The sequence below is a fragment of the Streptomyces sp. NPDC085927 genome (assembly GCF_044540975.1).
Taxonomy (GTDB): Bacteria; Actinomycetota; Actinomycetes; order Streptomycetales; family Streptomycetaceae; genus Streptomyces; species Streptomyces hirsutus.
This window is the reverse complement of sequence record NZ_JBITSN010000005.1, coordinates 120095-176360: the sequence shown is the minus strand read 5'-3', so window position 1 is coordinate 176360 and position 56266 is coordinate 120095. Positions and strand designations below refer to the sequence as shown.

The window sequence follows — 56266 nt, the reverse complement described above, 5'->3', positions numbered from 1 at the left end:
CTCACCCATCCTGCGGGCGAGGTCCCTCATCTGGTGTCCGAGCAGGCCCTGGTCCAGGCCCTCGCGGGCGAGGACGCCGAGGTAGGTCTCCACGCCCGCCCGGACCACGAAGAGGTGGCCGCCGTCGACCTCGATCATCGCCAGCCGCAGTTGCCCCGCGTAGGCGGGGAACTGTTCGGCGACCGGCTGGGCCAGTGCCTGCAGGCCGGCGACCACGGCCGCGAAGCGGTCCACGTCGTCGGGGTCCTCCGCCCCGAAGGAGGTGATGGCCTTGCCGTCGCTGGAGGCCACAAGGGCGAAGCGGATCTCCTGGATGCTCTCGACGAGATCGCGGAGCGCCCAGCTCACGTCGTTTCCCTGGTGTGTCATGGGGTGTGGTCGCTCTCCTCGGTGCGGTGCTTCGTGTACTCACGTCCTGCGGGGGTGCCACCGGCGGCCGCCCCGGGCGCCGCGCCGGTGTCGCGCTCTGCGGATTCGCGTTCGCCCGCGTCGCGCCCCGCGATGTCGCGGCCGGCGGTGGCGAAGGCCGCGAGTCCGGTGAAGGACGCGTCCGGTGGTACGGCGGCGACGGTGTTCCGCTCGCCGTGCCCGGGCCGTCCGGTCTGCCGCGGCTCCGTCTCGGCCCGCCTGCTGCTGCGGCGCCGGGGCAGCCCGCCGGGCGTGGTGTCCACCGCCCCGGCGGACTCGGGGGACGTGCCGGAGCCGGGTGCCTCGGCGGAGTCGGCCGGCCAGAGGTCGGCCTCCCCGTCGTCGGTGACCGCGGTCCACGGCAGGACGGGCGTCGCGGCGGGCACCCCCGCGGCGGTGGCTGCCGCGGCCTCGGTGGCCGTGGGCAGCGGGCTGAAGTACTTGTGCGGTACGACGACCACCACCGAGGTGCCGAGCCAGGGCGAGTCGGCGAAGGTGACGCGGATGCCGTAGCGGCGGGCGAGGACGCCGACGACCCGCAGGCCGATGTTCGCGTCCTCGGTGATGCCTCCGATGCCCGCGCCGGGCGCGGTGCCCGCGAGGGCGTGCTCGGCCTCGCGCTTCTTCTCCTCGCTCAGGCCCTTGCCGGAGTCCTGGATCTCGATGCCGACGCCGTTCGGGACCTCCTTGCCGGAGACCACCACGGGCTCGGTGGGCGGTGAGTAGCGCGCCGCGTTGTCCAGCAGGTGGGCGAAGATCAGCGTGAGATGGTCCACCAGACCGCCGTCGACGCCGAGTTCGGGAAGCCGGCGCAGCTGGACGCGGTGGAAGTCCTTGATCCGGCCGATGCCGCCGCGCATCACGCTCAGCAGCCGCTGCGGCTCCTGCCACTGCCTGCCCGGCCGGTCCGAGCCGCCGAGGACGCCGACGCTGGCGGCGAGACAGTCTGCGGGGCCGATCTCCTGGTCGAGTTCCATCAGGCCCCGGGCGACGGCCGGGAGGCGGCCGTGCTCCCCCTGCATCTCGTGCAGTCGGCCACGGAGTTTGCTGGTCAGCACGTGGATGCGGTTGCCGATGCTGATGACGGCCTGCTCGGCGGAGGTGGAGCGGTCGAACTCCTCCTCGAGCGCCATCAGGGAGATCCGCAGTATCTTGCGCAGTTCGGCCTGGAGTTCGGCGCCGACTTCGGCGCACTGCTGGACGCTCGGCAGCAGGTCGTCGATGGCGTCACCGTCGCGCAGGCGCTCGATCGCCTCGGGCAGCTGCTCGTCGGCGAGCCGGGCCACCGCGGCGAGCTGATGCGCCAGCCGCTCCTCCATGGCTTCGGCCTGCTCGGTGACCCGGGCCTCGTGGCGCTCGGTCAGTCCGGTCAGTCGTGCTTCGAACTCCTGGGACTGTTCGGCGAGTTGCCTCTCGTGGGCGGTACTCCGCTCGGTGAGGATCCGTTCGTGCGCGGCGTTCCGCTCGGTGAACCGCTCCTCCTGGGCGGTGCGCTCGGCGGCGAAGTCCCGTTCCAGGCCCGCCGCCTGCTCCCGCCATTGCAGTGACTTCTGCGACTGCTCGACCTGCGCGGCACGGAGGGCTTCCTCGGCCCGGAACAGCCGGGTACGGGTACGGAGCAGCAGCCGTACGCACCACGCGCCGGCCGCGGTGGCGACGGCGCCGGCGACGGCGGCCGTTATTCGCTCCGAGCTCATGAACGTGGCGGCGATCGTCCCGCCGCCCAGGCCCAGCGGCATCAGCCACCAGCTGTACCAGGCGGCAGGAGGCCGCGCCGCCGGTGGCAAAGTGGCGAGTTCCATCTGCATCCTTCGAAGCAACACGATCAGACATGGGGGTGTGCAAGGGGACCGCACTCATGGGTACGTATCGCGAATCGACGCAGCGCGATCACTTCAACTCGCGGCGTCGACAAGGAGCTTATCGGTTCCGACCGCAAAAGGATCAAGTTCGGCAGGTGGCGGAAGTGAGGGTTCCGTCACGCCCGTGAGGAGAGGCGGCAAGGACAAGTGGCTTGATTGGTCTGGGGAGTTGAGCGTTCAGGCAGGTCCTGGGTCACCCGTGACCGCACCGCGCGGCACCGGACTGGCCAGATCCGCAAGAACTCGATCGCAATTCAAAGACATATGACGATCAAACATGCCCACATCCATGCGCCCGGGGGTAACTTGCAGTGCGGGGACCGGCGTTGGGGACCGGTCCGTGCACGAAGCAGGCTGGAGGCGATGACGTGGCGCGGCACCGACCTGCACCGCCGAGCCGGTTTCTCCGCGTCCTTCAGGACCGGGGGCACACGGTGCTGGAGTTCCGCGGCGAGATCGACATCGTCGCGGAGGTGGAGGTCGTCCCGCACCTGGACGCGGCGACCTCGGACCCGAAGTGCCGCGTCGTGATCGATCTGGCCCGGGTCGAGTTCCTGGACGCCTCCGGTCTGCGCCTGCTGTACCGCGCCCGGCAGCGGGTCCTGGAGCAGCACGGCAGTCTGCACCTGGTGTGCACCGACGCGCTGACCCTGCGGGTGCTGCGGATCACCGGCCTGGCCCGGCTGCTGCCTCCGCGGCCGACCCTGGACGCGGTCCTGGACCGGCCCGGGTCCGCGCCGGACCCGGTGTGACGAGCGAGTGCTATTCGGTCGGCGGCGCGTCGAACAGGGCGCTCACGGACTCACCGTTGTGAATGCGCCGTACCGCCTCGGCGAGCGCCGGGGCGATGGACAGGACCCGCAGCTTGTCCGTGTGCTCCTCGGCGGGCACCGGGACGGTGTTGGTGCACACGATCTCCAGCACGTCGGGCTGCTCCCCCAGCCGCTTGAGCGCCCCGGCCGCGAACAGGCCGTGGGTGCACGCCACTCGGATCGAGCGGGGGCCCAGTTCCCGTAGCCGGTCGAGCAGTTCGAGCACCGTGCTGCCCTTGGCGATCTCGTCGTCCAGGACGATGACGTCCCGCCCGGCGACCTCGCCGATGACGGAACTGATCCGCACCCGGTCGTCGGCGAACCGCTGTTTCGCCCCGGCCGCGACCTGCGCTCCGATGAGACGGGCGAACGCCGCCGCCTCCTTCGCGTTGCCCAGGTCGGGCGAGACGACGGTGGTGCGGCTGAGGTCGTACTGCCTGAAGTGCGACGCGAGTTCGCGCAGCGCGTGCAGATGGTCGACGGGCACCGAGAAGAATCCGTGCACCTGCGGTGCGTGCAGGGTCATCGCCAGGACGCGGCTCGCTCCGGCCGCCACCAGGAGGTCCGCGACCAGCCGTCCGCCCATGGAGATGCGCGGGGCGTCCTTCTTGTCGGAGCGGGCGTAGGAATAGTGCGGCATCACGACGGTGATCCGGGAGGCGGACGCCCCACGGGCCGCGTCGCACATCAGGAGCAGCTCCACGAGGTGTTCCTGCACCGGCCTGACCAGCGGCTGCACCAGAAACACGTCGCGCTCGCGGCAGTTGGCCAGCAGCTGCACCTCCAGACAGTCGTTGGCGAACCGGCTGGTCCGGACGGGGCTGAGCGGCACGCCGAGATGCGTGCAGACCTCCGCCGCCAGTTCCGGATGGGCGCTGCCGCTGAACACGGCGATGTCTCGCACGGGTCGGCTCCTCGAATGATCATGTCGGCCGGAGGGCTCATGCTACTGGTCCCCGGTCCCCGGGCCGCCGCCGTCCGGTCGACGCGGACACTGTCCGGTGACCCCTTCGGCCATCGTTTCGACGACTCGCGCAGGACTCCCGGCACCCCGTGCGCCCCCGCATGCTTCCAGCGGTGTCCTTCAAGCCTCAACTCCCGTGTCTGTTCGGTGCAGTGGGGGGCATTCGGTCACTAGGAAGGAGGGCCGTCACCATGACGACTCCCATCAGGCGCCTCCCCGGGCGCATGCCGGGCTGGGCGAAGGTACTCACCGTGGTGGTGGTGGTGCTCGCCGTGCTCTTCGCCGGGATCCGGCTGAGCGTCCTGCCGGGCCTGAAGGACCTGTTCGGCACGGAGACCCATGACCGCTCCGGTCCCGCGCTGCTGGAATCCATCCAGGACATCAGCCGGTACGACGCGGCGTCCGGCAACTTCCAGGTCGTGGTGGACCTGGAGAAGGACACCAAGTTCCTGCCCGACGCGATCCGCGGCAGCCGCACCCTGTACGTGGGCGCGGGCACCGTCGACGCCTATGTCGACCTCGGAAAGCTCGGCAAGGACGACGTGCGGGTCGACGAGGACCGTACGTCCGCGACCCTGCGGCTGCCGCACGCCCGCCTCGGCACTCCGGCGCTCGACCCCGAGCGTTCCTACGCCGTCTCCAAGGAGCGCGGGCTGCTCGACCGTCTCGGTGACCTCTTCTCGGACAACCCCAACAGCGAACAGGCCGTGCAGAAGCTCGCGGTGCGGCACATCGGCGCCGCGGCGAAGGAGAGCGAACTGACCACCCGTGCCGAGAGCAACACCACGGGGATGCTCGAAGGTCTGCTGCGCTCCCTGGGGTTCACGAAGGTGGACGTCTCCTACGGCGACTGACGGCAGCGGTGTCCGCGCCGGCCCGGCGTGACGACACCGCCCCGGGCGGCCTGCCCATCCCATTCATGACAGCAGTTGACGGTCGGAGGACGGAATGACCCGTACAGCCTCACGCCCGCGCTTCGCGTGGCGCCGGAAGCCGGACAGCGTCCCGCCCGGACGCGGGGGCGGCGGAAGCGAGCGGCGCCCGCTCCCCCTGCCGGTCCGGCTGCTCGTGATGCTCTGTGCCTTCGCGTTCATGGTCGTTTTCGCGGTGGCGCTGGCCCGGCTCACGCTGCAGCCCTCCCCCGCCTCCGAGTCGCTGATCCACACCAATCTGCGTCCCGGCCGTTCCCTGCAGAGCTATCTGGACCAGCCCGCGCTGCGCGACGCCGTCCGCCAGGTCGGCGGCAACCTCCTGCTGGGCGTGCCCTTCGGCGTCCTCGCCCCGGTGCTGGCGCCGCGCACCCGCGGATTCGTGCAGGTGCTGCTGCTGACCGGGATCGTGATGCTGATGGTGGAGTTCGCGCAGGGTGCGCTGATCACCGGACGTGCCTTCGACATCGACGACGTCATCCTGAACACCAGCGGGGCGCTGATCGGATACCTCCTGCTGGGGCGCCGGCTCAGCCGGGCCGTGCACGCGCGCAAGCCGAGGGCCGGGGCCGCGCCGAAAACCAGGGCCAGGGCCAGGGCCAGGCCGGCCACCAAGCCGAAGAGCACACCGGAGGGCACGGCACGGAGCGGACTGCGGGGCAAGCTGCGGGGCAGGGCGAAGGGCAGGGACCGGGCCGGGGCGGGAACCGAGGCGAAGCCCAGGACGGGGAGCAAGGCAAAGGCATGACCGCGGCGGACGCCGGGCAGGACCGGCGTCCGCCGCGGCGCCTACCGGCGCAGAGTCCAGGTGTACCTGTCCCCGCCGACCCAGCGGACCACGTCCGGGTCGTCGAGATCATGGACGGTGATCCCGAACGCGGCGGCGGCCAGCAGCACGTCGGTGATGGTCTTGGCCTCGCCGATCACTTCTCCGTCGATCTCCACGATCCGGAACGGCGGCGTACCGGGCTGCACGCCGAGCACCATGATCCGTGGATGGGCCATGTACGGACTCGCGCTTTCGGTCATGCATACGAGCGTAGAGCGCAAACCGGACGAGCGCGGGTTGCGTGCCGGGGGTGCAAGAGGCCCCGAGCGGGCGCCGGGGCACGCGGGGGCCTTCGGCCGCCGCCCTGCTCCCGTCCCGTCGTACGGCCGCCCGTGCCCTGGGGAACCCGGAGCACGGGGCGCCCCCGTGGCTCCCGCCCGGGCGCTGGAGCGGATCGCCTTTCCAGCTGGAGCGGTCCCCGGCGCCGACACGCCTCGTCCGGGCCTTCCGTACCCCCGCCCGGGTGCTGACCGGCCGGGCGCGGGGGTTCTCTGCGGACCGGTGAGCAGGCCGAGGAGCAGGCCGGTGTGCCCGCCTCGTACCGCTCGCGCGGGGCCCCCGGGCCGGGGTGACGCACATCACCGCAAAGTCGGAGCATTCGGCCGGAACACCTGGAACACACCGGGACCGTCCTCCGTTGAAGAGAACGTGGGTACGGCGGGAACAGTGTCCCCGGGCCTCACCTTCCGCCCACAGGGACGATCGTTCGGCTGAAGCCCTGTGGAGCATTCGCCGAGAGGCGACCGCCTTCCGTACCCACCACCGAGCCGCCCCGACCGTGATTCCCCCGTCACGGTCGGGGCTTCCTCTTTTCCGTCCACGGGTTTTCCATCCCCGGGCGGGCCGAACGGGAGCTTCCCGTCACGCGGGCACGGCCCGTCGTACGGGTCCGCGATGCGCGGCTACGCGGAGGGCTCGTCCGGTACCGGCTGCTCCGGATCGGCGGAGCCCGAGTGCGGTGCGCCCCGCCGGCCGGTCCCGGCCTCGTCCGTGTCGGGGACGTCGGGCTGCCGCTCCGCGGCAGCATCCGGATCGGACTCCTCGGCGGCCGCGTCCTCGGCGACGCCCGGGGCGACCTCCCAGGGGTCCTCGCCCTCGCCCGCCTGCTGGTCGGGCAGATCCCGGGGGATGCCCTGGCCGTTCTCACCCGGTCCTTCGTGGCGGTGGTCGGTCACGGCACGCTCCCTTCTTCCGTAGGCCGTTCCGCTCTTCCCTGCGCGTGCCCACGGGTACCGTCGCGGCACCCGGCGAAACGCTCAGTGCGGCGTCCGTTCCCGCAGGGCTCTGCGCCAGGCGGGCGGCGGGGATTCCGGGTCCGGGTCGGGGCGACGGCCGCCACGGGCGAAGAAGTCGGCGAGCGGCAGGATCGCGGCGCCGACCGTGACGGCGTCGGGGCCGAGGCTGCCCAGCTCGATCGTCACGTTCTCAGCGGGATGGCGCAGCGCGTACGACAGGGCGTGCTTGCGGACGGCGGGCAGGAAACGCGCGCCGAGCTGGAGGCCGGCCCAGCCGCCCATGAGGATGCGTTCCGGCTGGAAGAGGTTGATCAGATCGGACAGGCCGGCGCCCAGGTACTCGGCGGTCTCCTCCAGCACGGTGAGCGCGACCGGGTCGGCGGCGGTGCCGTCGGGCGGGTAGGCGGCGGCGAGCATCGCGGTCAGCGCCGTCTCCTCGTCGGCGCCCCGGGGGACCCGGCCGCCCTCCTCCCGCCACCGGGCGAGCAGCGACTCGGCGCCCGCGTAGGCCTCCAGGCAGCCGAGCGCACCGCAGCGGCAGCGCCGCCCCCGGACCCGTACGGTCAGGTGTCCCCACTCGACCGCGCGGCCGTGCTCCGCCTCCGGGGTGACGAGGCAGGCACCGACGCCGGAGCCGAAGAGCACGACGAGGGCGTTGCGCGCGCCGCGTCCCGCCCCGAACCACATCTCGGCCTGGCCGAGGGTCCTGGCCCCGTTGTCGATGAAGCAGGGCACGCCGTCGGGCAGGGGCGAGCCGCTGCGCAGCAGGGACTCCAGCGCGATGGCGTCCCACCCGATGGTCTGCCCGTGCACGACGGCGCCCCGGTCGGGAGTGTGCTCGACGATGCCGGGGACGCCGATGCCGACGCCGAGCAGCCGCTCGGGGGCGAGGCCGGCGGCGGCGAGCACCTCGGTGATGCCGGCGTGGATGTGGTCGACGATGACGTCGACCTCGTAGCGCTGCTGTTCCAGCGGGCGCTCGGCGCGGGCGAGTTCGGTGAGCGTCAGGTCGAACAGTTCGACGCGGACCCGGGTCTCGCCGACGTCCACGCCGATCATGTGGCCGCTGTCCGGCGTCACCCGGAGCAGGGTGCGCGGACGGCCGCCGTCGGAGTCGACGCTGCCGGCCTCCTCGACGAGTCCGTCACCGATCAGGTCGGCGACGACATTGCTCACCGAGCCGGAGCTGAGCCCGGTCACCGGGCCCAGTTCGAAGCGGCTGAGCGGTCCGTCGAAGTAGAGCCGCTGCAGCACGGCCCTGCGGTTGGCCCGCCTGAGGTCGCGTACCGTGCGCCCGTTCCGCCCCGCCATGTGGCTGCTCCTCCCGAACCCCTGCCCGACCTGCAACATACCGCCGGGAACCGCCTCGGCGCGACTTTTTCGCACCCTTATTTAATGTGGTGAACTAAAGCCGTCCGCCCACTCCGCCCGGGTCCGCCCGAAAAACCGTTGGATCGGGCTCCTTCGGGATCCTTACCGTGGGACGGAAACCCGGGTCTTCCCGGTTTCGGCAGGCCGTACCAGGAGAACCCCGGAGAACCCCCATGAGACCACTCACCGACCAGGACATACGCGGTTCCTTCGTCAATTGCTCGAAGGGTGAGACCAAGCGTCTGTTCGTACCCCGCGACCTCGGGGAGCGGGTCTGGGAGGATCTGGACTTCCTGGGCTGGCGGGATCCGGGTGCGCCCGACCGCACCTACCTGGTCACCGAGCGTGCGGACCAGGGCCGTCTGGTCGGGGTGGCGCTGCGGTTCCAGCCCGCGCGACGCGGCTATCTGCAGCGCAGCATGTGCTCGCTGTGCCTGACGACGCATCCGCGCGGGGGCGTCTCCCTGATGACCGCGCGCCGGGCGGGCGCGGCCGGGCGCGAGGGCAATTCGGTGGGCGCCTACATGTGCGCCGACCTCGCGTGCTCCCTCTATCTGCGGGGCAGGAAGGTGCCGGAGTCGGGAATGCGGATCGAGGAGACCCTCACGCTCGACGAACAGATCGCCCGCACCATGGGACATCTGTACGCCTTCCTCGACAAGGTGTGACGTTCCGGCAGCTCCGGCGGGCCCCCGGTCCGCGAGCGTCCCCCGAGGGTCTCCCGCACGTCACCGCGTCCCCCGCACGACTGCGGAACCTCCCGAAGACGTTCGACGCTTCCGGTGAGGGGGAAGCGTCGAAGGATGCGAGAGGTACGGGAGTGGACGGCGCCGGTCAGGGATTTCGTCAAGCGGCACCGTGATCCGGAGATCGTGCAGATGCTCCGCTCGACGGCCGCGGCCACGGTCTCGTACGTCATCGCGCTGCGGCTCAGCCCGGAGGCCGCCCCGCTCACCGCGCCGCTGACGGCGCTGCTCGTCGTCCAGGTCACGCTGTACTCCACGCTCACCACCGGCTTCCGCCGGGTGAACTCGGTGGTGACCGGGGTGGTCGTCGCCATCCTCTTCAGCCTTCTGGTGGGCCTGACCTGGTGGAGCCTGGGGCTGGTGATCCTGGCGTCGCTGTTCGTCGGACGTCTCGTACGCGTGCACGAATTCGTGCCCGAGGTGGCGATCAGCGCGATGCTGGTGCTCGGCGTGACCTCGGTCGGGGACATGGCGTGGGCGCGCATCCTGGAGACGCTGATCGGCGCCGTGGTCGGACTCTCGTTCAATCTGCTCCTGGCCCCGCCGGTGTGGGTGGAGGAGGCCGGTGAGTCGATCGAGGGGCTGGCCCGGCGGGTGCGGCAGCTGATGCTCCGCCTGGGCGAACAGGCCTCGGGGCAGCCGGCCCACCGTGAGGCGGCGGCACGGCTGCACGAGGCGCGCCGGCTCGATCACGACATCTCCGAGGTGGACGCGGACCTCCGGCAGGCCGAGGACAGCCTGCGGCTCAACCCGCGCGTGCGCGAGGGTCTGCTGCACCGGGTCGTGCTGCGCACCGGGCTGGACACCCTGGAGATCTGCACCGTCGTCCTGCGGGTGCTGGCGCGCACCTTCACCGACCTCGCGAAGGAACGCGAGCCGGGTCCCCTGTTCCCGCCGGAGGCCGGCGCCCTCGTCGAGCAGCTGCTGTCCGAGATCTCCGACGCGGTGGTCAGCTTCGCGGTGCTGGTCACCGCGAGTGTCAGTGAGAGCGCGGAGTCCGCAGAGGACCGGCTCACCGCCGAACTGCGGCAGGCCGCCACCACGCGCGACCGGCTGGCCCGGCTGCTGCTGGAGACGGTGCGCGCGGACGCCCGGCAGTGGCAGCTGTACGGCGCGCTGCTGGCCGAGGCCGACCGCATCCTGGACGAGATGGACACCGAGCACCGCTCGCACCGTCTGATGGAGGAGCTGGACCGGCACACCCGTGAGCAGCGGGAGCGCATGCCCCGGATCACGCGGACGCGGGACCGGCTGCGCGTTCCCGGCCGGCTGCGCCGGAACCGCCGGGGTGCCGCCGGGCGTTCTCAGTGAGGGAAGCCGACGGCGGGCACGCCGCCGGCCACAGGCACACGAAGGGGGCGCGCGGATGGCCGGAACCGATGTGCGGATCGACGGGAACACCCTGCGGCTGCCGGGCGGGGCGGCGGTGCGGTTCGTCCGTACGCTGCGGCTGCCGGAGACGGGCACGCACGCCCTGCCCCCGGGGCTGGGCGAGTTCCCGGTACGGCGGGTCGCGGACTACCCGGACTCGGTGCCCGAGGCCTGGCGGGCGCGCGGCGGCGTGATGCTGCCGGTGTATCTGCGGGAGGCCCTGTGGCTGAGCTTCGCGGGTACGAAGGAGCCGGCCGCGCTGCAGGTGGGGGCCGGCAAGGTGTGCGCGGTCTCGGGCCGCCCGTGGAGCGGCCGGCTGGCCCGCTCGCCGCAGAACTACGTGGTGCTGCCCCGGCAGCGCTGGCTGGACGGCATCAACTCCGGCAAGGGCACGGTCCGCCAGTTCGTGGCCGTGCCGCTGGGCCTGGGCGCGACGGTGGAGGGCCAGGTCACCGGCGAGGAGGTGTGGGGCGGCGTCCAGCTGCAGTCCTTCCCGCTCGGCGAGGGCGCGCTGGCCCGGTGGCGCCGGGCGGAGCAGGAGCGGCTGGAGCGGCAGCGGGCGGAACTGGCCGCCCGGCCGCCGGCCCACGCCGCGGGTTACGGCGCCGCACACGCCATGGCCGCGCCGCCCGCGCCGGGCGCGGCCCCCGCGGGACTCCGCGGCGCGCCCCGGCCCGCCGCCGCGATGGGTCTCGGTGTCGGCGGCTCCATGCGGCAGGAGGTCTACCAGGACGACCGGCCGCTGACGGACTGGGCCGAGCAGCCCTCGGGGCGGGTGTTCGTCCACCTGGTGACGCCTCCCGAGTGGCGGCGCATCACGGGCGAGGCGCCGCCTCCCTCCCCGGTGGACCGGGCCGCCTACACCCGGGCGGGGCTGCCCTGGTTCGACTACTACGACCAGGACGCGCAGGACCTCGGTCCGGCCGGCCCGCTCCAGTCGGTGAAGCCGGTCGGCGACTGGCTCGGGGACGACCACGAGCCCTGGCAGCCGCCGTCGCCGCATCAGGTGAAGCAGCTCGGGGACGCGCCGGGCAAGCCGGTGGAGGACGGTGACTGGTAGCCGCCGGGCACCGGGGCGGGGGCAGGCCGTGTACGCGGCGCCGATCAGCCGTCGCCGTCGGCGCGTTGCCGTTGCAGCGGCCGGGGGCAGGTGACCGCGCTCGCCCGGGAGAGGAGTACGTGCATGCGTTCGGTGAGCTGGCCGAGGTCGTCGGCGGGCCGGTGGAAGGGCAGCCGTACGTCACCGCCCGCGCGGACGCGTTCGATGCGCAGGGTGAGCCCGTGCCGGTCGACGGCGAGCGGCTGGACGCGGACCACGCCGTGCAGGCTGTTCGGTTCGACCAGGCGGGTCAGCCGCTCGACCGCGTCGCCGTGGCAGTCGGCGAGGTGGGTCAGCAGCCGGGCCTCGGCGGTGGCCAGCGGGTCGGGCCGCGCCGCGGCGAACTCGTCCGGATCGACGACGACGGCTCCGGACTCCCGCCGCAGCACCACCCGTGTGGGGCGGAAGGCGAGGTGGTCGTCCTCGGTGGTGAACCAGCCGGCGAGCCACAGCCGGGCGCGGATCCTCTTCCGTACCGGGACGGGTGCGACGTCGGCGAACTCCAGTACGGCGGACGGCTCGCCGCGGGGTGCGCAGATCGCGGCGGTGAGCAGCGCGCTGTCCTCGGGCACGTGCAGCAGGATGCGGCCGTCGTCGGTCACGCCGTGCGCGCCGACGAACTCCTCGCGCGAGCCCTCCGCGGTCACCGCGCAGGACCATGCGGTGGCGAGCACGGAGCGGGCCCGCTCCGCCGCGCCGGGTCCGGCCGTCCAGCCGTGCGTGTCGTCACCCATCCTCGAACCTCCTATTAGGTAAGCCTTGCCTAACCTAGCGAAGATCGAGGCGTACGCCAAGCGGATCACATGACCTTTGCACGGCCTTTCAGGGCGTGAGGACGCCGAGCAGGGCGCGTGCGCACAGGTCGCGCACCTGTTCCCGGCTCAGCTCGGAACCGCGCAGCCACTCCAGGCACACCGCGGTGGTGAAGGCCAGCCAGCCGCGCACGGCGAGGCGCGCGTCCGGCCGCCGCCCGAGCACCGGGCCGAACTCGGGGTCCCCGGCCAGCGCCGCCAGGATCTGCCGCTCCTGCGCGGCCAGAGCCCGGTGGTAGACCCGGCGCACCGTCAGATCCCCTGCCGCCTCGGCACGGTGGAAGGCACGGTAGCCGTGCGCATGCGCCGCCACGTACCCCAGGTACGCGTCGAGCCCCGACGCCAGCTGCTCCCGAACCGGAGCTCCGGGAACCGCCGCGGTCATACGCAGCATCCGGTCGCTCTCGCGCTGCACCACCGCCGCGAAGAAGTCCCGCTTGGTGGGGAAGTAGTGGTACAGCAGGCCTCGCGAGACCCCGGCGATCCCGGCCACCTGCTCGATCCACACGTCGTCGTACGGACTCTCCGAGAACAGCCGGGCGCCGACCGACAGAAGCTGCTCGCGACGCTCCTCGGTGCTGAGCCGGCGCCGCGTGCGCCCGCCCTCGTTCGCGGCCATTCCCGCACCTTACTTGACGCCGGTTCAGCACCGGGACCAGACTGGAAAGGCGTATTGAACCCGCGTACAACACGGGTTTCGCGGGCGCGCACCGCGTCGCAGTCGCTTGCCGGACCGAAGGGGATCGCATGGCGGAGACGACGGCACCGACCGTGCTGCCGAGGGGATTTCGCGGTGCGGAGCAGGGCTGGCCCGCACTGCACCGCATCCCACGTCCTCCCTACCGGGTCCCGCTCGTCGGTGACGTCATCGGTTCGAGCAGAAGCACCCCGGTGCAGGACTCGATGCGGCTCGCCCGCCGGCTGGGGCCGATCTTCCGGCGGAACGCCTTCGGCAAGGAGTTCGTGCTGGTGGCGGGTGCGGACCTGGCGGCCGATCTGGCCGACGAGACACGCTTCGCCAAGCATGTGGGGCTGGGCGTGGCCAATCTGCGGCCGGTCGCGGGCGACGGCCTGTTCACCGCGTACAACCACGAGCCCAACTGGCAGCTCGCCCACGACGTGCTCGCCCCCGGCTTCAACCGCGAGGCCATGGCGGGCTACCACCCGATGATGCTGGCCGTGGCGGAGCGGCTGACCGGCCACTGGGACCGCGCGGCCGGGGCGGGCCGGACGGTGGACGTGCCCGGTGACATGACCAAGCTGACGCTGGAGACGATCGCGCGCACCGGGTTCGGGCACGACTTCGGATCGTTCGAACGGTCCCGGCCGCACCCCTTCGTCACCTCGATGGTCGGCACGCTCGCTCACGCGCAGCGGCTCAACGCGGTACCCGCGCCACTGGCCCCGCTCCTGCTGCGCAGCGCGAGCCGGCGCAACGCCGCCGACATCGGCCGGCTCCACCGGATCGTCGACGAGGTGGTCCGGATCCGGCGCGCGGACGGCGGCGGGGAGGGCGACCTGCTCGACCGGATGCTGGACACCGCGCACCCCGAGTCCGGTGAGCGGCTGTCGTCCGAGAACGTCCGCCGTCAGGTCATCACCTTCCTGGTCGCGGGTCACGAGACCACCTCGGGCGCGCTCTCCTTCGCCCTGCACTACCTCTCCCTGCACCCCGACGTCGCGGACCGTGCCCGCGCCGAAGTGGACCGTGTCTGGGGCGGTTCGGCCATGCCGGGCTACGAACAGGTGGCCAAGCTGCGGTACGTGCGCCGGGTGCTCGACGAGTCGCTGCGGCTGTGGCCGACCGCGCCCGCCTTCGCCCGGGAGGCCCGTGCGGACACCGTGCTGGCGGGGGAGCATCCGATGCGGCAGGGGGCGTGGACGATGGTGCTGACGCCGATGCTGCACCGGGACCCCGCGGTGTGGGGCCCGGACTCCGAGCGGTTCGACCCGGACCGTTTCGACGCACCGGCCGTACGGTCCCGTCCCCCGCACACCTTCAAGCCGTTCGGCACGGGGGCGCGGGCCTGCATCGGGCGGCAGTTCGCGCTGCACGAGGCGACGCTGGTGCTCGGGCTCCTGCTGCGCCGCTACGAGTTGCGGCCCGATCCCGGCTACCGGCTGCGGGTGACCGAGCGGCTGACGCTGATGCCGGAGGGGCTGCGGCTCCGCCCGGAGCGACGGACGGCGCCGGCGCCGGCGCCGGTCGGGCCCTCGGCGGACCAGTAGTGCTTCCCCGGGTCCCGGGTCCGGTGCCGGTCAGCGGGGGCGCCCGGCGTCGCCCGGACCCGCCGGCGCGGTGTCAGGCTTCCGCAGTCCAGTGGGCGGGACGGGTGAGTGTCCCCGGCAGGGTGGTGCCGGCGTTTCCCCGGGCCGCGTTCAGCTGTGGCTGGGTGAGGAAGAACGCCCCGGTGAGATCGGCGTCCGTGAGGTCGGCGTCGCGCAGGTCGGCGCCGATCAGGTCCGCGCCCCGCAGGTCGGCGCCGGTGAGGTCGGCCGCGATGAGGTAGGCGCCGCGCAGACTCACTCCGCGCAGGTCGGCCCCCTTGAGGCGGGCGCCCATGAGATCGGCGCCCCGACGGTCCTTCCGGCGCCCGCGCACTCCGGAGCGGACCAGTTCGCTGGCCTTCAGCAGCAGCACGTTGACGTCCTGCCGGTGCGCGCCCACGTCCAGCTCCCCCAGCTCCTGCGGGGTCCCCCGGGTGAGCCGCTCCGTCGTCTCCAGCGCACGGCGCAGGTCCGCGTGCACGGGGCGGGCCGCGGGCAGGGCGAGCGCCTCGGTCAGGTACCACAGCAGCTCGTGCAGCTGCCGGACGACCGGGAAGACGTCGAACATGCGGCGGGCCCGCTCCGGTGGCAGGGTGCGCCAGTCCTCTCCGCCGAAGGTGACCTGCGAGACCTTCTGCCCGGCGCCGAAGCAGTCGTACACCGTGCAGCCGCTGAACCCCTCCTGCCTCAGCCGTGCGTGGATACCGCAGCGGTGGTCCTCGCGCAGGTTCCGGCAGGGCCGGCCGGCCTGCTTGTCCACCGCGAAGGCGGCGGAGGCGGCGAACGGCAGAGCGACGCAGCACAGCCCGAAGCACTGGGCGCAGTCACCGCGCAGTCCGGGGCCGCCGGTCTTCGGTTCCGACATGCCGTTCAGCATACGGAACGCGGAACGGGTGCCGGACCGTACCCCCGTGGGCGGGGCTCATCCCGTGAGGCCGGGCACCTCCAGACGGTCGAGCCGCTCGGGGTCGGCGAGGATGTACATGCCGGTGATGCGGCCGTCGGTGACGGTGACGGCCATGACCGAGTTGAGCCGGCCCTCGACCACGCTGACGAGGCCCACGGAGTCGTTGACCATGACCTGCTGCGCGGCCGCGGTGTACCGGGCGAACAGGAGCGCCGACTCGGCGACCGCCCTCGCGCCCCGGAGCGCCTTGGACACGGCGGCGCCGCGGACCAGAGTGCCCGCGTCCGCCCTGAGGGTCACGTCCGGGTGGAGGACCGCGACCAGTGCGTCGAAGTCACCGCCGCGTGCGGCGGCCATGAAGGCGTCGAGCACCCGCTTCTGCCGGCCTAGGTCGGGATCGGACGACGGGGTGGCGTCCCGGACCCGGCGGCGGGCGCGGCTGGCGAGCTGCCGGGTGGCGGCCGGGCTGCGCTCCACCACCGGGGCGATGTCGTCGAACGGCACGGCGAACATGTCGTGCAGCACGAACGCCAGGCGCTCGTCCGGCTCCAGGTTCTCCAGGACCACCAGCAGGGCCACGCCGACCGAGTCGGTCCGGAGGGCCTCCTGTTCCGGGTCGGCCGGTGCGAGGGATCCGAGCACCGGGTCCGGGACGAAGGTCTCGTCGATCGGCTGCTCCCGGCGCGCGGTGCGCGACCGCAGCAGGTCCAGGCAGATCCGGCCGGTCACGGTGGTGAGCCAGCCGCCGAGGTTGGCGATGGTGGCGGGGTCCGTCCGGCCCAGCTTCAGCCAGGCCTCCTGCACGGCGTCGTCCGCCTCGGCCCGCGAGCCGAGCATGCGGTAGGCGACCGCTGTGAGACGCCCGCGGTGCGCCTCGAAGCGCCGGGCCAGCGCGTCCCGGCCGCCCGCGTCCGTACCCGCCTGCCCCACTCCCGCTCCGGCGCCCCCGCCCGTCTCGTCCATGCCGTCACCCCTCACCCGTCACCGGGAGAACAGCTCGAAGGAGACCGCGGGCCGGTCGCCGAACCGCTTGCCCGTCTCCCGGGCGTTCTCCGTCAGGAAGCCGCGCACGTACTCCTCGGGATCCTGGTCGGTCAGCGCCTCGATGTAGGCGCGGTGTTCCAGCAGCGAGCGCACCGCCCTGTCCAGGCCGTCCGTCGCGTCCACGGCGTGGGTGGGGGTGCTGGAGCCCGCCACCGCGACCCAGCGGACCCCGTCCCAGGGCTCGAGGCCCTGCTCGGTCAGTTCCGGGAAGATCCACCGGTTGCCGGCGTCACCGGCCGCGTCGAGCACCGCGCGTCCGACGGCCACGTGGTCCGGGGTGTTCCAGAAGGTACCGCCCCAGGTGTCGCGGTGGTTCAGGGTGATCACCAGCTCGGGGCGGTGGCGGCGGACGGCGGCGGCGATGTCCCGGCGCAGGGCGGTGCCGTACTCGATGACGCCGTCCCGGTGGTCCAGGAACTCCACCGCCGACACGCCGACCACGGCCGCGCTCGCCCGCTGCTCCCGCTGCCGGAGCGGGCCGCACTCGGCGGGGGCCAGGGTGTCGATGCCCGCCTCGCCGCGGGTCGCCAGCACATAGGCGACCTCGCGGCCGGCGTCGGTCCAGGACGCGATCGCCGCCGAGCAGCCGTACTCCAGGTCGTCGGGGTGGGCGACCACGGCCAGCGCGCGCTGCCAGTCGTCGGGCATGGGGGCGAGTTGAGCGGGCGTCACCTCGGTCATGCCCGCAGCCTAGCCCTCACCCCCGACAACGCCCCGGGACGCGGCACAGCGCACGCGCCACGCACAGCGAACGCGCCACGCACAGCACACGCGCCGCACGGCGTGAGGGCTCACACCTCGTCGCGGGCCATCGCCAGCAGCCGGTCCAGTACGCGGGGGCCGCCCGCGCGGATGCCGTCGTGCTCGAACTCGTCGGTGACCCAGGTGCGCAGGCCGCGGACCGCCCGCGCGGTGCGCAGCGAGTGGGCCGTGTCGACGTACATGTCGTCGTGGTAGACGGCCGCCACGGCCGGGACCTCGTTGGCGGCGAGGCGGGCCGGGTCGTACAGGGGGGTCCAGTCGGTGCGGGCGGCGAGCAGTTCGGCGGTCTCGCGCAGTGGGCGCAGCGCGGGGTCGCAGTCGAACATCCAGGGGTGCACGGACTCCCCGGTGAACAGCAGCGGCCCGTCGCCCGCGAGGGCCTTCTCCGCGTCGAACCGCGGGAACTCGGCCCGGACCCGTTCGGCCGACCAGGCGGTGGGCCGGGTGTCCTGGCCGTAGATCGGCTCGTGGATGAGTGCGTACAGGGGATGGCCCGCGTACGAGAGCAGGCCCTGTGCCTGCTCCTGGAACGCGTCGGAGAGCGCCGGGCCCGCCGGGGTGGGGACGAAGGCGTCCTCCAGGAGGTGGTGCAGCTGGTGGCTGCCGTCGCCGCCGCCCAGTATGCGGCCCAGGGACTGGAACGCCTCGACGGTGAACCGGTAGCCGTTCGGGAGGACGACCTCGTGGTCGAGGAGGTGCCCGGCGATGCGACGGGCGCGTTCGACGTCCTGCGGGTAGCGGGCGTAGTGGGCGGCGACCTTGCGTTCGATGCGCGGGTAGGCGGCCCGGTAGACGTCGTCGGCGTGGGCGTCCAGGGAGGGCAGGCCGCCCGTGATCACGGCGGTGTCGAGGCCCTCGGGCGCGGTGGAGAGGTAGGCGACGGTGCAGAATCCGCCGAAGCTCTGGCCCAGGACCGTCCAGGGGGCGCCGCCGGTGACCTGCGGGCGGATCGCCTCGCAGTCGCGGACGATCGAGTCGGCGCGGAAGCGGGTGAGGTAGTCGGCCTGCTCGGCGGGGCCGCCGCGCAGCGGGAGCGTCTGCCGGTTGGCGGGGGTGGAGCTGCCGGTGCCGCGCTGGTCGAGCAGCAGGACGCGGTACTCCTTCAGGGCCCGGCCGAGCCAGGACGGCTTCCCGACGAATCGGTTCGCCCCGAATCCGGGGCCGCCCTGGAGGTACAGCAGCCACGGCAGCTCCTGGCCCGCCCGGTCGCCGGCGACGACCTCCCGTGCGTACAGCTCGATCGTCTCCCCCGAGGGCACGTCGTGGTCGAGGGGGACGGTGAAGCGGCGGTCGGTGAGGACCACGCCGGGCTGGCGGTAGCTGACGGTCAACGGGGCTCCCGGGACGAACGGACGGTCGGACCGCGACCCAGTTCAGCACATGGCCGTCCGGCCGTCGGACCCGGGATCACGGCATGCCCGCGGGGCCCGCTGGTCAGCGGGCCGACAGGCTGGAGCGCCGGACGACGAGTTCCGGGCGCAGCACGACCCTGCGGTGTTCGTGGGGCGCGGCCCCGGCCTCCGTCTCCTCGAGCAGCAGTTCCGCCGCCAGTGCGCCCATCGTGACGGCGGGCTGGCGTACGGAGGTGAGGGGGACGGCCGCGGCGGCGGCGAACTCGATGTCGTCGTAGCCCACGATCGCCAGGTCGTCCGGGACGCCGACCCCGGCCGCGTACATCGCCTGGAGCACGCCGAGGGCGAGCAGGTCGTTGGCGCAGAAGACGGCGGTGGGGCGGTCGGCGAGCCCGAGCAGCCGCGCGCCCGCGTCCCGTCCGGCGGCGACGTCGAGCCGCTCGGTGGGCAGTTCGCGCAGGGCTTCGGGGCCGAGGCCGGCCTCGGCGAGGGCGTTCAGCGCGCCGGTGCGCCGGTCCCTGACCTGGTTCAGGCCGGGCGGCCCGCTGACGTAGGCGAGGGACCGGTGCCCCGCGTCGACGAGGTGCCGCACGGCCAGCGCGCCGCCGGCGACGTCGTCCACGGAGACCGAGCACTCGGTGGTGCCCTCCGCGACGCGGTCGACCAGGACGAAGGGGATGCCGTGCCGGCGGAAGGCCTCGATGTTGCGGCCGGTGGCGTCGGCCGGGGTGAGCAGCACGCCCCGTACCCGCTGCTCGGCGAAGAGGGAGAGGTAGTCGGCCTCCTCGCTCGCGTCCTGTGCGCTGTTGCAGACCATCACGCCGAGGCCGGCCGCTCGCGCGGCGCGTTCGGCACCGCGCGCCACGTCGACGAAGAACGGGTTGCCCATGTCGAGGACGAGCAGGCCCATGATCCGGCTGCGGCCCGCGCGCAGTTGGCGCGCGGACTCGCTGCGGACGTAGCCGAGCCGGTCGATGGCGGACAGCACCCGGGCCCGGGTCTCGGCGGCGACCGTGTCCGGGCGGTTGATCACGTTGGAGACCGTGCCGACGGAGACTCCGGCGACGCGGGCGACGTCCTTGATACCCACCGACTGGGCCATCGGGCAGGGACCTCCGAGGAGACGAGGGGCGGAAGGCGAGGGGCGGCCGGTGGTCGTTCACATTACCGGCCCGGCCGCCTTGCGATCGGCGGTGGTCGGGCCGGGCGGGACCGGTCGGCGGTGCGGACGGGGGTCGGGTGGAGGTCAGGAGGTCGGAGGTCGGGCGGGCGGGGTCGGGCGGGCGGGGTCAGGCGGACGGGGTCAGGCGGGCAGCCGGAAGTCGGCGACGTGCAGCGCCGAGGGGGCGGTGCCGGTGGACCGCTCCTGGTACATGACCGACAGCACGCCGTCCTGTGCCGGCCGGGTCTCGTCGATGAGGACCTCGCCGAAGGCGTTCAGGCCGGCGCCGTCGTACAGCAGGGTCCAGTCGGTGTGGTCCGAGGCCGCGGAGGCTCCGGCGATCCGGCCGTAGCGGAGGATCGCGTAGGCGTTGTCGTACCGGTCGAGGAGCAGCCGGGTGCGCTGGCTGGAGTTCAGGGGGACGGGGATCTCGGTCTTGCGCCAGGTGCCGGAGGCGGTGCGGCGGACGTGGAAGGCGCGGCCGTTCGCGATGCGGTCGGCGACGTAGTCGGTGGTGCACTGGCCGAAGCGGCCGGGGACGTAGCTGATGATCGCGTGCGGCCGGCCGGCGGAGTCGGTGGACTGGCTCTCCCGGTTCATCAGGGAGTGGTCCGGGTTCAGCGGGTCGACGACCAGGCCGGGGTCGGTGACGGAGACCCGGTCGGCGGTGCCGGTGGTGGCGACGACGGCGCCCGCGTCGTTGCGCCAGGTGCGGCCGCGGTCGTCGGAGTGGACGTAGCCGGTGTCGTGGTTGGTGATGCCGCCGGGGCTGCACATGACGGCTCCGTTCTGCTCCCGCCAGGTGAAGAAGGCGCGCAGGCGGCCTCTTCGGTCGTAGTCGATGCCGTGCAGGTACGTGTTGCGGGCGGTGGAGGAGCCGTGCTCGCCGCGGTAGGTGCCGGTGGAGGCGGTCCACTCCCCCAGTGCCGTCCAGCGGGTGCCGTCGTACTCGGCCAGCGCGTTGCGCCCGTTGCCCGAGTCGCCGGCGCGGTAGCTGAGCTGGAGCCGGCCCTCGGGGGTGGAGACGAACTGGGGGTAGGTGAACTGCGAGGTGAGGGCGAGGCCGTCGAGCGTGGACTGCGGGGCGCCGAAACGGCCTGCGGTCCAGCTGAGCCCGGAGGGGTCGTCCATGAGTCCGGCGGTGGACTTGACGTAGGTGAAGCCGTCGGTCCGGTCCGAAAAAGGCCATGGAGATGACGTTTTGACATCCTCCCTTGGCTGAAGCCGAGGGATTCCAGCCCTTGCAGACTGAGGTTCACGGGCGCTCGAACCCTTACGGGCCGTCACCCCTCCGGCGTGTCCCGCCGCGACGCGTGCGATGCTCATCCGTGCGCTTGCTTGGTTATCGCCGAGCGCGGATTCGACTGTACTGACCGCCGCGGAATGCGTCCAATCGTCCCGGTGGCGAGGGGTCATTCCCGGTCCGGCTGGCCGGGAAGCCACATTCGCCCCAGCCCTGAGGGGCCGAGCCCTCTGCGGTTCGCCTGCGGCAACCGCACCTGCCACGGCTCCGGCCGGCAGGGTGCGTCGTCTCATCTCGGGGCTCCTCGGGCGGGGTCCGTGGTCAGGCGAGGTGGAAGACTTCGGTGAGCGGTTTCATCGCCTCGTCCGGGCGGGTGCCGTCGAGGGTCTCGAAGAGGGGGGCCATCTCCGCCTGCCAGCGGGCGTTGACGCCGGTGGCCTCCATGGCGGAGCGGGCGGCCTCGAAGTCCGGGGTCTCGAGGTAGCCGACGAGGAGGCCGTCGTCGCGCAGGAAGAGGGAGTAGTTGTGCCAGCCGGTGGCCGAGAGCGCCTCGCACATCTCGGGCCACACGGCGGCGTGACGTTCGCGGTACTCGGCGATCCGGTCCTGGCGGACCTTGAGCAGGAAACAGACGCGTTGCATGAAGTACCGCTCCTTCAGTGCGAGGTGACTGCGGATCAGAAGTCGAAGTCGTCGATGTTCTTCGCGTTGAAGACGGTGGGCTTGCCGAGGTTGATCACGCCGTCCTTGCCGATGGTGTACTCGCCCATCGCGCCGGCCTCGAAGGTCTCGCCCTCCTTGCCGGTGATCTGGCCGGAGGCCAGGGCCACGGCGGTGCGGGCGGCGAGTTCGCCGAGCTTGGCCGGGTCCCACAGCTCGAACGCCTCGACGGTGCCGTTCTTGACGTACTTGCGCATGTCGTTGGGGGTGCCGAGGCCGGTCAGCTTGACCTTGCCCTTGTACTTGGAGCCGGACAGGTACTGGGCGGCGGCCTTGATGCCGACGGTGGTCGGGGAGATGATCCCCTTCAGGTTCGGGTACTCCTGGAGCAGGCCCTGGGTCTGCTGGAAGGACTGCTGGGCGTCGTCGTTGCCGTAGGCGACCTCGACCAGCTTGATGTCCTTGTACTTGGGGTCCTTGAGTTCGTCCTTCATGAACTCGATCCAGGCGTTCTGGTTCGTCGCGGTCTGCGCGGCGGACAGGATCGCGATCTCGCCCTTGTGGCCGATCTGTTCGGCGAGCAGCTGGACCTCGGTGCGGCCCAGGTCCTCGCCGCTGGCCTGCGAGACGAAGGCGTTGCGGCAGTCGGCGGTGGTGTCGGAGTCGTAGGTGACGACCTTGATGCCGTTCTTCATGGCCTGCTTGAGGGCGGTGCACAGCGCGCCGGGGTCCTGCGCGGAGACGGCCATGGCGTCGACCTGCTGCTGGGTGAGCGTGTTGACGTAGGAGACCTGGCCGGCGGTGTCGGTGGCGCTGGAGGGACCGACCTCCTTGTAGCTGGAGCCCAGCTCCTTGACGGCCTTCTCGCCGCCCTTGTCGGCGGTGGTGAAGTAGGGGTTGTTGACCTGCTTGGGCAGGAAGCCGACGGTCAGGCCCTTCTTCGTGGGCGCGTTCGGGTCGGCCTTGCCGGCCGTGGCGGCCTGGCCGCCGCCCTCGTTCTTGACGTCGTCCTTGGTGGTGCCGCCGCAGGCGGTGGCGGCCAGGGCGAGGGAGGTGACGGCGGCGAGGACCGCACAGGTACGGCGGAGGGAGGACGTGCGCATGGTGGGTTCCTTAAGGGGCGGGAGGGTTCACGGGGTCGGTGCGGGTGCCTTGGGCACCGGTGGTGGGGCCGATGCCGCCCGGCGTCCGGCACGTGCGGCGGAGATCTGCCGTGCGACGCGCGGGCCGAGCACGGAGACGACGAGCAGGACGCCGGTGACGACGATCTGCGACTGGGCGGAGACGTTGACGAGGCTCATGACGTTCTGCAGCGCGCCGAGCAGGAAGACGCCCGCGATCGCGCCGCCGAGGGTGCCCTTGCCGCCGTCGAAGTCGATGCCGCCGAGCAGCACGGCGGCGACGACGGAGAGTTCTAGGCCGGTGGCGTTGTCGTAGCGGGCGCTGGCGTAGTGCAGGGCCCAGAACACGCCGGTGAGGGAGGCCATCAGGCCGGTGAGCGTGAACAGGATCAGCTTCTGCCGCCTGACCCGGATGCCGGCGAACCGGGCGGTCTCCTCGCTGGCGCCGATGGCGAACAGCGACCGCCCGAAGGGGGTGGCGTGCAGCGCGACGACGGCGATCGCGAGCAGCACCAGGAACGGCAGGAGCGCGTACGGGACGAAGGTGTCGCCGATGCGTCCGGCGGCGAAGTCCAGGTACTGCGCGGGGAAGTCGGTCACCGCGTCGGAGCCGAGCACGATCTGCGCGATGCCCCGGTAGGCGGCGAGGGTGCCGATGGTGACGGCGAGGGAGGGCAGCCCCAGCCGGGTGACGAGCAGGCCGTTGACCAGACCGCAGACCACGCCGATGAGCAGGCAGACGGGGATGATCGTCTCGATGGTCATGCCCTGGTTCCACAGGGCGCCCATGACCGCGCCGGACAGACCGGCGGTGGAGGCGACGGAGAGGTCGATCTCGCCGGAGACCACGAGCAGCGTCATGGGCAGGGCGATCAGCGCGATCGGCAGGGTGTTGCCGATCAGGAAGGACAGGTTGAGCGCGTTGCCGAAGCCGTCGACGGTGGTGAAGGACAGCAGCAGGACCACGACGAGCAGGGCGCCCACGACCGTGTCCCACCGCACGGAGGGGGACCGGCGGACGGCGCGCGCGAGAGCGGAGTCAGCCATGGCGGGCGTTCCTCTTCTTCAGGGCGGCGGCCACGCGCAGGGCGACGATCCGGTCGACCGCGATGGCGAGGATGAGCAGGGTGCCGTTGATGGCGAGCACCCATACGGAGCTGACGCCGAGGGCGGGCAGGACGCTGTTGACGGAGGTCAGCAGCAGGGCGCCGAGGGCGGCGCCGTAGACACTGCCGGAGCCGCCGGTGAAGACCACGCCGCCGACCACTACGGCGCTGACGACGGTGAGTTCGTAGCCGGTGCCGGTGCCGGAGTCGACGTTGCCGAACCGGGCCAGGTACAGGGCGCCCGCGAGGCCCGCGAGGGCGCCGCAGAAGGTGTAGGCGGCGAGGATCCGCTTGCGTACCGGGATGCCGGCGAGCCGGGCGGCCTCGGGATGGGAGCCGAGTGCGTACAGCTCGCGTCCGCTGCCGAAGTGCTTGAGGTAGTAGGCGGTGGCCACGAGGACGGCCAGGGCGATCAGGGCCAGGTAGGGCACGGCCGAGATGCCGCCGGAGCCGAAGTCGACGAATCCGGCGGGGAGGTCGGCGGCGGTGATCTGGCGGGAGCCGACCCAGATGGAGTCGATGCCGCGGATGATGTAGAGGGTGCCGAGGGTGACGACGAGCGCGGGCACCTGGCCGAGGCTGACGAGCAGGCCGTTGAGCAGTCCGAAGCCGGTGCCGAGTAGCACCGCCAGCGCGACGGCGACGACCGGGTTCCCACCGCTCTGGAGGTGGATCCCGGCGGCGAAGGCGGAGATGCCGAGCGTGGAGCCGACGGACAGGTCGACGTTGCGGGTGATGACGACCAGGGCCTGGCCGGTGGCGACCAGGACCAGGATGGTCGCGTTCAGCAGCAGGTCCTTGATGCCCTGCTCGGACAGGAACTCGCTGTTGCCGGCCTGGGTGACGGCGATCATCGCCAGGAAGACCAGCAGGATGGCGAGTTCGCGCACCTTGAACACGCGGTCGACCAGCCGGGTGCCGCTGGACTTCGCCACCTCGGCGACGGGGGTGGGGTCGGGGCTGACGACCGTCATGCGGCCCTCCCCGTGGCTGCGGCCATCACGGTTTCCTCGGTGGCGTCGGTGCGGGGGATCTCGGCGGTGAGACGGCCCTCGCGCATCACCAGCACGCGGTCGGCCATGCCGAGGATCTCGGGCAGGTCGGAGGAGATCATCAGCACGGCGACACCGTCGGCGGCGAGCTGGGAGAGCAGCCGGTGCACCTCGGCCTTGGTACCGACGTCGATGCCGCGGGTCGGCTCGTCCACGATCAGCACCTTGGGGCCGGTGGCGAGCCACTTGGCGAGGACGACCTTCTGCTGGTTGCCGCCCGAGAGCGTGTTGACGGTGTCGGCGATCCGGGCGTACTTGACGTGCAGTCTGACCGCCCAGTCCAGGGAGCGGCTGCGTTCGGCGCCCCGGTCCATCAGGCCGGCGCGGACGGTCGTGCGCAGCCCGGTCAGGCCGATGTTGCGCTCGATGGACATGTCCATCACCAGCCCCTGGGCGCGCCGGTCCTCGGGGACCAGGGCGAGGCCGGCGGCCATGGCGGTGGAGGGAGCGCCGTTGGTGAGCGCGCGTCCGTCGATCTCGACCTCGCCGGCGTCCCAGCGGTCGATGCCGAACACGGCGCGGGCCACCTCGGTGCGCCCGGCGCCCACGAGCCCGGCGAGGCCGACGATCTCGCCGCGGCGCACGTCGAAGGAGACGTCGGTGAAGACGCCCTCGCGGGTCAGCCGGCGCACGCTCAGGGCGATCTCGCCGGGGCGCACCTCCTGCTTGGGGTAGAGCTCCTCGAGGTCGCGGCCGACCATGCGGCGCACCAGGTCGTCCTCGGTCATGCCGTCCAGCGGTTCACTGGCGATCCGGGCGCCGTCGCGCAGGGTGGTGACCCGCCCGCAGATCTCGAAGATCTCCTCCAGGCGGTGGGAGATGAACAGGACCGCCGCTCCCTGTTCGCGCAGGGTGCGCACGACGCCGAAGAGGCGGGCGACCTCGCTGCCGGTGAGGGCGGCGGTCGGCTCGTCCATGATCAGGACACGGGCGTCGAAGGAGAGCGCCTTGGCGATCTCGACGATCTGCTGGTCGGCGATGGACAGGCCGCGGGCCGGGCGGTCGGGATCGAGTGCGACGCCGAGCCGCCGCATCAGGGCGGCGGTCGCGGTGCGGGTGGCCTTGTGGTCGATCCGGCCGAGAGCACGCCTGGGCTGCCGGCCCATGTAGATGTTCTCGGCGATCGACAGGTCGGGGAAGAGCGTGGGCTCCTGGTAGATCACGGCGATCCCGGCGTCGCGGGCGTCGCCGGGCCCGTGGAAGAGGACGGGCGCGCCGTCGAGCAGCACCTGGCCGGCGTCCGGCCGGTGCACTCCGGCGAGCGTCTTGATGAGGGTCGACTTGCCGGCTCCGTTCTCGCCGGCGAGGGCGTGCACCTCGCCGGGGAACAGGTCCAGGGAGACGTCCCGCAGGGCGCGGACCGCGCCGAAGGACTTGGAGATGTCCCTCAGTGCGAGAACCGGGGCGGCCGGACCCGTGTCGGACGGGTGGGTCATGAGGGCTCCTCGACGACGTCCGGCGGGGCGGCCCTCGCGGCGTCGTGAAAGGTTTCAACTGGGTTGCCGGGACGTTAGGCGCGCGGCGCATGTCACGTCAATGGGTCCCGATCGAAAAAGTTTCGACAGCTTCGGATCACGCCCTGGTCACGAAGGGCGGTCTTGGCCGGAGGGGTTGACACCCCTTCGGGGGCGCCATAGCTTCCCGTCCTGAATCGTTTCACTCCATGGGTCGACAGGACCCGATGTCACAGGAGCCCTGACGTGACCGAGCTCGCCGCGGCGAAGGCCGCTCTCAAGACACAGGCCGTCGAGACGCCGTCGTGGGCGTACGCCAATTCGGGGACCCGTTTCAAGGTGTTCGCGCAGCAGGGTGTGCCCCGCACCCCGCAGGAGAAGCTGGACGACGCGGCCAAGGTGCACGAGTTCACGGGGGTGGCGCCCTCGGTGGCGCTGCACATCCCGTGGGACAGGACCGACGACTACACCGCGCTGGCCGAGCACGCCGAGGACCGCGGTGTGCGGCTCGGCACGATCAACTCCAACACCTTCCAGGACGACGCCTACCGGCTCGGCAGTGTCTGCCACCCGGACCCGGCGGTCCGCCGCAAGGCCGTGGACCATCTCCTGGAGTGCGTCGACATCATGGACGCGACCGGTTCGGCGGACCTGAAGCTGTGGTTCGCCGACGGTACGAACTATCCCGGCCAGGACGACATCCGTGCCCGGCAGGACCGGCTCGCCGAAGCTCTCGCGGAGGTGTACGAGCGGCTCGGTGAGGGGCAGCGGATGCTGCTGGAGTACAAGTTGTTCGAGCCGGCGTTCTACACGACGGACGTCCCGGACTGGGGCACCGCGTACGCGCACTGCCTGAAGCTCGGACCGCGTGCCCGGGTCGTCGTCGACACGGGCCACCACGCGCCGGGCACCAACATCGAGTTCATCGTCGCGACGCTGCTGCGCGAGGAACGGCTCGGCGGGTTCGACTTCAACTCGCGCTTCTACGCCGACGACGACCTGATGGTGGGCTCCGCCGACCCGTTCCAGCTGTTCCGGATCATGCACGAGGTGGTGCGCGGGGGCGGGTTCACCTCCGGGGCCGCGTTCATGCTCGACCAGTGCCACAACATCGAGGCGAAGATCCCGGCGATCATCCGGTCGGTGATGAACGTGCAGGAGGCCACGGCGAAGGCGCTGCTCGTCGATGCGGGGGCGCTGGCCGCTGCGCAGGCCTCCGGCGATGTGCTGGGTGCCAACGCCGTGCTGATGGACGCGTACAACACGGATGTGCGGCCGTTGCTGCGGGAGCTGCGCGAGGAGATGGGCCTGGACCCCGACCCCGTCGGGGCGTACCGGCGGTCCGGGTGGGCCGAGAGGATCGTCGCGGAGCGGGTGGGCGGGGAGCAGGCGGGATGGGGGGCCTGATTGCCGGAATTCGTCTGCCGGGTTCCGTGATGCGCGGTCCGCGGGCCGTGTGCGGCTGGTCGCGCCCACGCGGCGGTAGCCGCACATGACACTGCCCCGCGCCCCTGAAGGGGCGTTTCCCCTCGCCCTCTTGACAAGAACTGGAATGGATATGGCAAACCACCCCGCAGCCGACGCCCTCCTCGCCCGGTCCCACCGGCTCGGTGCCGACCCCCGCAACACCAACTACGCAGGCGGGAACACCTCCGCCAAGGGCACCGCGACCGATCCCGTCACCGGGGGTGATGTGGAGCTGATGTGGGTCAAGGGGTCCGGCGGGGATCTCGGGACGCTGACCGGGGCGGGGCTCGCCGTGCTGCGGCTGGACCGGCTGCGGGCGCTGACCGACGTCTATCCCGGGGTCGACCGCGAGGATGAGATGGTCGCCGCGTTCGACTACTGCCTGCACGGCAAGGGTGGTGCGGCGCCCTCGATCGACACGGCGATGCACGGGCTGGTCGAAGCCCCGCACGTGGACCATCTGCACCCCGACTCCGGTATCGCGCTCGCCTGTGCGGCCGACGGGGAGAAGCTGACCGCCGAGTGTTTCGGTGACACCGTCGTATGGGTGCCGTGGCGACGGCCCGGTTTCCAGCTCGGTCTGGACATCGCCGCCGTGAAGGAGGCCAACCCGCGGGCCGTCGGGTGTGTCCTGGGCGGGCACGGGATCACGGCGTGGGGCGACACGTCCGAGGAGTGCGAGCGCAACTCGCTGCACATCATCCGCACCGCCGAGCGGTTCCTCGCCGAGCGGGGCGGGCCGGAGCCGTTCGGGCCGGTGCTCGACGGGTACGGGCCGCTGCCCGAGGCCGAGCGCCGGAAGCGGGCGGCGGCTCTCGCGCCGTACGTGCGGGCCGTCGCCTCGCAGGACCGGCCGCAGGTCGGGCACTTCGACGACTCCGAGGCCGTACTGGACTTCCTGGCCCGTGCCGAGCACCCCCGGCTGGCCGCGCTCGGCACCTCCTGCCCGGACCACTTCCTGCGCACCAAGGTCCGGCCGCTCGTCCTCGACCTGCCGCCGTCGGTCCCGGCGGACGAGGCCGTGGCCCGGCTGGAGGAGCTGCACGCCGCCTACCGCGAGGAGTACGCCGCCTACTACGCGGCCCACGCCACGCCCGGCTCCCCCGCCATGCGCGGCGCCGACCCGGCGATCGTGCTGATCCCCGGCGTGGGCATGTTCAGCTTCGGCAAGGACAAGCAGACCGCGCGCGTGGCCGGCGAGTTCTACGTCAACGCGATCAACGTGATGCGCGGCGCCGAGGCGGTCTCGACGTACGCGCCGATCGAGGAGTCGGAGAAGTTCCGCATCGAGTACTGGGCCCTGGAGGAGGCGAAGCTCCGGCGGATGCCGGAGCCGAAGCCGCTCGCCACCCGGGTGGCGCTGGTGTCCGGGGCCGGGAGCGGGATCGGGAAGGCGATCGCGCGGCGGCTGGCGGCCGAGGGCGCCTGTGTCGTCGTGGCGGACCTGAACGGGGACAACGCGGCCGCGGTCGCCGAGGAACTGGGCGGGCCGGACAAGGCTGTCGCCGTGAGAGTGGACGTGACCTCGGAGGAGCAGATCGAGGAAGCGTTCCGGGCGGCGGTGCTCGCGTTCGGCGGGGTCGACCTGGTGGTGAACAACGCCGGGATCTCCATCTCCAAGCCGCTCCTGGAGACGTCCGCGAAGGACTGGGACCTCCAGCACGACATCATGGCCCGCGGTTCCTTCCTCGTCTCCCGCGAGGCGGCCCGCGTGATGATCGCGCAGCGACTGGGCGGCGACATCGTCTACATCGCGTCCAAGAACGCGGTGTTCGCAGGTCCGAACAACATCGCCTACTCGGCCACCAAGGCCGACCAGGCCCACCAGGTGCGCCTTCTCGCGGCCGAGTTGGGTGAGCACGGCATCCGGGTCAACGGCGTCAATCCGGACGGTGTGGTGCGCGGCTCGGGCATCTTCGCCGGCGGATGGGGCGCGCAGCGGGCGGCGGTGTACGGGGTGCCGGAGGAGAAGCTGGGCGAGTTCTACGCGCAGCGCACGCTGCTGAAGCGGGAGGTGCTGCCCGGCCATGTCGCGGCCGCCGTCTTCGCCCTGACCGGCGGTGACCTCACCCGCACCACCGGTCTGCACATCCCGGTCGACGCCGGCGTCGCCGCCGCGTTCCTGCGTTGAACGCCGGTGCGCGGCCGTACGCGGCGGTCGACCTCGGCGCGTCCAGCGGGCGCGTCATGGTCGGCCGCGTGGGCCCCGACAGCCTGGAGCTGACCGAGGTCCACCGCTTCGCGAACCGGCCGGTGCGGGTGCCCGAGGGGCTGCGCTGGGACGTGCTCGGCCTGTACGCCGGGGTGCTGGAGGGTCTGCGGAGGGCGGGCGACGGGCTCGCGTCCGTCGGTGTCGACAGCTGGGCCGTGGACTACGGCCTGCTGGACGCGGACGGGGCGCTGCTGGGCAACCCGGTGCACTACCGTGACCGCCGCACGGAGGGGGTCGCGGAGAAGGTGTGGGCGAGCGTTCCCGCCGGGGAGCTGTACGCGGCGACCGGTCTGCAGTACGCGCCGTTCAACACGCTGCACCAGTTGGCGGCGGCCCGCTCCACCGCCCAACTCGCCCAGGCCAGACGTCTGTTGCTGATCCCGGACCTGCTGACGTACTGGCTCACCGGTGAGCAGGGAACGGAACTGACCAACGCCTCGACCACGCAGCTGATCGACCCGCGCACCCGCGACTGGTCCCGCGGCGTGGCCGAGCGCCTCGGCATCGATCTCTCCCTCTTCGCACCGCTGCGGCAACCCGGTGACCCTGCCGGGGAGTTGCGGCCCGAGGTGCTGGAGGAGACCGGTCTGGCCGGACCCGTCGCGGTGACGGCGGTCGGCTCGCACGACACGGCGTCCGCAGTGGCCGCCGTTCCCGCCGGCGATGAGCGGTTCGCCTACATCTGCACCGGCACCTGGTCCCTGGCCGGCCTCGAGCTGGACGCCCCGGTCCTGACCGAGGAGAGCCGCGCCGCCAACTTCACCAACGAGCTCGGGCTGGACGGCACGGTCCGCTACCTGCGCAACATCATGGGTCTGTGGCTGCTCCAGGAGTGCGTACGGGCCTGGGGCGAGCCGGACGCCCTGGGGGCGCTGCTGCTGGAGGCGGCGAAGGTGCCCGCGCTGCGGTCGGTGGTGGACGCCGGGGACGCCGCGTTCCTGGCGCCGGGGCGGATGCCGGAGCGGATCGCCGAGGCCTGCCGGGTCTCGGGCCAGCCGGTGCCCGGCTCCCCCGCCGAGATCACCCGCTGCATCCTCGACTCTCTCGCGCTCGCGCACCGCAGGGCCGTCGGGGACGCCCAGCGGTGCGCCGGGCGGTCGGTCGACGTCGTGCACATCGTGGGCGGCGGCACCCGCAACGCCCTGCTGTGCCAACTGACCGCGGACGCCTGCGGGTTGCCGGTGGTGGCCGGACCGACCGAGGCGGCCGCGCTGGGCAACGTCCTCGTGCAGGCCCGTGCGCACGGGCCGGCCGGCGACCTGGCCGGAATGCGGCGTCTGCTCACCCGTACCCAGCCGCTGACCCGGTACGAACCGCGCGGCGGCACGCGGCGGTGGGAGGCCGCGCAGGCCCGGCTCGCGTAGGGCCTGCCCCGGCGGACCCCACGGATCTGCCGGACGGGCCACGGCCACGTCGTGGGTCTCCCCGCACGAGCGACCGCGCACTACCCTGCACTCATCCGATGATCGATCCACAAGGAGCCGCGATGCGTGTCGCCCTGTTCCTGACCTGCGTCAACGACACGCTCTATCCCGACACCGGGCGCGCGGTGGTGAAGCTGCTGACCCGGCTCGGCGTCGAGGTCGACTTCCCGATGGCGCAGACCTGCTGCGGGCAGGCGCACTACAACACCGGGTACCGGCACGAGGCCGAGCCGCTCGCCCGGCACTTCTCCGAGGTCTTCGGGGACTACGAGGCGATCGTGACGCCTTCCGGGTCGTGCGGGGCGATGGTGCGGGAGCTGTATCCGCGGATGGGCGAACGGGCCCGTGCGGAGGGACGCGGGGGCGGCCTCGCGGCCACGCTGGCGCCGGTGGTGCCGAAGACGTACGAACTCACCGAGTTCCTGGTGGACGTACTGGGGTTGACGGACGTCGGCGCGTACTACCCGCACACGGTGACCTACCACCCGACCTGCCACGGGCTGCGTTCCCTGGGACTCGGCGACCGGCCCCGGCGGCTCCTGGAGGCCGTGAAGGGGCTGGAGCTGGTCGAACTGCCGGGGGCCGACGAGTGCTGCGGCTTCGGCGGCACGTTCGCGCTGAAGAACCCCGACGTCTCCGCCGCGATGGGCGCCGACAAGGTGCGCAACGCCGAGTCGACGGGCGCCGAGGTGCTGTGCGCGGCGGACAACTCGTGCCTGATGCACATCGGGGGGACGATGACCCGGCTGCGGACCGGCATGCGGCCGGTGCACATCGCTGAGATCCTGGCGCACACGGAAGAGGAGGCGACGGCCGTATGAGCGGAACGTTCGTCGGAATGCCGGCCTTTCCCCGGGCCGCGCGGGAGGCGGTGCGCGACACCACCCTGCGCGGCAACCTCCGGCACGCCACGCACACCATCCGGGCCAAGCGGGCGAAGGCCGTCGCCGAGGTGTCGGACTGGGCACAGCTGCGGGAGGCGGGCAAGCGGATCAAGGACCACACCCTCCGCCACCTGGACGAGTACCTGGTGCGGTTGGAGGAGTCGGTGACGGCCGCGGGCGGCACGGTCCACTGGGCCGCCGACGCCGCCGAGGCCAACCGGATCGTGACCGCACTCGTCAAGGAGACCGGCGAGTCGGAGGTCGTCAAGGTCAAGTCGATGGCCACGCAGGAGATCGAGCTCAACGAGGCCCTCGAGGCCGCGGGCATCCGCGCCTACGAGACCGATCTGGCCGAGCTGATCGTGCAGTTGGGCAAGGACCGGCCCTCGCACATCCTCGTCCCCGCGATCCACCGCAACCGCGGGGAGATCCGGGACATCTTCGCCCGTGAGATGAGCGGCTGGGGCCGCCCGGCACCCGAGGGCCTCACCGACACGCCCGCCGAACTCGCCGAAGCCGCGCGGCTGCACCTGCGGGAGAAGTTCCTGCGCGCCAAGGTCGGCATCTCCGGGGCCAACTTCATGGTCGCCGAGACCGGCACGCTGGTGGTGGTGGAGTCCGAGGGCAACGGGCGGATGTGCCTGACCCTGCCGGAGACGCTGATCTCGGTCGTCGGCATCGAGAAGATCGTCCCGACCTGGCAGGACCTGGAGGTGTTCCTGCAGACCCTCCCGCGCTCCTCGACCGCCGAGCGCATGAACCCGTACACGTCCACCTGGACCGGCACCGCCGACGAGGACGGCCCGCGCGCCTTCCACCTCGTCCTGCTGGACAACGGCCGCACCGACACACTTGCCGACGAGGTCGGCCGGCAGGCACTGCGCTGCATCCGCTGCTCGGCGTGCCTGAACGTCTGCCCGGTCTACGAGCGGGCCGGCGGCCACGCCTACGGCTCCGTCTACCCGGGCCCGATCGGTGCCATCCTCAGCCCTCAACTGCGGGGCACCGCAAGCGAGATCGACGCCTCCCTGCCGTACGCCTCGTCGTTGTGCGGGGCCTGCTACGAGGTGTGCCCGGTCGCCATCGACATCCCCGAGGTGCTGGTGCATCTGCGGGAACGGGTCGTGGAGGGCGGCCAGGCCGTCCGGGGCGGCAACAAGGTCGTGCTGCAGCCGGCGAAGGGGCACGCCGCCGAGCGCGCCGCGATGCGCGCGGCCCGCTGGGCGTTCTCGTACCCGGGCGCGCTGCGCACCGGCCAGCGCCTCGCCTCCCGCACCCGGCGCCTCCACCCGCGCACCCTGCCGGGTCCCGGCCGGGCATGGAGCGGCACCCGGGATCTTCCGGCGGTGCCCGCGGAGCCCTTCCGCGACTGGTGGCAGCGCGCACACGGCAGGGGCGGCCCCGCCCTGCCGAGGACGCCGCCCGGTGCCGGGACGCCTGCGAAGAACAGTGCCGCGGACAGCGCCGCGGACAAAGCCGAGGACAGGGGTGGTGACCGGTGAGCAGCAGGGAACGGATCCTGGGCCGGGTGCGGCGCGCCCTCGCCGACGTCCCGCGCGGCGACGAGACACCGTACGAGCGGGCGGTCACCCGCGACTATCTGCGCGAGCACGGTGACCGCACCCCCGCGCAGACGCTGGACCTCCTCGCCGAGAACCTCGCCGACTACCGTGCGATCGTCCACCGCACCGACGCCGGCCACCTGGCCGAGGTCGTCGCCGGGCTCCTGGTCTCGCGCGGCTCCTCGTCGGTCCTCGTCCCGCCGGGGCTGGACGAGAGCTGGCTCGCGGGGAGCGACGTGAGGCGGGTCGCGGACCGGGCGCAGAGCACCCCGCACGAACTGGACCGGGTCGACAGCGTGGTCACCGCCTGCGCGGTCGCCGTCGCCGAGACCGGCACGATCGTCCTCGACGGCTCCCCCGACCAGGGCCGCCGCCGGATCACCCTCGTCCCGGACCACCACATCTGCGTCGTCCGCGCCGCGCAGGTCGTGCCCTCCGTCCCGTACGCCCTCGAACGCCTCGACCCGGCGCGTCCCCTCACCTGGATCTCCGGTCCCTCGGCGACGAGCGACATCGAACTCGACCGGGTGGAGGGCGTCCACGGCCCGCGCGTCCTGGAGGTCGTCCTGGTCGACTGACGCGTTTCCCTCCGGTCCTGTCGTGGCCCCCCGCCCTGCCGATGCGGGCAGCATGGACCGGACACAGGGGGGTGCGGCCGCGTCGACCAGCCGTGGTGAAGTACGAACCGCCCTGGTGGGGAGGCACGGCCGGGGTCGCCGCACCTCACCGGACCCTCGCTCCCCGCCCGGGGCCCGCGTCCGGGCCAAAGTGCCGGATCCGGCATATCCGAACGCTCGTTGCCGTTCCCCGGCGGTCCGCCGAACCTGGCGCCATGAAAGCGACCCGCACAACGAGTAACGCGAACGCCGGACCGGGTACGGCGGCCCTTGCAGGGACGGAGCCGGCCCGATGAGCGCCCCCGCCTCGGGGTCGCTCGTGGACGTGGTGGACACGTCGGCGCAAAGGGCAGCACTCGCGCACCCGCCCCTTCTCGTCAGAGAGCCGCTCGCCGCGTTTCTGGACGCCGAAGGGCTGGGCCGCGGCCCGGTCCGTGAGGCGCGGATCGGGGAAGGCCACTCGAACGTCACGTATCTCCTGCGCCGGGACGGCTGGGAGGGCGTGCTGCGCCGGCCGCCGCGCCCGCCCTATCAGGAGAGCGCGCACGACGTGCTCCGTGAGGCCCGCGTCCAGCGCGCGCTCCTGCCCACCGCCGTACCGGTGCCACGCATCCTCGCCACCGAGCCGACCGGTTCGGTCCTGGGAGTGCCGTTCTACGTCATGGACAAGCTGACCGGGGACGTGGTCACCGGCAGCGTGCCGGCCGCGCTGGACACGCCCGAGGGCCGGTACGGCCTGGGGACGGAACTGGTCGACACGCTCGTACGGTTGCATCAGGTCGACATCGACGCGGCCGGGCTCCGGAGCCTGGGCCGGGGCGAACGGTTCCTCGACCGGCAGCTGCGCACCTTCGGCCGCCTCTGGGACACCCACCGGACGCGCGCGATCCCCGCCGTGGACGAGGCCGGGCGATGGCTGCTCGCCCACCGGCCCGCACAGTCGGACACCACCCTGGTGCACGGTGACTACCGGCTGGGGAACCTGATGTTCGCTCCCGGCTCCACCCCGAGACTGCTGGCCCTGCTCGACTGGGAACTGGCCACTCTGGGCGATCCGCTGACCGACCTCGGCTATCTGCTGTCCACCTACCCCGAAGGCACGCAGGACTCCGGCACGCTGCTGTCGCTCGCCGGAGCGGTCCGCGGAGGGCACTTCCCCACCCGTGGCGAACTCGTGGGCCGCTACGCCGAGAGGACGGGCCGGAGCACGGAGGGCCTGCACTGGTACGTGGCGCTCGCGTTCTGGCGTACCGCGGTCGGGCTGGAGAGCTTCTACCGGCGTGCCTTGCAGGGCACGACCGACGATCCGTTCATCGCCGAGCTGGAGCACGGGGTTCCGGAACTCGCCGAGCAGGCGCTCGCCGCAGCGTACTGAGAGGGAGGAAGCCATGGGACTCTACGGACTGACCGACACGGTGCTGCGCCGGCGCACAGGCTGGCAGCACGACCCTGACAAGGTCGCGCTGGTCTTCGAGGACGAGCGCGTCACCTACGGACAACTCGCCGACCGTGTACTGCGGTTGGCCGCCGGGTTCGCCGCGCGCGGATTCCGGGCGGGCGACACGGCCGCCGTCCTGCTGACCAACCGCCCGGCCTACATCGAGACGGTGTACGCGGTGGCGTACCTGGGTGGCGTCGTCGTACCGGTCAACTATCTGCTGCGGCCGGCGGAGATCGCGTACATCGTGGCGGACTCCCGAGCGGGTTGGGTGATCACCGAGGAGCGGTTGCGTGCGGGGCTGGCCGACGTCACCACCGGCCGGGCGGGGGACGACGGCGACCGGGCCGTCCGGCGGGTGGTCGTCGACGGAGCGCATGAGGGCGAACTCGCGTACGACACGCTGCTCGACCACGAGCCGACGGAAGCTCCGCCCCCCACCACCGACAGCGGACAGCGGCTCCTGCTCCAGTACACCTCGGGCACCACAGGGTTCCCCAAGGGGGTGACGCACACGCACGGGACGGTTCTGTTCAACGCGCTCGCCCAGATCGTGGACTTCGACGTCACCAGTGACGACGTGCACATGGTCGTGCCGTCCCTGAGCTGGGCAGCGGGCCTGCACTGCCTGACGCTGAGCACGCTGTGGCGCGGCGGCACCGTCGTCCTCAAGCGCACCGGCGGATTCACCGCCGAGGACTTCTGCGCCCTGGTCGAACGCGACGGCGTCACCACGGCGATGCTGGCCCCTTCCGTCGTACGGATCATCCTGGCCTCGGACGCTCCGGAGCGGCACGACATGTCGTCCCTGCGTCTGGTCCTGGCCGGCGGTGAGCCGGTGACCGCCGCCGAGATCGAGCAGATCCAGCGGCGCATCCCCCTGGTGCGTTTCATGCAGGGCTACGGAGTCTCGGAGTTCCCTTCCACGATGGTCTACCTCGACTCCGACCAGGTGGTACGGCACGACGGGGCCGCCGGGCGCAGCTCCCTGGCGGCGAACGTACGCGTCGTCGACCGGTCGGGCGACGACACGAAACCCGGGGAGCACGGGGAGATCGCGGTGCGTTCGCCCCAGACGTCGGGCCTCTATCACGCCCGGGAGGGGGCCGAGGCGTCGGCCGTGGTGGACGGCTGGCTGCGGACGGGCGACCGCGGCTTCGTGGACGAGGACGGCCATGTGCACGTCGCGGGCCGCGTCAAGGAAATGATCATCAGTGGCGGCCTCAACGTCTATCCCGCCGAGGTGGAACGCGTACTGCAGAGCCACGTGCACGTGCGGGAGGCGGCCGTGGTCCCCGTGCCCGACACGCGGTACGGACAGGTCGGGCGGGCCGTCGTCGTGGTCGATGACGTGCGCCGGGTCACGCCCGATGAACTCGATGCGCTGTGCAGGCGGGAACTGGCCGGTTTCAAGGTGCCCCGCCACTGGGTTCTGCGCACCGCTCCGCTCCCCCGCACCGTCACCGGCAAGATCCGCCGGTTCGAACTTCGCTGATCCTGCTTTCCCCTGTTCTGTTCGGCATTTCCGGACGCCTGTTCTGTGCGGCCCGCCCGACGGCCAGGCTCCCAGGACGGGCCATGCCGCCCTCTCCCAACCATCGGAGACAGAAAATGAGCAAACTCTTCAGATCGGCACCAGGCGGACTGCGCGGTCTCACCGCCCTGTCCGGTGTCCTCGTGGGCAGCCTGCTTCTCGGTGCCTGTGGCGGCGGGAGTACGGGCGCCGGGGGGAGCGACGAGGGCTCCGGGGACATCGTCATCGGCTCCTACGGGCCGTTGAGCGGTCCCGCGGCGTCGATCAGCGTGCTGTACGACGGCATGCAGGCCTACTTCGACGAGGTGAACGCGAAGGGCGGCATCAAGGGCCACAAGGTCCGGCTCAAAGTGCAGGACGACCAGCTGAACCCGGCCCAGACGCCCAGTGCCGCACGTCAGCTGGTGGAGCGGGACAAGGCGCTGATGATGTGCGGCCCGTCCGGTTCGCCCACCACCATGGCGGTCAAGGACTACCTGGAGGCGCGGAACGTCGCCATCGTTCCGGGCGCCGGTTCGTCCGAGCTGACGGGCAGGACCTCGTACCTGCAGGTACCGACGTACACACCGCTCGCCGCCCAGCTCGCCCAGTACGCCGTCGAGGACATGGACATGAAGCGGGTCGCGATCGCCTACAGCGAGGACTCGGTGGGCAAGCCGACCGTGGCCGGTGCGAGGTGGCAGCTGGAACAGATGGGCAGGAAGCCCGTCGCCGAGGTCACCTACAACGCGACCGCGCCGGACCAGTCCGCGCTGGCGGCCAAACTGAAGGCGGCAAAGGCCGACTTCGTGATCATCAACAACACGGCCCCGGTGATCTCCCAGGTCTTCAAGGCCGCCGACAAGATCGGTTTCCGGCCGCAGTGGGGCACGGTGTGGCCCGCGCTGAACAAGAACCTGCTCGAGCTGAGCGGCGGTGCGCTGGACAAGGGGAACATCGTCTTCTCCTCCCCGTTCATCCTCGGTGACGCCCCCGAGGCCGGGGAGTACCGCGCGGTGCTCGACAGGCACAAGCCCGGCCTGGACGTCACCGACACCATCGTGATGCTCGGCTGGACCAGCGCCACCGTCTGCCACCAGGTCCTGGAACGCGCGATCGAGGCCGCCGGCGGGAAGACGCCCACGAGGGAGCAGGTCGTGGCGGCCATGCCGGGCCTGACCTACGACGACGCCTACGTCAACGGCCTGCGCTGGACCGAGGACAACCGCACCGGGCAGCGCGAGGCCAACGTCATCGGTGTGAAGAACGGGAAGTTCGTGGCACTCACCGACTTCCGTGAGCTTCCCGACGCGCCGGAAAACCAGCGCTGAAAGAAGTCGGGAGACTCCTATGTTCCTCTTTCAGTCGAGCCTGGTGTCGGGCCTGGTGAGCGGGCTGATCTTCGCTCTCGCCGGCATCGGACTCATCGTGATCTACCGGGTGTCGGGCTACATCAGCTTCGCCCAGGGCGACATCGCCGCCGTGGCCCTGTACACCGGCTACTGGCTCCACCAGGGGGGCGCGCCCTATGTCGCGGTCGCGCTGGCCGTCGTCCTCATGGGCGCCCTCGTGGGCGGTCTCATCGGCCGGTTCGTCGTAGTGCCTCTGGAGCGGTTCGGGCTGCTGACGGCCGCCATGGGAACCATCGGGGTGAGCGTGCTGCTGCAAGGGCTGGAGAACTACTTCCTGGGAGCGGACGCACGCGCCTTCCCCTCCGCGGGTACGGGCACGGTGCTCTCCCTCGGCTCGCTCAGCCTGTCCACCGCCGACGTCGTGTCGTTCATCGCGTGCGGGCTCGCCGTGACCCTGCTCAGCATCGGGTTCCGGCGGACCAGAACCGGTGTCGCGATGCGCGCCGTGCACGACAATCCGGCAGCGGCACAGGTGCTGGGGCTGCGGGCGCTCACCCTCAAGCGCGCAAGCTGGGTGGTGTCCGGTGCGCTGGCGGGCCTGTGCGGGCTGTTCATCGCGCCGATCTACGCGCTCACCCCCACCAGCGTCAACAGCATTCTGGTGTTCGGCTTCTGCGCCATCGTCATCGGCGGGTTCGACAGCATTCCCGGCTCCGTGGTGGCCGGCATGATCATCGGCGTCACGACCAATCTGACGGCGGCGTACATCAGCCCCGACCTCGTGACGACACTGCTGTTCGTCACGCTGATGACCGTACTGCTCCTCCGTCCGCACGGGCTGTTCGGCCGCCGGCCGATCGCCCGAGTCTGAAGGCATCATGACCAGTACAGCAAAACCTGTGTCCACCCGGTCCCCGGCCACGAAACGGGCTGAGCAACTCAGGGCATCCCTGGCTTCCGGACGCGGCAGCAGCCTGCTGCCGATGCGCCTCGGGTCCTTGCTGGCACTCGCGGCCGTCGTCCTCTGCGCCGGAGCCCTGGGAGACGCCACGCTGCGGTACTCCCTGACCATCGGCACGGTGTACGCGGTCGCCGTGCTCGGCAACAACGCCATCAACGGCACCCTCGGAGAAATCAACCTCGCGGCCGGGGCCTATATGGCCGTCGGCGCCTACACGATGGCGTGGGGGCTCAACAACGGCTGGTCCCTCCTCGCCTCGCTGGCACTGGTGATCCTCACGGCCGTCGTCGTCGGCGCCCTCATCGCGGTACCGACCATACGGCTGACGGGCATCTTCACCGCCCTGGCGACCTTCACCCTGGCCTTCGCCATTCCCGATCTCGCCATATCCCTGCAGTCGATCACCGGCGGCGAGGCCGGTACGGGCGTGCCCCCGGTGTCGGTGGGCGGCACTCTGCTGGACGGTTCGTCCCAGGCGATGCTCATCACGGTGTGCGCTCTGTTCGTCGTCCTGGCGATCGTCAATCTGCTGCTGTTCTCCCGCGGTACGGGCGCCACCCTGCTGCTCGTCGGCGAGGCCACGCCCGCTGCGCAGGTCTTCGGCATGCACATCCGGCTCGCCAAGATCACCGTCTGGACCTGGGCGACCGTTCTCGGTGCCCTGGCGGGAGCCGCTTACGGGCTCACGGTCGGCTTCCTCAATCCCACGATCTTCGTGGTGTTCCTGTCGATCTCGCTGCTGGTGGCGGGACTGGTCGGCGGGGCCCGCAGCGTGACGGGGGCCTGGCTGGGCGGGCTGCTGGTCGGCACGCTGCCGCCGAACATCCAGTCACTGGTCCCGGCCTCGTCCACCGGCATCGTCTTCGGTGCCGTTCTGCTCGTCGCGCTGCTGGCCGGCCACGGCGGGCTCGGCAGCGTCATCGACAGATGCCTGGGGGTCCTCTTGGTACGCGTTCAACGGAGAAGGTCATGAACGGCACGGACAGCACACCCTGGCTCCGGGCCACCGGGCTCACGCTCTCCTTCGGCGGTGTCAAGGCGCTGGACGGCGTGGACATCGCTCTCGAACCGGGTGCCCGGCTCGGCCTGATCGGTCCCAACGGCTCGGGCAAGACGACGCTGTTGAACGTACTCAGCGGCATGTACCGGGCCGACGCCGGCAGCATCGTGATCGGCTCACAGGAGATGGTGAGGACCGGTCCGGGACGGCGTGCCCGGCGCGGTGTCGTGCGCACCTTCCAGCACCCCCTGCTGGCACCGTCGTTGACCCTCCTCGAAAACGTCATGGCCGGTGCGCGACTGTCACGTCGCTTCCTGTCCGCGCCGGACGGCCCGGCCGACGATGTGCGCACCCGCTCCGCCGAGATGCTCGACCTCTTCGGCTGCGGCGACCATGTGCACCAGCTCCCCGGGGAAGCTCCCTACGGGATACGGAAGATGGCCGAGGTGGCACGCGCCGCAGCCGCGGGTCCGCCGGTCCTCCTGCTCGACGAGCCGGCAGCGGGCCTGAGTTCGTCGGAGCGACAGGAACTGGTCAGGGCGCTGAAGGAGTTCGGTGACCGGCATCCGCGCTCGGCACTGTGCCTGGTGGAGCACGACGTTCCCCTGGTCTCGGCGCTGTGCGACCGCCTCATGGTGCTGAACGCGGGGGCCCTGCTCAGCAGCGGCGAGACGACGGCGGTCCTGCGGGACGACCGGGTACGGGCCGCGTATCTCGGGCCCGCCGCCCAGAGCGGCGGGACGGACGACTCGGACGACCGCAGCGCGAGCGGAGAGAAGGTGCTGGACTGATGCTGGAGATCGAACACGTCAGCGGGGGGTACCGGCCGGGGGTCACGGTGGTCCACGGCATCGATTTCGCCGTGGACTCCGGCCACGCCGTCGGACTCATCGGCCGCAACGGAGCGGGCAAGACCTGCCTCGCCCAGACACTCCTCGGAGTACTGCCCGCGCACGGCGGCAGCATCCGGCTGGACGGCACCGACCTCACCCGTATGCGGCCGCGGGAGCGGATCCGCCACCGGCTCGCGCTGGTGCCCGAGGGGAGAATGGTCTTCCCGCAGCTGTCGGTGCGGGAGAACCTCGAGATGGCCGCCTTCGGGGCAGGGCTGCGGCTCACCGTGGACCGGCTGCGCCGGGTCGAGGACATCTTCCCTCTCCTGGCCCGCAAGGCGCAGAGCCGGGCGGGGACCATGAGCGGCGGTGAACAGCAATGGCTGGCGCTGGGCCGGGCGCTGGTGCAGGAGCCGAAGGCGATCGTGCTGGACGAGCCCTCGCTGGGGCTGTCCCCCGTCGCCATCGCGGACCTCGCCGAGTCGCTGCTGCGCATTCGTCAGCAGGGCGTGGCACTGGTGCTGATGGAACAGAACCCGCATCTGCTGCAACGGCTCTGCGACACCGTCCTGCTGTTGGACCAGGGGCAGGTCTCCTCCTCCGTGGACCTCTCGACCGAGGACGGGGGCCGGCTGGTCGGCGCGGCCTATCTGGGGACCGCGGCGGACTGAGGAGCGGACCGACGAGGGGCCCGGGGTGTGACGGACACGCGCCCCTGGCCCCTCGCCCGTGCCCGGCTCGGGCCCCCGCTTACAAGTACGGGCGGCCCGGCCCCTCTTGCAGGTGCTTCGAAGCCCGGCCAGGATGACAACCCGGCAACAGGACGACGAACCATTGCTCCTTAATCTAATTTCAGCTAGATTTCCTGGCGTGCCGCCGATCACGGGCAGGCATGGTCCTAGGGACTGGTGGTTTCCATGTTGAACACTATCGTCAGAACGGGCCAGGTGCTCGAACTCTTCAGCAGAGAGCGCCCGGAGTGGGGTGTCACCGAGATCGCCCAGACGCTCGGTGTCCCCAAATCCAACGCACACGAATTGCTTTCCAGTCTCGCCTCCATCGACCTTCTGCGCCGCACCTCGCGATCGCGTTACAGACTGGGCTGGCGCATCATGTCGATGGCCAACAGTGTGGTCGAGGCGGGAATCCTGCGAAAGCATGCGCTGTCCGCGATGGAAAAACTTTCACAACACACCGGAGAGACGAGTCACCTGGCGATCTGGGACGGCAGGCACCTGGTGTTCATGGCACGTGTCCTGACGGACCGCGGAGTGCACCAGGGACATGCCCGGGCGGGCTGCACCCTGCCCGGCTACTGCACGGCCTCCGGCAAGGTTCTGCTCGCCGATCTGCCCTGGCCCGAGGTGGTCGACCGGGTGTCGCGGGAGGAGTTCACCGCGCGCACTCCGTCGACCATCACCGACCTCGTCGTGTTGCGACGGCAGTTGCAGGACGTCAAGAACCGCGGGGTCGGTTACAACGTGGAGGAGGCCGACCCCGGTGTCTGCGGCCTCGCCAGCCCGGTCGTCGGCGCCGACGGGCGCGCCATCGCGGCGCTCGGGGTCTCGGTGACCTCCGAGCGATTCACCGCCTTCCGTGAACGGTACGAACGTCTGCTGGTGCGCTCGGCCCGGGAACTGTCCTCGAAGGTCGCCGCGGACCACGGGCCCGGGCAGGGCGGGCCCGGCTCGGGGCCCCGCCGCCCCCTGCCGCCCGCACTGTCCACAAGCGCCTGAGACGAGCCGCCGGCGCCCCGCCGGAGCGGGTCGCCGGCGGTGGCTCCTCGGCAAACCGGCAAGGGGCCCGGCACCACGGTGAACGTGGTGCCGGGCCCCTTGCCGCGCAGCGGCTGTCAGCCGTCCAGCGAGGGCCGGTACGTGTACCGGGGACTGCGGGAATGGGCGAACTCGAAGACTCCGGCCCCCTGTTCTCCGTTCAGGGAGAAAACAGCCGGACGGTCGGTCAGTGGCATGTCGAGGTTTCTCGGGGTCACGGAGCCGTCCAGCGGGAATTCGTCGTACGCCACGTGATTCCGGCCGTGCCGTTTTCCGTGCCAGCCGCCGTATCCCCCACCGGAAAGGAACCCGCCACCGAACGTTCCGTCGGCGGTGAGCGTGAACTCTTCTCCGGACTTCGTGACGATCCGAAGTTCGCCGCGCCGGAAATCCAGACCGTCGTCGAATTGCAGCCGGTGTGCCACCGAGACAATCGGATCCGTTTCGCCATTCTCCGAAAGGACTCCGCCGTCGCACATGATGACCTGGTTCGACCGGTCCTCGTCCAGCATGAAGGCGATCGAACGGTCGGCGAACTGGGCCTGCACCCACAGGTGAAGGCCCTGGCCTCCCGCAACGACCCGCACGCCCCGGGACCGGTCCCGCTGGCCGAGCCAGCCCGTGACGTCCCGGCGCTCGCCATCGAGCGTGAGCGTGCCCTCGTAGCGGCCGGACTGGAAGAAATGCCCGAAGCGCGACTGCCCTCCGCGCCCGTTGTCGACCTCGATGTCCTCGGTGCGCCAGGCGGCGGTACGGGCCCGCCACACCACGTCGAATTCGACGCCGAGCGGGTTCGGGCCGAGGGCGAGGGCCCACTCCTCGAGCGGTTTCACGATCCGCCAGCTCAGCGGGCCGAGAACGCCCGTCGCCAGGTCGCCGGGTTCGTCACCGAGCCGCAGGTTGCGCTGCACTCCCCCGTCGACGCGCAGCACATAGGCGTCGACCACGCCGGTGCCGGGGTAGACGCCCGCTCCGATCATGATCAGCGGGTCGGGCGTGGAGCCGTGCAGGTTGAAGTAGAAACGGTCGAAGAAGTCGGCTGCGACGCCCTCCGGCAAGGTGCTCAGCAGTCGGTCGTCGTCGGGGGTCAGGGGACGCATGGCTCTCCTCAGTGGGATGGATACCGGCACACCGGCAGGTGTCCGCGGTGGGTCGGGGAGGCCGGCGCACGGACGGCACCGGCCCGGTCTCTGCATCCGGCCGGCAGGCCCGGGGCCTGCCGGCACCCGCCCGGCGGGCAGGGACGCGGGGCAGGCCCCGGGGTCCTAGCCTTCGCCGAGTTCGACGTCGGGGGCGGGCCGGTAGTCCTGTGCGGGGACGAAGGTCCCGTCGCTCACGCCGAGGAGCTGCAGCTGCCGTTGGCCGGTCCGTTCCTCTTGCGACCAGGTCAGCCCTCTGACCAGCTCGGTGTCCACGGACGTGTTCTTCATGGCGTCCAGCAGCTGCGTGCTGCTCGGTACACCGCCCGCCTTCTCCACGGCCGTCTCGATCACCTGTGCGCAGACGGCACCCGCGATCCAGCCCTCCACGGTGAGGAAGTCGGTGCGGTCGACCTTCGGGTCCGTGGACTCCATGGCCGCACGGTAATCGGCGAGTTCGGGCGCCTCGGAGTCGGGGAACGGGGTGGCGAAGGTCGCCCGGTCGTCCAGGGCGTCGCCGCTGAGTTCCAGGACCTGCTTGTTCTGTGCCGCGTAGGTCAGTCCCCAGTGCGGCCGGAAGCCGATCCGGTCAGTGGCCCTCACCAACTGGGAGACCACCGGGGCGACATGGTTGAACACGACCAGATCGGCTCGTGACTGCTTGAGCTTGGCCGCGGCCGGCGTCTGGTCGGTGGCGGCTGCGTTGATCTTCACCTCCGCCACGGGCGTGATGCCCATGGCCTCGAGCTGCTGCCGGGCCCCGGAAAGGAAGGGTCCTCCCACCCCGTCGTCGGTGTAGGCGATGGCGACGCGTGCGAACTTCTTCGTCTCCACGCCGTAGCGGACGAGGTGAGCACCCGTCAGCTCATAGGGTGTGAGCAGCTGGAAGCCGGTCGATCCGGTGGTGAACAGACTGGACTCCCCCGACATCGGCAGCGAGGGGATCTTCCTGGCGGCCAGATACGAGCTGATGGACTTGAAGGTGCCGGAGCCCTGGTTGGCACACAGCATCCTGGCCTTCTCCTGGTCCACCAGCTCCCGCACCTTGGACGGCGTGTTGACCGGGTTGAACTGGTCGTCACGGACCACCAGTCTGACCTTGACCCCTCCGATACCGCCGTCCTTGTTGACCCTGTCGAAGTACGCCTTCATGCTCCGGTAGGAATTGCTCAGCGGTTCCTGCGGACCGCTCAGCGGCATCAGGGTGCCCACGACGAGCTCGCCGCCGGCACTGCCCGCCGTGCCGGCCTCCGCATCGGCGCCACAGCCCGCCAGCACGACGACGGACGTCCCGGCGACCAGGAGCGCCGTGTACCGCCTGCTTCGATGCCAAGGTGTTGTGATCCGCACGCAGTCTCCTCGGGAATCGACGAGGCTGACGGGTCCTGACCGCCCGCCGGCCTGTGTGACGCCGACCATGCGGGAGCCGCCGCGGCCGGGCAACGCACGTCCGGCTTAGCCGGACGTCCCGGCCCGTCCGGCCGCGGCCTTCCGGGATGGCCGGACGGACGTTGAGGGCGCGCCCGCCCGCCCCCATCCTCGGGACCGGCGCGTCGCACAGGCAGGTGACGCCATAGCTCGGAGGTGACGCACGATGGATTTCGCGACCATCATCCGGAAGTCGGGCCAGTACTACCGGGAGAACACGGCGGTCCTGTTCGAGGGGAGGACGCTCACCTACGGAGGGTTGCTGGAACGCGCGAGCCGCCTGGCGAACGCTCTGGCCTCGTTCGGCCTGGCTCCCGGGGACCGGGTGGCCGTGCTGGCGGACAACCGCTTCGAAACGGTGGAGATATCGGTCGCCTGCGCGCTCGGCAACACGCCGGTGGCGACCCTGTACACGTACTACAGCAACGACACGAACCTGTTTCTGCTGGAACACATCGACGCTCGCGCCCTGATCGTCGACGAGGCGCTGTATCCCGCTCTGGCCGGCATCCTGCCGAAACTGCGGAACCTCACGGCGGTGGTGGTCCTCGGCGACGGTCCGCCTCCCGCCGGCGCCCACGGGTACGACGAACTGCTGGCGCGCTCCCCCGCCGAGGTGCCACAGGTGCCGGTGAGCGGCGACGACGTCCACATCATCCGGTTCTCCAGCGGCACCACCGGCCGGCCGAAGGGGATCTACCACAGCGTCGACCGCTGGCTTGCCTACAGTTCCGAATGGCGATGGATGACACCGCGGCTGACCGAACGGGACACCTACGTGGTCGCGGTCTCGCTGGCCCACCTCGGCGTCGCGTACCTGTGGGGCATGCTCGCGGTCGGCGCCCGGATCATCCCGATGCGGCGCTTCGACGCCGCGGAGTTCGGCGACCTGGTGGAAACCCACCGCGCGACCTACACCGCCATGGTGCCGACCATGATCCAGAAGGTGCTGGACACCCCCGAGGCGGCACGGCGCGACTACTCCACCCTCCGCTGCCTGACCTACGCGGGTTCACCGATCGCCGAGAAGACGCTGCGGCGGGCCATCGATCTGTTCGGCCCGTGTCTGCACCAGATGTACGCCCAGAGCGAGGTGGCCCCCGTCACCATGCTGCTGCCGCACGAGCACCGCCTGGACGGCGGCGAGAGGAACCAACGGCACCTGCGCTCCGTCGGACGCCCTTCGGCCCATGTGAAGCTGACTGTCGTCGACGACGAGGGCCGCCCCGTCCCGCAGGGTGAGATCGGGGAAATCGCGGCATGGTCTCCGGGACGTATGAGCGGCGTCTGGGGCGACCCCACCGCCACCGCGGCGCGGCTGTTGCCCGACGGCAGCGTGCTGACCCGGGACATGGGCTACGTCGACGAGGACGGTTACGTCTTCCTCAAGGACCGCAAGGACGACATGATCATCTCAGGCGGTTACAACATCTGGCCGGTTGAGCTGGAGGCGGTCCTGCTGTCGCACCCCGGGGTCCGCGCGGCATGCGTCATCGGTGTCCCGCACGACGTCTGGGGCGAGACGCCGAAGGCCGTGGTCGTCAGAGCATCCGGCGCCGAGGTCACCGAGGAGGACCTGATCGCCCTCACGGGAGACCGCCTCGGCCGCGTCAAGAGAGTGACCTCGGTCGACTTCGTCGACACGCTTCCCGTGTCCGGCGCCGGCAAGATCCTTCGCTCCGAGATCCGCGGCCCTTTCTGGGCGGGGCGCGACTCCCTGGTCGGCGGCGTCTGAGTCCGCCGGGTGGAGGCGTGCACGGCCCGCGCACCCTGGAGAGCGTCCCGGCCGGCCGACGCCCCTCCTCCCCGGTTCTTTCGGAACGCGTCCGCCGTCCTCGGGGGTGTCGCTGAGTACACCCCCCGATCCGGGGGTTGCGCCCAGTGCGGTGCGGGCGGCGCGTCCGTAGCGTCGTTCGCGTGGCACAGGGGGTGCCGGACGGAGGGCAGGGACCATGGTGCGCAGCGGGGTACGACGCGACCACGACACGGAACCGGCGGCCGAGGCTCTGCGGCTGGTGAAGGTGACCAAGTCCTACGGCAGTGCCGGCAATGCCGTGACCGCGCTCGACGGCGTGACGCTCGGCCTGGCACGCGGCACGTTCACGGCGGTGATGGGACCGTCGGGCTCGGGCAAGTCGACGCTGTTGCAGTGCGCGGCCGGTCTCGACCGGCCCGACAGCGGCGTCGTCCGGGTGGACGGGACCGAGCTGACCGGGGGCGACGAGACGGAGCTGACGAAGTTCCGGCGCGGGCGGATCGGGTTCGTGTTCCAGCAGTACAACCTGCTGGAGACGCTGACCGTCGCGCAGAACACGGTGCTGCCGCTCAAGCTGGCCGGCCGGCGCGTGGACCGGGGCCGGGCCCGGGAGGTGCTGACGGCGGTCGGTCTCGGCGACCGGCTCGGGCACCGGCCGGACCAGCTGTCCGGCGGTCAGCGGCAGCGAGTCGCGATCGCCCGTGCGCTGGTCGCCGAGCCCCGGGTGATCTTCGCGGACGAGCCGACCGGCGCCCTGGACACGCGCAGCGCGCGGGATGTGCTGCGGCTGCTCCAGCAGGCGGTGCGGGTGCACGGGCGGACCGTGGTGATGGTGACGCACGACCCGGTCGCCGCCTCCTACGCCGACAGCGTGCTGTTCCTCGCGGACGGCAGGCTCGCGGGCCGGATGGACACGCCCACGGCGGACGCGGTGGCCGAACGGCTGGCGCACCTGGGCGACGACGTGCCGACGGGGGTGTGAGCCGTGTTCGTACTGGCGATGCGGTCGGTCCGGCAGCGGCCCGGACGGTTTCTCGCGACGCTGCTGGCCGCCTTCCTGGGCGCGGCGGTCATCATGACGTTCAACTCGATGCACGACACCGCCGGGCAGGACGGCGTCGACCCGGTGAGTTCCGGGACGCTGGGCCTGGCGGCCGGGGTCGTGGGCGGCTACGGCACGCTGCTGGTGTTCTTCGCGGTCGCCTCGACGCTGACGGTCGCCGTGCGTCAGCGCACCGGTGAGCTGGAACTGCTGCGCTGCTCGGGAGCGACCCCGGGCCAGCTCCGGCGGATGGTGGTGGGCGAGGCGGTGGCCGTGGCGCTGGCGGGCGCGGTGCTGGCGATCGGCCCGGCGATGCTCGGCGGGCGGGCCCTGCTGACGGTGTTCCAGGACAGCGGCCAGGTCGCGCGGTCCGTCGAGCACTCCTTCGGTCCGGTCGCGCTGACGAGCGGGGTGTCCATCACGCTGATCGCGTCGGCGGGCGCCGCGTTCCTGGCCCTGCGGCGGGTCGGCCGGGCCGGTGCGCGGCGTGCCGGGGCACGGCGGTTCCTGGCCTGCGCGGCGCTGCTCGCGGGCTCCGCGGGGGTCTGCTCCACCTTCGCCCTCTCCGCGACGGCCGAGGCTCTGATGGCACCGCCCGCCTACGGGGCGATCCTGTTGTCGGTCGGCTTCGCCCTGCTGTCGCCACGGCTGCTGCGGGGTCTGCTCGACGCGCTGCCGCTGAGCAGCGCGAGCGGCTGGCTCGCCGTACGCAATCTGCGCGAGCGGTCCGGCCGTCTCGCCGGGACCCTGATGTCGCTGATCCTGTTCACGGCGGTGTCCACGGCGACGCTGACGATGCAGGCCGTGGAGAGCGACGCGGCGGCGGCCTCCGGCCTGGTGAAGTCGGTCGACGCCAAGAACCTCGAGACGCTGAACCTCACGGTCGTCGGCATCGTCGCCGTCTTCGTCTGCGTCATGCTGGTCAACTCCCTGTACGCGGCGACGACGTACCGCTCCCGTGAGTTCGGGCAGCAGCGGCTGGCGGGGGCGACCCCGGGGCAGGTGCTCGCCGTGGTGGGTACCGAGGGCGTGATCCTCACGGTCACCGGGGTCTTCTTCGGCACCGTGGCCGCGCTGGCCGGGACCGTGCCGTTCACGGTGGTGCGCACCGACGCGGTCCTGCCGGACCGGTTCCTCGGCATCTGGCTCGCGATGGCGGCGGTCTCGGCGGCGGCCACGACAGGGACGACCCTGTGGACGGCCCGGCGGGTGCTGCGCACCCCTGCGGTGGCGGCGGTGGGCTCGGTCGCGCAGGCCGCGTGAGCACGGAGCACAGGCGGGGGACGGAGACGAGGACGGGGTGGCCGTGACAGGGCCGCTCCGTCCTCGTGATGATGACAGGAGAGGTGAACAAGCGCTTGGATAGCAGCGTCAGTCCCTGCTCAGTCCATGCCGCCCCAAGCTGGAGGCCCAGGTGTTCACTTCCGTCGACGATGTCTTGGCACGGCTCGCCGAGGCGGGCTATCTGGCGTCGCCCGCGGTGGCCACGACCGTCTTCCTCGCCGACCGGCTCGGGAAGCCGCTGCTGGTGGAGGGCCCCGCCGGGGTCGGCAAGACGGAGCTGGCCAAGGCGGTGGCCCAGGTCGCCGGGGCCCGGCTGGTGCGTCTGCAGTGCTACGAGGGCGTCGACGAGTCCCGGGCCCTGTACGAGTGGAACCACGCCAAGCAGCTGCTGCGCATCAGCGCCGGCCGGGACGAGACGTGGGACGAGGCGCGTACGGACATTTTCAGCGAGGAGTTCCTGCTGCCGCGTCCGCTGCTGACGGCCATCCGCGGGGACGATCCCAAGGTGCTGCTGATCGACGAGACCGACAAGGCGGACGTCGAGGTGGAGGGGTTGCTGCTGGAAGTGCTCAGCGACTTCCAGGTGACCGTTCCCGAACTCGGCACGGTCACCGCGAGCCGCCGCCCCTTCGTCGTCCTCACCTCGAACGCGACCCGTGAACTGTCCGAGGCGCTGCGCCGCCGCTGCCTGTTCCTGCACATCGGCTTCCCCGACGCGGAGCTGGAGCGGCGGATCGTCCGGCTGAAGGTGCCGGGGATCGACGCGGCGCTGGCGGAGTCGGTGGTGCGGGTGGTCGGGGCGCTGCGCGCGATGGACCTGCGCAAGCTGCCGTCGGTGGCCGAGACCGTCGACTGGGCCCGCACCCTGCTGGCGCTCGGCGCCGGCACGCTGGACGAGACGGTCGTACGGGACAGCCTGGGTGTGATCCTCAAGCACCAGGACGACATCCTGAAGGCTGAGGCCAAGCTCGACCTGGACGCCGTGTGAACGCCGCCGCGGACCTCACCGTCCGGCTGACCGGCCTCGTCGGCGCGCTCCGCGCGCACGGTGTGCGCATCGGCACCGGTGAGAGCGTGGACGCTGCCCGGGCGATTCGGGAACTGGGGCTCGCAGAACGGGAGTTGCTCCGTGAGGGCCTGGCCGCGACCCTGCTGCACACCACGGGGCAGCGCCCGGTGTTCGACGCGGTCTTCGACCTGTACTTCCCCCGCCGGGTCGGCGCACCCGAAGGCCGCAGGGACCCCGCGGACCGTGCGGCGCTGCGCGAGCGGCTGGCGGCGGCGCTCGCCGCCGATGACACGGCGCTGATGGCCCGGTTGGCGATGGAGGCGGTCGACGGCTTCGGCGGGTACGGGAGTTCACCGGCGTCGGACGGCTGGTCGTCGCACCAGACGCTGGACCGGCTGCGCCCGCAGACGCTGCTCGCGCGGGTCCGGGACGAGGTACGGGCCCGGGACGGCGCGGCGGGGTTCGGCGACCGGCTGCTGGAGGAGGAGATCCGGCGCCGCATCGAGGAGTTCCGCCGGATGGTGGCCGCGGAGGCGCGGCGCCGGGTCGCCGAACGGCGGGACCGGGACGAGATCGCCCGGCGTGCGGTGGCCCCGACGGCCGACCGCGTCGACTTCCTGTTCGCCGGGAAGGACCGGCTGGCCGAGCTGCGCCGGACGGTGCGGCCGCTGGCCCGGAAGCTGGCGACCCGGCTGGCCGCCCGCCGTCGCAGGGCCTCCCGCGGCAGCATCGACCTGCGGCGCACCCTGCGCGGTTCCCTGTCGACGGGCGGGGTGCCGATGCGTCCCGTGCTGCGCCGGCGTCGGCCCGCGCGGCCCGAACTGGTGCTGCTGTGCGATGTGTCGGGGTCGGTTTCCGGGTTCTCCGACTTCACGATGCTGCTGGTGCAGGCGCTGCACGACCAGTTCGGCAAGGTGCGGGTGTTCGCCTTCGTCAACCGGATCGACGAGGTGACCGGGCTGCTGGTGCCCGGCGCCGCCGACCCGGACGGCCTCGGCGCCCGCATCCGCGGAGAGGCCGCGGTCACCGGCTGGCACGGCAGCAGCGACTACGGCGCCGCCCTGGGCGAGTTCACCGAACGGTACGCCGAGGCCGTGGGCTCACGGACCACCGTGTTCGTCCTCGGTGACGCCCGCAACAACATGGGCGACCCGAACCTCCCGGCCCTCGGCGAGCTGGGCCGGCGTGCCCGCCGCGTCCACTGGCTGAACCCCGAGCCGCGCTCCCGTTGGGGCACCGGCGACTCGGCGGCCCTCGAGTACGCCGGGTTGGCCGAGATGCACGAGTGCCGCACCGTACGCCAGTTGAGCGACCTGATCGGACGGCTGCTGCCGGTATGACGTCCGCGGACGCGCACCCCGGGTTCAGGCGGGCGAGCGGTGCGCGGTGTACAGCAGGTATTCCCAGTCCATGACCAGGTGGCCCGCTCCGGTTCCCCGGTCGTGGCGGCGGGCGAGTCCGGCCAGGTCGGTGTCGAGGGCGGCGACGCGTCCGGGGTCGTCCGCGAGGGACTTGTAGACGCTGATGACCGGGCCGTAGCGCTGCTTGAAGTAGTCCCGGAACTCCTCCGGCGTCGCGAACCGTTCGACGACGACCGCGTGTTGCCCGGCACTCTCGTCGGTGACGCGGTCCCCGAACAGCGCACGGACGTGCTCCGGGTCGCCCCACAGCGGGGGCGGCTGCGCCCCGGGCGGGGGCGGCGGGGCGTACGGCTTCATCGTGGCCGGCATCCGGCCGACGAATCCGCCGGACGTCCAGCTCAGCAGGCCGATGGTGCCTCCCGGCCGGCAGACGCGGAGCAGTTCGCCGGCGGCCGCCTCGTGGTGCGGGGCGAACATGACCCCGACGCAGGAGAGCACGGTGTCGAAGGCGCCGTCGTCGAAGGGCAGCGCCTCGGCGTCCGCCTCCTGCCAGCGCAGCCGCGCACCCCGTTCCTCCGCCAGCCGCCGTCCGGTCTCCAGCAGTTCGGGCGCGAGATCGGCCGCGACCACGTCGGCCCCGGCCAGTGCCGCCGGAATCGCCGCGTTCCCGGTTCCCGCCGCCACATCGAGCACCCGGTCCCCGGGTCCCACCCCGGCCGCCTCGACCAGCTCCTTGCCCAGCTCCGGAATGATCTCGGCGGCCACGGACGGGTAGTCGCCCTGGGCCCACATCACCCGGTGCTTGGCCTTCAACGCCCGGTCGGCCTCGGTCCCCTCGATCACCTTCGCCACGCCGCCCTCCTCACTGCTCGCCCCCGTCCGGCCCGCTCCCGTCGTCGGAGGGCCGGTCGGCGGCCTTCGCGTAGCTCTGGGCCATGGCGCCCGCGAAGTCGTACACCACGACCTGTTGCTCACCGACGACCCAGGCATCGTGGCCGGGTGTGCAGACGAAGACGTCGCCGGGGCCGACCTCGCTCTCGGCGCCGTCGTCCATGCGGATGCGCAGGCGGCCCTGGAGGACGTAACCGTTGTGGTGGATCCGGCAGCTCGGCGTTCCGGCGATCGGTCCGACGGACTCGGACCAGCGCCACCCGGGCTCGAAGACGGCCACGGCGAAGTCGAGCCCGGTCATGTGGACGGCTTCGAGGTGCCCCTGGGGAAAGTCCCGCCGCTCGTCCGGCTTGTCCAGTGTCTTGATCTCCAGCATGTCCCTGCTCCCTTCCGGCCGTCGCTCTGCGTGGCCGGGGCCGGTCTCCGTCCGTCCGCGCGGCACCGGCGGGGGCCTCGGTCCCACCACTCCATCGTCCGTCCGTCAAGACGGGTACGCCATTCGAGTGGCGGGGCCCTACGGGTACGTCAGTCCCCGGGGCCGCACAGCCGGGCGAAGCGTGCCGCGTCGATGTTGCCGCCGGAGAGGATCAGTCCGACCTTGTCCGGGAGGCGGCCGGCGCGGCCGGTGAGGAGCGCGGCCAAGGGAGTGGCGCCGCTCGGCTCGAGGACGATCTTCAGCCGCTCGAAGGCGAAGCGCATGGCGTTCCTGATCTCGTCGTCGCCGACGAGGACGATCCCGTCCAGGAGCCGCTGGTTGACGGAGAACGTCAGTTCGCCCGGGGTGTGCAGTGCCTGGCCGTCGGCGATGGTGCGCGGGACCGGGACGCTCACCCGCTGCCCTGCCTCCAGGGACCGCTTGGTGTCGTCGCCCGCCTCCGGTTCGACGCCGATCACCCGCGTCCCGGGGTGCAGGCCCTTGACCGCGGTGGCGCTTCCGGCGATCAGCCCGCCGCCGCCGACCGGTGCGATGAGCGCGCCCAGTTCTCCGGCCTCTTCGAGGAGTTCGAGGGCCGCCGTGCCCTGCCCCGCGATGACGTGCGGATGCTCGTAGGGCGGGATGAGCGCCAGGCCGCGCTCCGCGGCCAGGGCTTCGGCGACGGCGACCCGGTCGCCGGTGTACCGGTCGTAGGTGACGATCTCCGCGCCGTACGCCTCGGTGGCCGCCCGCTTCGACGGCGGAGCGTCCTCGGGCATGACGATGACAGCGGTGGTGCCGAGTTCCCGCGCGGCCAGGGCGACGGCCTGGGCGTGGTTGCCGGAGGAGTAGGCGGCGATGCCCCGGGACAACTGCTCGGGGGTGAGCCGGGAGGCCGCGTTGTAGGCGCCCCGGAACTTGAAGGCGCCCACGCGCTGGAAGTTCTCGCACTTCAGGTGGACCTCGGCACCGGCCAGCGCGTCCAGGGTGCGGGAGCGCAGCACGGGGGTGCGATGGGCGACGCCGGCGAGCCGTTCGGCGGCGGCACGGACGTCGTCGAGGGTGACCGGCGGGGTGGTGGTCGTCACGCGTTGCCTCCGGGGAGTCGTCAGCCACTGGACCGACGGTCCAGACTACTGACCGGGCTTCCTTTGGCCGGGTACTGTGCCACCGCCCGGCCGTACGTGTGCTCGCTCACCCCGACGGCCTCGGTCCAGCTCTTGGGGACGAGCAGGCCGCCGACGTGGCCGAGCAGCACGACGAGGATGCCGAAGTGGAACAGCGGGCTGCCGATGCGCAGCAGCAGCCGCTCGTACAGCTGGGAGGAACGGGTGGCCCAGCCGAACTTGGCGTAGCGGTAGCGCCGGACGTGGCCGAGGACGAACACCGCGAGGCAGACGTAGGGCAGGGCGACCCAGAGCAGGATGCCGCCGGTGCCCGCCTCCGCCGCCAGGGTGACGGGCTGCGCGGGCGCGGTCATCGGGGACCTCCTACGACGGGGTCGGGCAGGAACACGGGGGACGCGTACGGGTCGAGCCCGACCTGCTCCCCGGGCGGTCCCCGGGCGGCGAGCGGCAGGACGGCTTCGCGGTCGTCGCCGGCGAGGGCGGGCAGGGTGGCGGAGACGGAGTCCAGGACGGCGGCCCAGGACACCGGGGCACCCGACGGCGGGCTGCCGTTCTTCGACTTCGACGGCTGGACCATACTGTCCGCCCCTTCCCTCTCACAGCGGTGCCTGGGCACCGGGGCCCCGCGGAAACCGCAGGCCCCTCGCCCGCGGGCCGGAGCCCCAGGACCACTGTCCGAGTCCGGGACCCCGTGTCCCCAGGGCCCATGGGTCCCTGCCGTCCGGCGGAGAGTCCCTCCGGTCGGGCCCGGTCGGGCCCGGTCGGGCCCGACCGGACCGGCGCCCGGCGTCCCTGGTCCGGTGCCCCACCGGTGCCCTTCCGCGGTCCGTGAAACCACGGCTGTGACCGCCGGTGCCCGGTGGCGGCAAGTGGCGGGAGGGGGACCCGAGCGGCGTGAACGCGGAGCCGGCGCAGGGCCGTTCGGCCCTGCCCGTACCGGTCAGCGGGCCCGGCCCTGGTCGTGCCCCTGGTCCCGGCCCTGGTCCCGGCCCTGACCCGGCCGCCGCGGTCCCGCACCGAGGCCGGGGCCGGCTACGGGACGGGCCGACGCGCGCGGTGTGCGGCCGCCGCCGGGGCCGGAACCGGAGCCGTAACCGAAGCGGATCAGCAGTTGCGGACAGCAGCGCCGTCTCGTTCCCGCCATGGCCGCCCGCAGGTCCGGCCACTCCATCGCCTGGTGCAGCATCGAGGTGCGCACCCCGCACCG

50 protein-coding genes and 3 pseudogenes (2 of these 53 cut by a window edge) are annotated in these 56266 nt (G+C 71.9%); 26 read left to right on the top strand and 27 right to left on the bottom strand.

What is annotated here, in order from left to right:
- On the bottom strand, positions 1-369 hold the 5' portion of the coding sequence (locus ACIF80_RS15385; RefSeq protein WP_055594348.1) for a roadblock/LC7 domain-containing protein. Its footprint begins 42 nt before the window's first position; 369 of the gene's 411 nt are visible here — the first part of the coding sequence; it begins with the start codon at positions 367-369; its stop codon lies beyond the left edge, outside the window.
- On the bottom strand, positions 366-2210 hold the full coding sequence (locus ACIF80_RS15380) for an ATP-binding protein (RefSeq protein WP_399804385.1): 1845 nt from the start codon (positions 2208-2210) through the stop codon (positions 366-368). The genes ACIF80_RS15385 and ACIF80_RS15380 overlap by 4 nt, the downstream gene beginning before the upstream one ends.
- A 494-nt stretch (positions 2211-2704) precedes the next feature.
- On the opposite strand from ACIF80_RS15380, the gene ACIF80_RS15375 reads away from it, so the two are divergent.
- A complete protein-coding gene (locus tag ACIF80_RS15375) occupies positions 2705-3022 on the top strand; it encodes an anti-sigma factor antagonist (RefSeq protein WP_399804382.1) in 318 nt (105 codons plus the stop codon).
- A 10-nt stretch (positions 3023-3032) separates the two neighbouring features.
- Here ACIF80_RS15375 and ACIF80_RS15370 read toward each other — a convergent pair whose 3' ends face one another.
- Complete coding sequence (locus tag ACIF80_RS15370; protein ID WP_399804379.1) at positions 3033-3986, bottom strand: ribose-phosphate diphosphokinase; 954 nt, start codon at positions 3984-3986, stop codon at positions 3033-3035.
- 251 nt (positions 3987-4237) lie between these two features.
- Here ACIF80_RS15370 and ACIF80_RS15365 point away from each other — a divergent pair, with 251 nt between their 5' ends.
- Both ACIF80_RS15365 and ACIF80_RS15360 read left to right on the top strand, forming a co-directional pair.
- Positions 4238-4900, top strand: a complete 663-nt coding sequence (locus ACIF80_RS15365; protein WP_399804376.1) for a DUF4230 domain-containing protein — start codon at positions 4238-4240, stop codon at positions 4898-4900.
- A 94-nt stretch (positions 4901-4994) separates the two neighbouring features.
- Positions 4995-5537: pseudogene (locus tag ACIF80_RS15360) on the top strand (VanZ family protein); the annotation flags it as partial.
- A 227-nt stretch (positions 5538-5764) separates the two neighbouring features.
- Here the strand turns inward: ACIF80_RS15360 and ACIF80_RS15355 are convergent.
- The 3 genes from ACIF80_RS15355 to ACIF80_RS15345 form a co-directional block, all read right to left on the bottom strand.
- Positions 5765-6004 (bottom strand): hypothetical protein, encoded by a 240-nt coding sequence (locus ACIF80_RS15355; RefSeq protein ID WP_399804373.1) that lies wholly within the window; start codon positions 6002-6004, stop codon positions 5765-5767.
- Positions 6005-6706: 702 nt separating this feature from the next.
- Positions 6707-6979: a hypothetical protein gene (locus ACIF80_RS15350; protein ID WP_399804371.1), complete on the bottom strand. Its 273-nt coding sequence runs from the start codon at positions 6977-6979 to the stop codon at positions 6707-6709.
- 81 nt (positions 6980-7060) lie between these two features.
- Positions 7061-8350, bottom strand: coding sequence for an ROK family protein (locus ACIF80_RS15345; protein WP_399804368.1), 1290 nt, complete (start codon positions 8348-8350; stop codon positions 7061-7063).
- Positions 8351-8583: 233 nt separating this feature from the next.
- Here ACIF80_RS15345 and ACIF80_RS15340 point away from each other — a divergent pair, with 233 nt between their 5' ends.
- The 3 genes from ACIF80_RS15340 to ACIF80_RS15330 all read left to right on the top strand — a co-directional run bounded on the left by ACIF80_RS15340 (position 8584) and on the right by ACIF80_RS15330 (position 11587).
- On the top strand, positions 8584-9078 hold the full coding sequence (locus ACIF80_RS15340; RefSeq protein WP_399804365.1) for an FBP domain-containing protein: 495 nt from the start codon (positions 8584-8586) through the stop codon (positions 9076-9078).
- Between the two features lie 135 nt (positions 9079-9213).
- On the top strand, positions 9214-10467 hold the full coding sequence (locus ACIF80_RS15335) for an aromatic acid exporter family protein (protein ID WP_399804362.1): 1254 nt from the start codon (positions 9214-9216) through the stop codon (positions 10465-10467).
- A gap of 55 nt (positions 10468-10522) precedes the next feature.
- The gene (locus tag ACIF80_RS15330; RefSeq protein ID WP_399804359.1) at positions 10523-11587 is read left to right on the top strand and encodes a hypothetical protein; all 1065 of its coding nucleotides are present in this window, start codon (positions 10523-10525) and stop codon (positions 11585-11587) included.
- Between the two features lie 44 nt (positions 11588-11631).
- On the opposite strand, the gene ACIF80_RS15325 is transcribed toward ACIF80_RS15330, so the two are convergent.
- On the bottom strand, positions 11632-12360 hold the full coding sequence (locus tag ACIF80_RS15325; RefSeq protein WP_399804356.1) for a DUF2470 domain-containing protein: 729 nt from the start codon (positions 12358-12360) through the stop codon (positions 11632-11634).
- Between the two features lie 88 nt (positions 12361-12448).
- Positions 12449-13057: a TetR/AcrR family transcriptional regulator gene (locus ACIF80_RS15320; RefSeq protein ID WP_399804353.1), complete on the bottom strand. Its 609-nt coding sequence runs from the start codon at positions 13055-13057 to the stop codon at positions 12449-12451.
- 128 nt (positions 13058-13185) lie between these two features.
- On the opposite strand from ACIF80_RS15320, the gene ACIF80_RS15315 reads away from it, so the two are divergent.
- Entirely contained in the window at positions 13186-14667 is a 1482-nt protein-coding gene (locus tag ACIF80_RS15315) for a cytochrome P450 (RefSeq protein ID WP_399804350.1), read from the top strand.
- Positions 14668-14740: 73 nt separating this feature from the next.
- Here ACIF80_RS15315 and ACIF80_RS15310 read toward each other — a convergent pair whose 3' ends face one another.
- From ACIF80_RS15310 to ACIF80_RS15260, 11 genes and pseudogenes are all read right to left on the bottom strand, one after another.
- Positions 14741-15583, bottom strand: a complete 843-nt coding sequence (locus tag ACIF80_RS15310) for a pentapeptide repeat-containing protein (protein WP_399804348.1) — start codon at positions 15581-15583, stop codon at positions 14741-14743.
- 45 nt (positions 15584-15628) lie between these two features.
- On the bottom strand, positions 15629-16576 hold the full coding sequence (gene sigJ / locus ACIF80_RS15305) for an RNA polymerase sigma factor SigJ (protein WP_399804345.1): 948 nt from the start codon (positions 16574-16576) through the stop codon (positions 15629-15631).
- 18 nt (positions 16577-16594) lie between these two features.
- The gene (locus ACIF80_RS15300; protein WP_399804342.1) at positions 16595-17338 is read right to left on the bottom strand and encodes a PIG-L deacetylase family protein; all 744 of its coding nucleotides are present in this window, start codon (positions 17336-17338) and stop codon (positions 16595-16597) included.
- Positions 17339-17448: 110 nt separating this feature from the next.
- Positions 17449-18750, bottom strand: coding sequence for an alpha/beta fold hydrolase (locus ACIF80_RS15295; RefSeq protein ID WP_399804339.1), 1302 nt, complete (start codon positions 18748-18750; stop codon positions 17449-17451).
- 103 nt (positions 18751-18853) lie between these two features.
- Positions 18854-19873, bottom strand: a complete 1020-nt coding sequence (locus tag ACIF80_RS15290) for a LacI family DNA-binding transcriptional regulator (protein WP_399804336.1) — start codon at positions 19871-19873, stop codon at positions 18854-18856.
- A 201-nt stretch (positions 19874-20074) separates the two neighbouring features.
- A pseudogene (locus ACIF80_RS15285) lies at positions 20075-21103 on the bottom strand (BNR repeat-containing protein); the annotation flags it as partial.
- Between the two features lie 394 nt (positions 21104-21497).
- Positions 21498-21818 (bottom strand): L-rhamnose mutarotase, encoded by a 321-nt coding sequence (locus ACIF80_RS15280; RefSeq protein WP_399804334.1) that lies wholly within the window; start codon positions 21816-21818, stop codon positions 21498-21500.
- A gap of 35 nt (positions 21819-21853) precedes the next feature.
- Complete coding sequence (gene rhaS, locus ACIF80_RS15275) at positions 21854-22939, bottom strand: rhamnose ABC transporter substrate-binding protein (protein WP_399804331.1); 1086 nt, start codon at positions 22937-22939, stop codon at positions 21854-21856.
- Positions 22940-22966: 27 nt separating this feature from the next.
- On the bottom strand, positions 22967-24004 hold the full coding sequence (locus ACIF80_RS15270; RefSeq protein ID WP_399804328.1) for an ABC transporter permease: 1038 nt from the start codon (positions 24002-24004) through the stop codon (positions 22967-22969).
- Positions 23997-25037, bottom strand: coding sequence for an ABC transporter permease (locus ACIF80_RS15265; RefSeq protein WP_399804325.1), 1041 nt, complete (start codon positions 25035-25037; stop codon positions 23997-23999). Before ACIF80_RS15265 ends, ACIF80_RS15270 begins: the two co-directional genes overlap by 8 nt.
- Positions 25034-26551: a sugar ABC transporter ATP-binding protein gene (locus ACIF80_RS15260; RefSeq protein WP_399804322.1), complete on the bottom strand. Its 1518-nt coding sequence runs from the start codon at positions 26549-26551 to the stop codon at positions 25034-25036. The genes ACIF80_RS15265 and ACIF80_RS15260 overlap by 4 nt, the downstream gene beginning before the upstream one ends.
- A gap of 264 nt (positions 26552-26815) precedes the next feature.
- Here ACIF80_RS15260 and rhaI point away from each other — a divergent pair, with 264 nt between their 5' ends.
- From rhaI to ACIF80_RS15190, 14 genes are all read left to right on the top strand, one after another.
- A complete protein-coding gene (gene rhaI / locus ACIF80_RS15255) occupies positions 26816-27976 on the top strand; it encodes an L-rhamnose isomerase (protein ID WP_399804319.1) in 1161 nt (386 codons plus the stop codon).
- Between the two features lie 151 nt (positions 27977-28127).
- On the top strand, positions 28128-30167 hold the full coding sequence (locus ACIF80_RS15250; protein ID WP_399804317.1) for a bifunctional aldolase/short-chain dehydrogenase: 2040 nt from the start codon (positions 28128-28130) through the stop codon (positions 30165-30167).
- 56 nt (positions 30168-30223) lie between these two features.
- Positions 30224-31612: a rhamnulokinase family protein gene (locus ACIF80_RS15245; RefSeq protein WP_399805258.1), complete on the top strand. Its 1389-nt coding sequence runs from the start codon at positions 30224-30226 to the stop codon at positions 31610-31612.
- Positions 31613-31734: 122 nt separating this feature from the next.
- The gene (locus ACIF80_RS15240) at positions 31735-32493 is read left to right on the top strand and encodes a (Fe-S)-binding protein (protein ID WP_399804314.1); all 759 of its coding nucleotides are present in this window, start codon (positions 31735-31737) and stop codon (positions 32491-32493) included.
- Positions 32490-34058 (top strand): LutB/LldF family L-lactate oxidation iron-sulfur protein, encoded by a 1569-nt coding sequence (locus ACIF80_RS15235; RefSeq protein WP_399804311.1) that lies wholly within the window; start codon positions 32490-32492, stop codon positions 34056-34058. The genes ACIF80_RS15240 and ACIF80_RS15235 overlap by 4 nt, the downstream gene beginning before the upstream one ends.
- Positions 34055-34696, top strand: coding sequence for a lactate utilization protein C (locus ACIF80_RS15230; protein ID WP_399804308.1), 642 nt, complete (start codon positions 34055-34057; stop codon positions 34694-34696). Before ACIF80_RS15235 ends, ACIF80_RS15230 begins: the two co-directional genes overlap by 4 nt.
- 331 nt (positions 34697-35027) lie before the next feature.
- Positions 35028-36110, top strand: coding sequence for a phosphotransferase family protein (locus ACIF80_RS15225; RefSeq protein WP_399804306.1), 1083 nt, complete (start codon positions 35028-35030; stop codon positions 36108-36110).
- A gap of 13 nt (positions 36111-36123) precedes the next feature.
- Positions 36124-37668 carry a class I adenylate-forming enzyme family protein gene (locus tag ACIF80_RS15220; protein WP_399804304.1) on the top strand — a complete coding sequence of 515 codons (1545 nt, stop codon included), beginning with the start codon at positions 36124-36126 and terminating at the stop codon, positions 37666-37668.
- A gap of 116 nt (positions 37669-37784) precedes the next feature.
- On the top strand, positions 37785-39017 hold the full coding sequence (locus tag ACIF80_RS15215) for an ABC transporter substrate-binding protein (protein ID WP_399804301.1): 1233 nt from the start codon (positions 37785-37787) through the stop codon (positions 39015-39017).
- A 19-nt stretch (positions 39018-39036) separates the two neighbouring features.
- The gene (locus tag ACIF80_RS15210) at positions 39037-39909 is read left to right on the top strand and encodes a branched-chain amino acid ABC transporter permease (protein WP_399804298.1); all 873 of its coding nucleotides are present in this window, start codon (positions 39037-39039) and stop codon (positions 39907-39909) included.
- A 112-nt stretch (positions 39910-40021) separates the two neighbouring features.
- Positions 40022-40972, top strand: a complete 951-nt coding sequence (locus ACIF80_RS15205; RefSeq protein WP_399804296.1) for a branched-chain amino acid ABC transporter permease — start codon at positions 40022-40024, stop codon at positions 40970-40972.
- Positions 40969-41790 carry an ABC transporter ATP-binding protein gene (locus tag ACIF80_RS15200; RefSeq protein WP_399804294.1) on the top strand — a complete coding sequence of 274 codons (822 nt, stop codon included), beginning with the start codon at positions 40969-40971 and terminating at the stop codon, positions 41788-41790. Before ACIF80_RS15205 ends, ACIF80_RS15200 begins: the two co-directional genes overlap by 4 nt.
- The gene (locus ACIF80_RS15195) at positions 41790-42503 is read left to right on the top strand and encodes an ABC transporter ATP-binding protein (RefSeq protein ID WP_399804291.1); all 714 of its coding nucleotides are present in this window, start codon (positions 41790-41792) and stop codon (positions 42501-42503) included. The genes ACIF80_RS15200 and ACIF80_RS15195 overlap by 1 nt, the downstream gene beginning before the upstream one ends.
- A 246-nt stretch (positions 42504-42749) precedes the next feature.
- Positions 42750-43568 (top strand): IclR family transcriptional regulator, encoded by an 819-nt coding sequence (locus ACIF80_RS15190; protein WP_399804288.1) that lies wholly within the window; start codon positions 42750-42752, stop codon positions 43566-43568.
- 116 nt (positions 43569-43684) lie between these two features.
- Here the strand turns inward: ACIF80_RS15190 and ACIF80_RS15185 are convergent, their stop codons facing one another.
- Positions 43685-44707 carry a hypothetical protein gene (locus ACIF80_RS15185; protein ID WP_399804285.1) on the bottom strand — a complete coding sequence of 341 codons (1023 nt, stop codon included), beginning with the start codon at positions 44705-44707 and terminating at the stop codon, positions 43685-43687.
- 165 nt (positions 44708-44872) lie between these two features.
- On the bottom strand, positions 44873-46096 hold the full coding sequence (locus ACIF80_RS15180; protein ID WP_399804282.1) for an ABC transporter substrate-binding protein: 1224 nt from the start codon (positions 46094-46096) through the stop codon (positions 44873-44875).
- Positions 46097-46340: 244 nt separating this feature from the next.
- Here ACIF80_RS15180 and ACIF80_RS15175 point away from each other — a divergent pair, with 244 nt between their 5' ends.
- The 5 genes from ACIF80_RS15175 to ACIF80_RS15155 all read left to right on the top strand — a co-directional run bounded on the left by ACIF80_RS15175 (position 46341) and on the right by ACIF80_RS15155 (position 52605).
- Positions 46341-47909, top strand: coding sequence for a class I adenylate-forming enzyme family protein (locus ACIF80_RS15175; RefSeq protein ID WP_399804279.1), 1569 nt, complete (start codon positions 46341-46343; stop codon positions 47907-47909).
- Positions 47910-48126: 217 nt separating this feature from the next.
- Complete coding sequence (locus ACIF80_RS15170; protein WP_399804276.1) at positions 48127-48912, top strand: ABC transporter ATP-binding protein; 786 nt, start codon at positions 48127-48129, stop codon at positions 48910-48912.
- Between the two features lie 3 nt (positions 48913-48915).
- Complete coding sequence (locus ACIF80_RS15165; RefSeq protein ID WP_399804273.1) at positions 48916-50235, top strand: FtsX-like permease family protein; 1320 nt, start codon at positions 48916-48918, stop codon at positions 50233-50235.
- Between the two features lie 151 nt (positions 50236-50386).
- Positions 50387-51244 carry an AAA family ATPase gene (locus ACIF80_RS15160; RefSeq protein WP_399804270.1) on the top strand — a complete coding sequence of 286 codons (858 nt, stop codon included), beginning with the start codon at positions 50387-50389 and terminating at the stop codon, positions 51242-51244.
- The gene (locus ACIF80_RS15155) at positions 51241-52605 is read left to right on the top strand and encodes a VWA domain-containing protein (RefSeq protein WP_399804268.1); all 1365 of its coding nucleotides are present in this window, start codon (positions 51241-51243) and stop codon (positions 52603-52605) included. Before ACIF80_RS15160 ends, ACIF80_RS15155 begins: the two co-directional genes overlap by 4 nt.
- Positions 52606-52629: 24 nt before the next feature.
- Here the strand turns inward: ACIF80_RS15155 and ACIF80_RS15150 are convergent, their stop codons facing one another.
- From ACIF80_RS15150 to ACIF80_RS15125, 6 genes and pseudogenes are all read right to left on the bottom strand, one after another.
- Complete coding sequence (locus ACIF80_RS15150; RefSeq protein ID WP_399804265.1) at positions 52630-53478, bottom strand: class I SAM-dependent methyltransferase; 849 nt, start codon at positions 53476-53478, stop codon at positions 52630-52632.
- Between the two features lie 10 nt (positions 53479-53488).
- A complete protein-coding gene (locus ACIF80_RS15145) occupies positions 53489-53893 on the bottom strand; it encodes a cupin domain-containing protein (RefSeq protein ID WP_399804262.1) in 405 nt (134 codons plus the stop codon).
- A 149-nt stretch (positions 53894-54042) separates the two neighbouring features.
- Positions 54043-55020 carry a threonine/serine dehydratase gene (locus ACIF80_RS15140; protein WP_399804260.1) on the bottom strand — a complete coding sequence of 326 codons (978 nt, stop codon included), beginning with the start codon at positions 55018-55020 and terminating at the stop codon, positions 54043-54045.
- A gap of 92 nt (positions 55021-55112) precedes the next feature.
- A pseudogene (locus ACIF80_RS15135) lies at positions 55113-55412 on the bottom strand (respiratory nitrate reductase subunit gamma); the annotation flags it as partial.
- Positions 55409-55636, bottom strand: a complete 228-nt coding sequence (locus ACIF80_RS15130) for a hypothetical protein (protein WP_399804257.1) — start codon at positions 55634-55636, stop codon at positions 55409-55411. The pseudogene ACIF80_RS15135 and the gene ACIF80_RS15130, both read right to left, overlap by 4 nt.
- Before the next feature lie 363 nt (positions 55637-55999).
- Positions 56000-56266, bottom strand: the final stretch of a protein-coding gene (locus ACIF80_RS15125) for an Acg family FMN-binding oxidoreductase (protein ID WP_399805254.1). The gene runs 804 nt beyond the window's last position; 267 of the gene's 1071 nt are visible here — the last part of the coding sequence; the start codon falls outside the window, past its right edge; it ends in the stop codon at positions 56000-56002.

Excerpts from the sequence above, each read along its gene's own strand:
- ACIF80_RS15325 (WP_399804356.1), bottom strand. The coding sequence starts at position 12,360 with ATGGGTGACGACACGCACGGCTGGACGGCCGGACCCGGCGCGGCGGAG.
- ACIF80_RS15315 (WP_399804350.1), top strand. The coding sequence starts at position 13,186 with ATGGCGGAGACGACGGCACCGACCGTGCTGCCGAGGGGATTTCGCGGT.
- ACIF80_RS15380 (WP_399804385.1), bottom strand. The coding sequence starts at position 2,210 with ATGGAACTCGCCACTTTGCCACCGGCGGCGCGGCCTCCTGCCGCCTGG.
- ACIF80_RS15145 (WP_399804262.1), bottom strand. The coding sequence starts at position 53,893 with ATGCTGGAGATCAAGACACTGGACAAGCCGGACGAGCGGCGGGACTTT.
- ACIF80_RS15270 (WP_399804328.1), bottom strand. The coding sequence starts at position 24,004 with ATGGCTGACTCCGCTCTCGCGCGCGCCGTCCGCCGGTCCCCCTCCGTG.
- rhaS (WP_399804331.1), bottom strand. The coding sequence starts at position 22,939 with ATGCGCACGTCCTCCCTCCGCCGTACCTGTGCGGTCCTCGCCGCCGTC.
- ACIF80_RS15250 (WP_399804317.1), top strand. The coding sequence starts at position 28,128 with ATGGCAAACCACCCCGCAGCCGACGCCCTCCTCGCCCGGTCCCACCGG.
- ACIF80_RS15335 (WP_399804362.1), top strand. The coding sequence starts at position 9,214 with ATGCGAGAGGTACGGGAGTGGACGGCGCCGGTCAGGGATTTCGTCAAG.
- ACIF80_RS15190 (WP_399804288.1), top strand. The coding sequence starts at position 42,750 with ATGTTGAACACTATCGTCAGAACGGGCCAGGTGCTCGAACTCTTCAGC.
- ACIF80_RS15340 (WP_399804365.1), top strand. The coding sequence starts at position 8,584 with ATGAGACCACTCACCGACCAGGACATACGCGGTTCCTTCGTCAATTGC.
- ACIF80_RS15290 (WP_399804336.1), bottom strand. The coding sequence starts at position 19,873 with ATGGCCCAGTCGGTGGGTATCAAGGACGTCGCCCGCGTCGCCGGAGTC.
- ACIF80_RS15330 (WP_399804359.1), top strand. The coding sequence starts at position 10,523 with ATGGCCGGAACCGATGTGCGGATCGACGGGAACACCCTGCGGCTGCCG.
- ACIF80_RS15210 (WP_399804298.1), top strand. The coding sequence starts at position 39,037 with ATGTTCCTCTTTCAGTCGAGCCTGGTGTCGGGCCTGGTGAGCGGGCTG.
- ACIF80_RS15170 (WP_399804276.1), top strand. The coding sequence starts at position 48,127 with ATGGTGCGCAGCGGGGTACGACGCGACCACGACACGGAACCGGCGGCC.
- ACIF80_RS15245 (WP_399805258.1), top strand. The coding sequence starts at position 30,224 with ATGGTCGGCCGCGTGGGCCCCGACAGCCTGGAGCTGACCGAGGTCCAC.
- ACIF80_RS15260 (WP_399804322.1), bottom strand. The coding sequence starts at position 26,551 with ATGACCCACCCGTCCGACACGGGTCCGGCCGCCCCGGTTCTCGCACTG.
- ACIF80_RS15195 (WP_399804291.1), top strand. The coding sequence starts at position 41,790 with ATGCTGGAGATCGAACACGTCAGCGGGGGGTACCGGCCGGGGGTCACG.
- ACIF80_RS15200 (WP_399804294.1), top strand. The coding sequence starts at position 40,969 with ATGAACGGCACGGACAGCACACCCTGGCTCCGGGCCACCGGGCTCACG.
- sigJ (WP_399804345.1), bottom strand. The coding sequence starts at position 16,576 with ATGGACGAGACGGGCGGGGGCGCCGGAGCGGGAGTGGGGCAGGCGGGT.
- ACIF80_RS15355 (WP_399804373.1), bottom strand. The coding sequence starts at position 6,004 with ATGACCGAAAGCGCGAGTCCGTACATGGCCCATCCACGGATCATGGTG.
- ACIF80_RS15280 (WP_399804334.1), bottom strand. The coding sequence starts at position 21,818 with ATGCAACGCGTCTGTTTCCTGCTCAAGGTCCGCCAGGACCGGATCGCC.
- ACIF80_RS15185 (WP_399804285.1), bottom strand. The coding sequence starts at position 44,707 with ATGCGTCCCCTGACCCCCGACGACGACCGACTGCTGAGCACCTTGCCG.
- ACIF80_RS15215 (WP_399804301.1), top strand. The coding sequence starts at position 37,785 with ATGAGCAAACTCTTCAGATCGGCACCAGGCGGACTGCGCGGTCTCACC.
- ACIF80_RS15240 (WP_399804314.1), top strand. The coding sequence starts at position 31,735 with ATGCGTGTCGCCCTGTTCCTGACCTGCGTCAACGACACGCTCTATCCC.
- ACIF80_RS15175 (WP_399804279.1), top strand. The coding sequence starts at position 46,341 with ATGGATTTCGCGACCATCATCCGGAAGTCGGGCCAGTACTACCGGGAG.
- ACIF80_RS15130 (WP_399804257.1), bottom strand. The coding sequence starts at position 55,636 with ATGGTCCAGCCGTCGAAGTCGAAGAACGGCAGCCCGCCGTCGGGTGCC.
- ACIF80_RS15220 (WP_399804304.1), top strand. The coding sequence starts at position 36,124 with ATGGGACTCTACGGACTGACCGACACGGTGCTGCGCCGGCGCACAGGC.
- ACIF80_RS15345 (WP_399804368.1), bottom strand. The coding sequence starts at position 8,350 with ATGGCGGGGCGGAACGGGCGCACGGTACGCGACCTCAGGCGGGCCAAC.
- ACIF80_RS15235 (WP_399804311.1), top strand. The coding sequence starts at position 32,490 with ATGAGCGGAACGTTCGTCGGAATGCCGGCCTTTCCCCGGGCCGCGCGG.
- ACIF80_RS15310 (WP_399804348.1), bottom strand. The coding sequence starts at position 15,583 with ATGCTGAACGGCATGTCGGAACCGAAGACCGGCGGCCCCGGACTGCGC.
- ACIF80_RS15300 (WP_399804342.1), bottom strand. The coding sequence starts at position 17,338 with ATGACCGAGGTGACGCCCGCTCAACTCGCCCCCATGCCCGACGACTGG.
- ACIF80_RS15365 (WP_399804376.1), top strand. The coding sequence starts at position 4,238 with ATGACGACTCCCATCAGGCGCCTCCCCGGGCGCATGCCGGGCTGGGCG.
- ACIF80_RS15205 (WP_399804296.1), top strand. The coding sequence starts at position 40,022 with ATGCGCCTCGGGTCCTTGCTGGCACTCGCGGCCGTCGTCCTCTGCGCC.
- ACIF80_RS15265 (WP_399804325.1), bottom strand. The coding sequence starts at position 25,037 with ATGACGGTCGTCAGCCCCGACCCCACCCCCGTCGCCGAGGTGGCGAAG.
- ACIF80_RS15320 (WP_399804353.1), bottom strand. The coding sequence starts at position 13,057 with ATGGCCGCGAACGAGGGCGGGCGCACGCGGCGCCGGCTCAGCACCGAG.
- ACIF80_RS15225 (WP_399804306.1), top strand. The coding sequence starts at position 35,028 with ATGAGCGCCCCCGCCTCGGGGTCGCTCGTGGACGTGGTGGACACGTCG.